This window comes from Rhodococcus sp. A14 (genome assembly GCF_011603105.1).
In the GTDB taxonomy this organism is placed as follows: Bacteria; Actinomycetota; Actinomycetes; order Mycobacteriales; family Mycobacteriaceae; genus Rhodococcus_F; species Rhodococcus_F opacus.
The window spans coordinates 57,672-115,342 of the sequence record NZ_JAAOQS010000010.1; the positions used below are offsets into that span (position 1 = coordinate 57,672).

Annotated in this window: 49 protein-coding genes and 6 pseudogenes (2 of these 55 cut by a window edge); 31 read left to right on the forward strand and 24 right to left on the reverse strand. The window is 67.2% G+C overall.

The window, feature by feature from the left end; genetic code table 11:
- From G9373_RS08245 to G9373_RS08280, 8 genes are all read right to left on the reverse strand, one after another.
- On the reverse strand, positions 1 to 1,350 hold the 5' portion of the coding sequence (locus G9373_RS08245) for a hydantoinase/oxoprolinase family protein (protein ID WP_167114595.1). The gene continues 753 nt to the left of window position 1, outside the view; only the first 1,350 of its 2,103 coding nucleotides appear in the window; the start codon lies at positions 1,348 to 1,350; its stop codon lies off the left edge, out of view.
- A gap of 180 nt (positions 1,351 to 1,530) precedes the next feature.
- Positions 1,531 to 2,187 (reverse strand): carbon monoxide dehydrogenase subunit G, encoded by a 657-nt coding sequence (locus G9373_RS08250; protein ID WP_005256040.1) that lies wholly within the window; start codon positions 2,185 to 2,187, stop codon positions 1,531 to 1,533.
- Entirely contained in the window at positions 2,184 to 4,682 is a 2,499-nt protein-coding gene (gene cutA, locus G9373_RS08255; RefSeq protein ID WP_005569711.1) for an aerobic carbon-monoxide dehydrogenase large subunit, read from the reverse strand. The genes G9373_RS08250 and cutA overlap by 4 nt, the downstream gene beginning before the upstream one ends.
- Positions 4,679 to 5,323 (reverse strand): (2Fe-2S)-binding protein, encoded by a 645-nt coding sequence (locus G9373_RS08260; RefSeq protein WP_120660115.1) that lies wholly within the window; start codon positions 5,321 to 5,323, stop codon positions 4,679 to 4,681. The genes cutA and G9373_RS08260 overlap by 4 nt, the downstream gene beginning before the upstream one ends.
- Positions 5,324 to 5,325: 2 nt before the next feature.
- Positions 5,326 to 6,237: an FAD binding domain-containing protein gene (locus tag G9373_RS08265; RefSeq protein ID WP_167114599.1), complete on the reverse strand. Its 912-nt coding sequence runs from the start codon at positions 6,235 to 6,237 to the stop codon at positions 5,326 to 5,328.
- Positions 6,238 to 6,313: 76 nt separating this feature from the next.
- Positions 6,314 to 7,741, reverse strand: a complete 1,428-nt coding sequence (locus G9373_RS08270) for a solute carrier family 23 protein (RefSeq protein ID WP_133985777.1) — start codon at positions 7,739 to 7,741, stop codon at positions 6,314 to 6,316.
- Between the two features lie 164 nt (positions 7,742 to 7,905).
- The gene (locus G9373_RS08275) at positions 7,906 to 9,609 is read right to left on the reverse strand and encodes a PucR family transcriptional regulator (protein ID WP_167114602.1); all 1,704 of its coding nucleotides are present in this window, start codon (positions 9,607 to 9,609) and stop codon (positions 7,906 to 7,908) included.
- Between the two features lie 91 nt (positions 9,610 to 9,700).
- Positions 9,701 to 10,804, reverse strand: coding sequence for an XdhC family protein (locus tag G9373_RS08280; RefSeq protein WP_005569715.1), 1,104 nt, complete (start codon positions 10,802 to 10,804; stop codon positions 9,701 to 9,703).
- Between the two features lie 183 nt (positions 10,805 to 10,987).
- Here G9373_RS08280 and G9373_RS08285 point away from each other — a divergent pair, with 183 nt between their 5' ends.
- A complete protein-coding gene (locus G9373_RS08285) occupies positions 10,988 to 12,175 on the forward strand; it encodes a CoA transferase (RefSeq protein WP_065492687.1) in 1,188 nt (395 codons plus the stop codon).
- Positions 12,176 to 12,198: 23 nt separating this feature from the next.
- Here the strand turns inward: G9373_RS08285 and G9373_RS08290 are convergent, their stop codons facing one another.
- Positions 12,199 to 13,560 carry an amidase gene (locus tag G9373_RS08290; RefSeq protein WP_167114605.1) on the reverse strand — a complete coding sequence of 454 codons (1,362 nt, stop codon included), beginning with the start codon at positions 13,558 to 13,560 and terminating at the stop codon, positions 12,199 to 12,201.
- A gap of 142 nt (positions 13,561 to 13,702) precedes the next feature.
- On the opposite strand from G9373_RS08290, the gene G9373_RS08295 reads away from it, so the two are divergent.
- Entirely contained in the window at positions 13,703 to 14,878 is a 1,176-nt protein-coding gene (locus tag G9373_RS08295; RefSeq protein WP_167114609.1) for an MFS transporter, read from the forward strand.
- A gap of 49 nt (positions 14,879 to 14,927) precedes the next feature.
- Here the strand turns inward: G9373_RS08295 and G9373_RS08300 are convergent, their stop codons facing one another.
- Positions 14,928 to 15,773 carry a hypothetical protein gene (locus G9373_RS08300; protein ID WP_133985780.1) on the reverse strand — a complete coding sequence of 282 codons (846 nt, stop codon included), beginning with the start codon at positions 15,771 to 15,773 and terminating at the stop codon, positions 14,928 to 14,930.
- Between the two features lie 141 nt (positions 15,774 to 15,914).
- Positions 15,915 to 17,347, reverse strand: a pseudogene (gene proS / locus G9373_RS08305) (proline--tRNA ligase).
- Between the two features lie 286 nt (positions 17,348 to 17,633).
- Here proS and G9373_RS08310 point away from each other — a divergent pair.
- From G9373_RS08310 to G9373_RS08320, 3 genes are all read left to right on the forward strand, one after another.
- The gene (locus G9373_RS08310; RefSeq protein ID WP_005256028.1) at positions 17,634 to 18,014 is read left to right on the forward strand and encodes an SHOCT domain-containing protein; all 381 of its coding nucleotides are present in this window, start codon (positions 17,634 to 17,636) and stop codon (positions 18,012 to 18,014) included.
- A 114-nt stretch (positions 18,015 to 18,128) separates the two neighbouring features.
- Entirely contained in the window at positions 18,129 to 18,950 is an 822-nt protein-coding gene (locus G9373_RS08315) for a class II glutamine amidotransferase (protein ID WP_167114612.1), read from the forward strand.
- Between the two features lie 304 nt (positions 18,951 to 19,254).
- Positions 19,255 to 20,859: an MFS transporter gene (locus G9373_RS08320; RefSeq protein ID WP_054247746.1), complete on the forward strand. Its 1,605-nt coding sequence runs from the start codon at positions 19,255 to 19,257 to the stop codon at positions 20,857 to 20,859.
- Positions 20,860 to 20,959: 100 nt separating this feature from the next.
- On the opposite strand, the gene G9373_RS08325 is transcribed toward G9373_RS08320, so the two are convergent.
- A complete protein-coding gene (locus G9373_RS08325; RefSeq protein ID WP_167114615.1) occupies positions 20,960 to 21,664 on the reverse strand; it encodes a M24 family metallopeptidase in 705 nt (234 codons plus the stop codon).
- Between the two features lie 67 nt (positions 21,665 to 21,731).
- Between G9373_RS08325 and G9373_RS08330 the strand changes: the two are divergent.
- Positions 21,732 to 22,156: pseudogene (locus tag G9373_RS08330) on the forward strand (hypothetical protein).
- A 354-nt stretch (positions 22,157 to 22,510) separates the two neighbouring features.
- On the opposite strand, the gene G9373_RS08335 reads toward G9373_RS08330, so the two are convergent.
- The gene (locus G9373_RS08335; protein WP_240960422.1) at positions 22,511 to 22,870 is read right to left on the reverse strand and encodes a sortase; all 360 of its coding nucleotides are present in this window, start codon (positions 22,868 to 22,870) and stop codon (positions 22,511 to 22,513) included.
- A gap of 114 nt (positions 22,871 to 22,984) precedes the next feature.
- On the opposite strand from G9373_RS08335, the gene G9373_RS08340 reads away from it, so the two are divergent.
- Both G9373_RS08340 and G9373_RS08345 read left to right on the forward strand, forming a co-directional pair.
- Positions 22,985 to 23,893, forward strand: a complete 909-nt coding sequence (locus G9373_RS08340) for a DUF2971 domain-containing protein (RefSeq protein WP_167114618.1) — start codon at positions 22,985 to 22,987, stop codon at positions 23,891 to 23,893.
- A gap of 195 nt (positions 23,894 to 24,088) precedes the next feature.
- Positions 24,089 to 25,222 (forward strand): IS630 family transposase, encoded by a 1,134-nt coding sequence (locus G9373_RS08345; protein WP_346842812.1) that lies wholly within the window; start codon positions 24,089 to 24,091, stop codon positions 25,220 to 25,222.
- Positions 25,223 to 25,287: 65 nt separating this feature from the next.
- Here G9373_RS08345 and G9373_RS08350 read toward each other — a convergent pair whose 3' ends face one another.
- Positions 25,288 to 26,343, reverse strand: coding sequence for an AraC family transcriptional regulator (locus tag G9373_RS08350; RefSeq protein WP_167114621.1), 1,056 nt, complete (start codon positions 26,341 to 26,343; stop codon positions 25,288 to 25,290).
- Positions 26,344 to 26,559: 216 nt separating this feature from the next.
- Between G9373_RS08350 and G9373_RS08355 the strand changes: the two genes are divergently transcribed.
- The 5 genes and pseudogenes from G9373_RS08355 (at position 26,560) to G9373_RS08375 (ending at position 32,002) form a co-directional block, all read left to right on the forward strand.
- Complete coding sequence (locus G9373_RS08355; protein WP_167114624.1) at positions 26,560 to 28,167, forward strand: bifunctional 3-(3-hydroxy-phenyl)propionate/3-hydroxycinnamic acid hydroxylase; 1,608 nt, start codon at positions 26,560 to 26,562, stop codon at positions 28,165 to 28,167.
- A complete protein-coding gene (locus tag G9373_RS08360) occupies positions 28,164 to 29,267 on the forward strand; it encodes an alpha/beta hydrolase (RefSeq protein WP_167114627.1) in 1,104 nt (367 codons plus the stop codon). The genes G9373_RS08355 and G9373_RS08360 overlap by 4 nt, the downstream gene beginning before the upstream one ends.
- Before the next feature lie 6 nt (positions 29,268 to 29,273).
- Positions 29,274 to 30,355 (forward strand): annotated as a pseudogene (locus tag G9373_RS08365) (maleylacetate reductase).
- Between the two features lie 4 nt (positions 30,356 to 30,359).
- Positions 30,360 to 31,271, forward strand: a complete 912-nt coding sequence (locus G9373_RS08370) for a dioxygenase (RefSeq protein WP_167114630.1) — start codon at positions 30,360 to 30,362, stop codon at positions 31,269 to 31,271.
- A gap of 68 nt (positions 31,272 to 31,339) precedes the next feature.
- Positions 31,340 to 32,002 (forward strand): class I SAM-dependent methyltransferase, encoded by a 663-nt coding sequence (locus tag G9373_RS08375; protein WP_005254368.1) that lies wholly within the window; start codon positions 31,340 to 31,342, stop codon positions 32,000 to 32,002.
- 17 nt (positions 32,003 to 32,019) lie between these two features.
- Here G9373_RS08375 and G9373_RS08380 read toward each other — a convergent pair whose 3' ends face one another.
- Complete coding sequence (locus G9373_RS08380; RefSeq protein ID WP_054247740.1) at positions 32,020 to 32,700, reverse strand: TetR/AcrR family transcriptional regulator; 681 nt, start codon at positions 32,698 to 32,700, stop codon at positions 32,020 to 32,022.
- Between G9373_RS08380 and G9373_RS08385 the strand changes: the two genes are divergently transcribed.
- Positions 32,678 to 33,277 (forward strand): DUF2867 domain-containing protein, encoded by a 600-nt coding sequence (locus G9373_RS08385; protein WP_133985789.1) that lies wholly within the window; start codon positions 32,678 to 32,680, stop codon positions 33,275 to 33,277. The genes G9373_RS08380 and G9373_RS08385 overlap by 23 nt on opposite strands.
- Before the next feature lie 14 nt (positions 33,278 to 33,291).
- On the opposite strand, the gene G9373_RS08390 is transcribed toward G9373_RS08385, so the two are convergent.
- Positions 33,292 to 34,227 carry an RNA polymerase sigma-70 factor gene (locus G9373_RS08390; protein WP_005254365.1) on the reverse strand — a complete coding sequence of 312 codons (936 nt, stop codon included), beginning with the start codon at positions 34,225 to 34,227 and terminating at the stop codon, positions 33,292 to 33,294.
- A gap of 205 nt (positions 34,228 to 34,432) precedes the next feature.
- Here G9373_RS08390 and G9373_RS08395 point away from each other — a divergent pair, with 205 nt between their 5' ends.
- The 6 genes from G9373_RS08395 to G9373_RS08420 all read left to right on the forward strand — a co-directional run bounded on the left by G9373_RS08395 (position 34,433) and on the right by G9373_RS08420 (position 38,484).
- On the forward strand, positions 34,433 to 34,918 hold the full coding sequence (locus G9373_RS08395) for a carboxymuconolactone decarboxylase family protein (RefSeq protein WP_005254364.1): 486 nt from the start codon (positions 34,433 to 34,435) through the stop codon (positions 34,916 to 34,918).
- A 77-nt stretch (positions 34,919 to 34,995) separates the two neighbouring features.
- Positions 34,996 to 35,661, forward strand: a complete 666-nt coding sequence (locus G9373_RS08400; RefSeq protein ID WP_346842813.1) for a HEAT repeat domain-containing protein — start codon at positions 34,996 to 34,998, stop codon at positions 35,659 to 35,661.
- A gap of 14 nt (positions 35,662 to 35,675) precedes the next feature.
- Complete coding sequence (locus G9373_RS08405; protein ID WP_167114636.1) at positions 35,676 to 36,755, forward strand: MerR family transcriptional regulator; 1,080 nt, start codon at positions 35,676 to 35,678, stop codon at positions 36,753 to 36,755.
- A gap of 221 nt (positions 36,756 to 36,976) precedes the next feature.
- Positions 36,977 to 37,603, forward strand: a complete 627-nt coding sequence (locus tag G9373_RS08410) for a hypothetical protein (protein ID WP_167114639.1) — start codon at positions 36,977 to 36,979, stop codon at positions 37,601 to 37,603.
- The gene (gene gvpJ / locus G9373_RS08415) at positions 37,600 to 37,968 is read left to right on the forward strand and encodes a gas vesicle protein GvpJ (RefSeq protein ID WP_005254360.1); all 369 of its coding nucleotides are present in this window, start codon (positions 37,600 to 37,602) and stop codon (positions 37,966 to 37,968) included. Before G9373_RS08410 ends, gvpJ begins: the two co-directional genes overlap by 4 nt.
- A 93-nt stretch (positions 37,969 to 38,061) precedes the next feature.
- Complete coding sequence (locus G9373_RS08420; protein ID WP_167114642.1) at positions 38,062 to 38,484, forward strand: hypothetical protein; 423 nt, start codon at positions 38,062 to 38,064, stop codon at positions 38,482 to 38,484.
- Positions 38,485 to 38,493: 9 nt separating this feature from the next.
- Here G9373_RS08420 and G9373_RS08425 read toward each other — a convergent pair whose 3' ends face one another.
- Positions 38,494 to 39,273, reverse strand: a complete 780-nt coding sequence (locus G9373_RS08425; RefSeq protein WP_167114645.1) for a DUF899 domain-containing protein — start codon at positions 39,271 to 39,273, stop codon at positions 38,494 to 38,496.
- Between the two features lie 123 nt (positions 39,274 to 39,396).
- Here G9373_RS08425 and pip point away from each other — a divergent pair, with 123 nt between their 5' ends.
- Positions 39,397 to 40,353 (forward strand): prolyl aminopeptidase, encoded by a 957-nt coding sequence (gene pip / locus G9373_RS08430; RefSeq protein WP_167114649.1) that lies wholly within the window; start codon positions 39,397 to 39,399, stop codon positions 40,351 to 40,353.
- Positions 40,354 to 40,381: 28 nt separating this feature from the next.
- On the opposite strand, the gene helR is transcribed toward pip, so the two are convergent.
- A complete protein-coding gene (gene helR / locus G9373_RS08435) occupies positions 40,382 to 42,526 on the reverse strand; it encodes an RNA polymerase recycling motor ATPase HelR (protein WP_167114652.1) in 2,145 nt (714 codons plus the stop codon).
- A gap of 4 nt (positions 42,527 to 42,530) precedes the next feature.
- Complete coding sequence (locus tag G9373_RS08440) at positions 42,531 to 43,760, reverse strand: glycosyltransferase (protein ID WP_167114655.1); 1,230 nt, start codon at positions 43,758 to 43,760, stop codon at positions 42,531 to 42,533.
- A 458-nt stretch (positions 43,761 to 44,218) separates the two neighbouring features.
- On the opposite strand from G9373_RS08440, the pseudogene G9373_RS48140 reads away from it, so the two are divergent.
- The 5 genes and pseudogenes from G9373_RS48140 to G9373_RS08460 form a co-directional block, all read left to right on the forward strand.
- Positions 44,219 to 44,385: pseudogene (locus G9373_RS48140) on the forward strand (hypothetical protein); the annotation flags it as partial.
- Positions 44,386 to 44,400: 15 nt separating this feature from the next.
- Positions 44,401 to 44,523: a hypothetical protein gene (locus G9373_RS48145; protein ID WP_282597367.1), complete on the forward strand. Its 123-nt coding sequence runs from the start codon at positions 44,401 to 44,403 to the stop codon at positions 44,521 to 44,523.
- 3 nt (positions 44,524 to 44,526) lie between these two features.
- Positions 44,527 to 45,177, forward strand: a pseudogene (locus tag G9373_RS08450) (DUF1345 domain-containing protein).
- Positions 45,174 to 45,893: a bile acid:sodium symporter family protein gene (locus G9373_RS08455; protein WP_167114658.1), complete on the forward strand. Its 720-nt coding sequence runs from the start codon at positions 45,174 to 45,176 to the stop codon at positions 45,891 to 45,893. Before G9373_RS08450 ends, G9373_RS08455 begins: the two are co-directional and overlap by 4 nt.
- Before the next feature lie 113 nt (positions 45,894 to 46,006).
- Positions 46,007 to 47,272 carry a hypothetical protein gene (locus G9373_RS08460; RefSeq protein ID WP_043794198.1) on the forward strand — a complete coding sequence of 422 codons (1,266 nt, stop codon included), beginning with the start codon at positions 46,007 to 46,009 and terminating at the stop codon, positions 47,270 to 47,272.
- A gap of 15 nt (positions 47,273 to 47,287) precedes the next feature.
- Here G9373_RS08460 and G9373_RS08465 read toward each other — a convergent pair whose 3' ends face one another.
- Entirely contained in the window at positions 47,288 to 48,034 is a 747-nt protein-coding gene (locus tag G9373_RS08465; RefSeq protein WP_005575045.1) for a glycoside hydrolase family 25 protein, read from the reverse strand.
- Positions 48,035 to 48,081: 47 nt separating this feature from the next.
- Positions 48,082 to 49,146, reverse strand: coding sequence for an agmatinase (speB, locus tag G9373_RS08470; RefSeq protein ID WP_054246475.1), 1,065 nt, complete (start codon positions 49,144 to 49,146; stop codon positions 48,082 to 48,084).
- Positions 49,147 to 49,254: 108 nt separating this feature from the next.
- Between speB and G9373_RS08475 the strand changes: the two genes are divergently transcribed.
- From G9373_RS08475 to G9373_RS08490, 4 genes are all read left to right on the forward strand, one after another.
- Positions 49,255 to 49,875, forward strand: coding sequence for an XRE family transcriptional regulator (locus tag G9373_RS08475; protein WP_065492734.1), 621 nt, complete (start codon positions 49,255 to 49,257; stop codon positions 49,873 to 49,875).
- Between the two features lie 93 nt (positions 49,876 to 49,968).
- Positions 49,969 to 51,426 (forward strand): amino acid permease, encoded by a 1,458-nt coding sequence (locus G9373_RS08480; RefSeq protein ID WP_133985794.1) that lies wholly within the window; start codon positions 49,969 to 49,971, stop codon positions 51,424 to 51,426.
- A complete protein-coding gene (locus tag G9373_RS08485; RefSeq protein WP_167114661.1) occupies positions 51,423 to 52,223 on the forward strand; it encodes a carbon-nitrogen hydrolase family protein in 801 nt (266 codons plus the stop codon). The genes G9373_RS08480 and G9373_RS08485 overlap by 4 nt, the downstream gene beginning before the upstream one ends.
- Entirely contained in the window at positions 52,220 to 53,908 is a 1,689-nt protein-coding gene (locus G9373_RS08490) for an NAD(P)/FAD-dependent oxidoreductase (RefSeq protein ID WP_167114664.1), read from the forward strand. Before G9373_RS08485 ends, G9373_RS08490 begins: the two co-directional genes overlap by 4 nt.
- A gap of 52 nt (positions 53,909 to 53,960) precedes the next feature.
- Here G9373_RS08490 and G9373_RS08495 read toward each other — a convergent pair whose 3' ends face one another.
- The 3 genes and pseudogenes from G9373_RS08495 to G9373_RS08505 form a co-directional block, all read right to left on the reverse strand.
- Positions 53,961 to 55,298, reverse strand: a complete 1,338-nt coding sequence (locus tag G9373_RS08495) for a hypothetical protein (protein WP_005254345.1) — start codon at positions 55,296 to 55,298, stop codon at positions 53,961 to 53,963.
- Positions 55,299 to 55,344: 46 nt separating this feature from the next.
- A complete protein-coding gene (locus tag G9373_RS08500) occupies positions 55,345 to 56,172 on the reverse strand; it encodes a class I SAM-dependent methyltransferase (RefSeq protein ID WP_167114667.1) in 828 nt (275 codons plus the stop codon).
- Positions 56,165 to 57,483 (reverse strand): annotated as a pseudogene (locus G9373_RS08505) (amino acid permease). The gene G9373_RS08500 and the pseudogene G9373_RS08505 overlap by 8 nt, the downstream one beginning before the upstream one ends.
- Positions 57,484 to 57,614: 131 nt before the next feature.
- On the opposite strand from G9373_RS08505, the gene G9373_RS08510 reads away from it, so the two are divergent.
- Positions 57,615 to 57,671: the 5' end (the start) of a heavy metal-associated domain-containing protein gene (locus G9373_RS08510; protein WP_005575029.1), read on the forward strand. It continues 150 nt past the right edge of the window; only the first 57 of its 207 coding nucleotides appear in the window; it begins with the start codon at positions 57,615 to 57,617; the stop codon falls past the right edge of the window.

Below are 57,671 nucleotides of genomic sequence, written 5' to 3' on the forward strand. Positions count from 1 at the left end.
GCGGACGTCGAGACCGCGCTTGACCGTGATCTGCCGCAGCGCGTTGGCCTGGTTCCACGCCGACACCTCGAGGATGCCGGTGGCGCACGCCTCGAAGTCGAGCTTCAGCTGGTGGGCGAGCTGCTCGACGCCCTTGCGGGCCAGTTCGGTGTCGAGGGGGATCTCGCCGCCGAGCAGGTGGGGTGGGATGCGGCCGAGCAGCACGTGGGCGTCGGTGATCGTCGGTTCGCTGCCGCCCTTGCCGTAGCAGAGCGGGCCGGGGTCGGCGCCCGCCGACTGCGGTCCGACGCGGAGCGTGCCCTCGGGGGTCTGCCAGGCGATGGAACCGCCGCCGGCGCCGACGGTGACGACGTCGATCATCGGGATCTTCGACGGGTACGCCCCCACCCGGCCCTCGGTGGTGAGCGCGGGCTCGCCGCGGACCACGACGGTGACGTCGGTCGACGTTCCGCCGCCGTCGCACGTGAGGACCTGCTCGACACCCGCGACACTCGCGATGAGCGCCGCACCGAGCGCGCCGGCCGCGGGGCCGGACAGCACCGTCGTGATCGGCTGGTGCACGACCTCCTTGGCGGAGAGCACGCCACCGTTCGACTTCATCACGTAGAACGGGATGTCACGTGCTTCGCCCTCGTCGGAGGAGAACTCGCGCAGCCGGTTCGCGATATTGTTCACGTAGTTGCGGATGTTCGGCTTCACGGCCGCGTCGACCAGCGTGGTGATGGACCGCTCGTATTCGCGGTACTCGCGCAGCACCTGGCTGGAGATGCTCACCGTGGCCTCGGGGTATTCCTCGAGCAGAAGATCCCGGACGCGGTTCTCGTGGCTCGGGTTTGCGTAGGAGTGCATGAGGCACACGCCGATGGTGCGGATGCCCCGCTCGGCGAAGAACCGGGCGGCGTTGCGGATGTCGTCCTCGACGAGGGGGCGGATCTCGCTGCCGTCGAACGCGAGCCGGCCGCCGATGGTGCGGACGCGGTCGGCGGGAACGATCCGGTCGGGTTTGACCCAGAAGTAGGAGTTGCCGTAGCCGTCGGGGACGGACTGGCGGGCGATCTCGAGGACGTGCTCGTAACCCTCGGTGGTGATGAACCCGAGATTCTCGACCTTGCCTTCGAGGAGCTTGTTGGTGGCGACGGTGGTGCCGTGGCTGACGGCACCGATCGCGTCGCCGGTCTCGCCGAGCTTGGCGAGCACCTTCTCGATTCCGGTGAGGAATCCCTGCGCCGGGTCGGCAGGCGTCGAGGGTGTCTTGGTGGTGACGACGGCTCCGGACTCCTCGTCCACAGCCACGACGTCGGTGAATGTTCCGCCGGTGTCGATACCGACCCGAATCTTTCTGGATTCCACGATTCCTCCTGGGCTCGTCTCGCGTACAGCAATTGCACCGCGTCCGCCGCCCGGTTTCTTTGTCACATATCGCCGAACTCACCGGTCCTCGTTCGGCGCTGCCCGCGACCGGAGGCCCCGGACAGACGACAGCACCCCGAACCGGACGGTTCGGGGTGCTGTGACGAGGTGTTCGCGGCGCTACTTCGAGCAGGTGCCCCGCACGAGGATGCCGCCGACGAGAACACCGGCGAGGGCGATGCCGGCGCCGAGGGCGGCCGACGCGAGAACGGTTGCCGTGGAGGTGCCCTCGGGCACCCGCACCCGCGCGGCGGCCGCCGCGGGAACCGGGGCCGCCCCCGCGACGCCGGCGACCGCCGGAACCTCGCCCGGCGCCGCCGCGACCTCGGCCGCCGGGATGCCGTTGGCGATCACGCCGTCGATGCCCTTGAAGAACACCCCGGCCATCTTCTTCGCGACGCCGGTGATCATCCGCTGCCCGACGCCGCCGACCATGCCGCCGACGACGGCGTCCGCGTCGTAGCTGAGCAGGGTGCCGCCGTCGCGTTCCTCGAGCCGCACCGTCACGTCGGCCTTGACGGTGCCGGGGGCACCGGCTCCCGATGCCGTCATCACGAACGACTCGGGCCGATTCTGCTGCGACAGAATCACTTCGCCGTCATAGGTGCCCTTGATGGACGCGACACCCGCCGTGATGGACAACTTGTAATGGTTGTCGCTGAGCTGCTCGAGGGCCTGCACCCCGGGGATGGTCGCCGCGAGGACCCGTCCGTCCTGCAGGTTGTCGTACACGGCCTCCGGTGGGGCCGTCAGTAGGGCGGTGCCGGCGATTCTCATTCGTTCTCCTTGCTCTGTGACGACGCGTGCGCGAGGCGAAGCTCGAACAACTCTGACGGGGATATCGGCATGGAGGTGATCGGGATGCCTTCGGCGTCCTCGATCGCTGCCGCGATGACGGCGGACGTCGGGATCACGCCCGCCTCGCCTGCGCCCTTCATCCCGAGGGGATTGAGGCCGGACGGGGTGACGGTGTGGTCCATCTCGAGCGAGTCGGGCATCTCGGTGACGAACGGCATCAGGAAATCCATGTACGACGCGTTGAGCATCTGGCCGTGCTCGTCGTAGACGATCTTCTCGTACAGCGCGCCGCCGACACCCTGCGCGACGGCGCCCATGACCTGGCCCTCGACGATCCGCGGGTTGATGACGTTGCCGCAGTCGTGGATCACGGCGTACCGACGCACGTGGATCTCCGCCGTCACCGGATCGGTTTCGACGATCGCCGCGTGCACGCCGGATGCGAACGTCGACGTCGGCGGCGAGTAGTAGCCGGTTGCCTCGAGCCCGGGTTGTTCACCCTCCCGGACCGGCGGAATCGTCATGTCCGTGTCGGCTTTCGCGAATCCGGTGGCCTGCCTCGACGCGTCGTCGAACGCGTAGCGCAGCGGGTTCGACAGCACGGCGACCACGCCCAGCGAGATGGACGTGCCCTCGGCGCCGGGCAGCGTGCCGATCTTGCACACGTGCCCACCGCGCAGTTCCAGTTCGGCGGGGTCGAGGTTCAGCGCCTCACCGGCGATCGTGCGGGCCTTCTCCGCCACCATCTGCGCGGCCACGTGGAACGCCGAACCCGACATCACGGCGCCGCGGGACGCGAACGTTCCGACGGCATAGCCGAATCGGCGGGTGTCGCCGGTGACGATCTCCACGTCGGTGACCGGCACGCCGAGATCGTCCGCGACGATCTGCGCGAACGCCGTCTGATGGCCCTGACCCTGGGTGGTCAGACCCGTTGCGGCCTTGACCTTCCCGGACGTCTCAACGAGAACGTGGGCACCCTCGTACGGTCCCGGCCCGGTGCCCTCCACGTAGGCGCCGATCCCGATGCCCACGGCCCGGCCTTCCGCCGTGGCCTGCTTCTTGTACTCGGCGAACCCGTCCCAGTCGATGAGCTTCTTCAGCTTGTCGATCCCGGCCTGGTAGTTGCCGGTGTCGTAGATCAGCGGGCGGCCGTCCTGGAACGTGAGGTGGAAGTCGTACGGCATCTCCTCGGGCCGGATGAAGTTGTGTTCGCGGACCTCGATGACGTCCTTGCCGAGATATTTCGCGATCGCGTCCATCGCCCGTTCCATCGCGAACACGGCCTGCGGGCGGCCGGCGCCGCGGTAGGGCGTGACGATGACCGTGTTCGTGTACAGCGAGTACGCGTCCACCCGGAACGATTTCGGCTTGTACGGCCCGAGCACCTGCGTCGACGTGTTCAGCATGACGATGATGCCGTACGGCAGGTAGGCGCCGTTGTCGTGCCAGAACGTGAAGTCGAACGCGAGGAGTGTGCCGTCGTCGTCGAATCCGACCGTCACTTCCTGGATCTGGCCGCGCTCGTGCGCGCTCGACACGAAGTGCTCGCGCCGGTCCTCGACCCATTTGACCTCGCTCGAGATGCCCGCCGTCCCGAGCCGCCGCGCGGCCCAGGTGACCATGACCTCCTCCGGCCACGGGTGCACGATCTTGACGCCGAAGCCGCCACCGACGTCGGGTGCGATGCAGTGGACCTTGTTGTGCGCCATCTTCAGTCGTGCCGCGATCGCCGCGCGGGCCGACGTGGACGTCTGCGTGGACGTCCAGAACGTGAGCGCCTGCTCGTCGGTGTCCCAGCGCGCGTAGACGCCCTTGCCCTCCATCGGCATCGACGCCGACCGCTCGATCTCGAGGTTCAGGGTCAGCCGGTGCGGTGCGTTCGCCAGTTCCGCGTCCACGTCGCCGAATCCGTGCTGCAGGTGCGCCGCGACGTTGTCGGGGACGTCCGCGTGCACCGCGTTGTCCGCCTGCCGCGCCACGTCGATGCCCACGACCGGTGGGAGCATCTCGTACGTGACGTCGATCTTGGCGCACGCGTCCTCGGCGATGTACCGGTTGTCGGCGACCACCATCGCGATCGCCTCACCGACATGGTTGACCTCGTCCTTGGCGAGCGGATACCCGTTGCGCGGGGCGGTGATCGCCGGGTGCGGGATCAGGAGGGGCAGGTTCTCCGCCATCTCCGGGGAGTCGTCCACGAGGTCGTCGTACGTGTAGATCGCGTGCACACCGGGCAGATCGAGCGCAGCATCGATGTCGATCCCCGTGATGCGGGCATGCGCGTGCGGTGACCGGACGAACGCGGCGATGAGCGCGTTGTGGCCCAGATCGTCGAGGTAGCGGCCGTTGCCGGACAGGAGCCGGGCGTCCTCCGTGCGGGGAATCGGCTTGCCGAACAACTTCTCCGACGCGGCGGGCGCGTCGGCACCCTTGGTGGGCGCGGGCTCGGTGCGGGGTTTCGTGACGCTCATGCTCGCCCTGCCCTTCCACCGACCGGGTTGGTCGTGCCGCGGACCTTCGGATCGAGTGAGGCCCGCGACGACTCGTCGTCCTGGCCGAGCGGGAACTCGCCCGAACGTTCGCGCTTGATCTCCGCGGCACGCAGCACGGCCGCCCTGATGTTCTGGTATCCGGTGCACCGGCAGAGGTTTCCCGCGATCGCGTCGGTGGCCTCCTCGCGGGTGGGCGAGTCGTTCTCCTCGAGGAACGCGGCGATGGTGGTGACGAAGCCGGGAGTGCAGAATCCGCATTGCAGGCCGTGGCAGTCGATGAACGCCTGCTGCACCGGATGCAGGGTGCCGTCGGGCTCGACGAGACCCTCGACGGTGGTGACCGCCCTGCCCTCGAGGCTCGCCGCGAGCACCAGACAGGACCGCACGGGTTTGCCGTCGAGCAGCACGGTGCATGCGCCGCAGACCCCGTGCTCGCAGCCGACGTGTGTCCCCGTCTGGTGCAGATGGTGCCGGATCGCGTCGGACGCGAGCGTGCGCGACGGCAGCACCACCGTCCGCGTCACCGCGTTGAGCGTGAACGTCACCGCGACGTGCTGTTCGCCCGTCTCCTCCTGCAGTTCGGCGAGTTGCTCGTCGATGCTGCGCGTTGCCTTTGCCATGGTCACCTTCCTCCCGCCGACGCGTGCACGGCGGCACCGTCGAGCACTGCATCCTGCGCGGCCGCGAACCCGACCCGGGCGGTCAGCGCCGCCACCAGCTGCGACCGGTACCGCGCGGTGGCGTGAATGTCGGGCTCGGTGTCGATCCGCTCCCGCGCGAACTCGGACAGATTCCGCCACAACGGGTCCCGGTCGTCCGTCGCGGACGCACCCCGCAGCACATCCGTGTAGTCGACGACCTCACCGAGTTCGCCGGCCGACACGTACGTCATCCGGGCATCCGCGACCGCACCGCCTTCGACCCGCACCTGCGCCGCGACCCCGACGAGCGCGTAGTCGCCGTGCCTGCGGGCGATCTCGTCGATCGCCGTCCCGACACCGGGCTCGGCGGCCGGGACGGTGACGCTCGTGGCGATCTCGTCCGCCTCGAGCGTGGTTTCGAGCGGCCCGGCGAACAGGTCGGTCGAGCGGATCTCCCGGACCCCGCGCACCGAACGCACGCTGACCGAGCCACCGAGCAGCGCGAGCACGGCCGGCATCTCGGCGGACGGGTCGGCGTGGACGATCGAGCCGACCGTCGTGCCGCGGTTGCGGATGGTCGGGTGTGCGACGAGACGCAGCCCACGGCCGATCAGCGGCTGCACCTGCGCGGCACCGCGGTCGGCCTCGAGCACCGAGTGGGTGGTCAGTGCGTCGAACGTGACACCGAGCTCACGTGACGACGACACCGCGTCCAGCCGGGGGATGGATCCGATGTCGACGAGGTGCGCCGGCGCGGCCAGCCGCATGGACAGCAACGGGATCAGCGACTGCCCGCCCGCGAGCACCTTTCCCTCGTGAGCCACGTCCGCGAGGATCTGACAGGCCTCGTCGATCGACCGAGGTCGGTGATAAGTCAGTGGCGACGGTTTCATTCCTCAGATCCTGCCCGTATCGTACGCTCGACGTTTCGTGAACTAGTGACAAAACTCACGTCCCACCGATGGCAGATCACGTGAGCTGACCGACCCGATCCGGGGCCGTTCCGTCGTCCGCGGTCGGCTTCGGGTGGTGCCGGCCGGTGCCGACGTCGTCAGCATCCTTGGGGGCGATGACGCGGCACAGGTGGTACATCCCGATCACCACGATCGTGCCGAGCGCGATGCCGCTGAGGGAGAAACTGTCCGTGAACGTCAGCTCCGTGTCACCGATCGCGATGATCAGGCCGGCGGCGATGGGCATCAGGTTGAGCGGGTTGCCGAAGTCGACGCCGTTCTCCTTCCAGATCTTCGCGCCGAGCAGGCCGATGATCCCGTAGAGCACCACCGTGATTCCGCCGAGCACACCGCCGGGGGTCGCGGAGATGACGGCACCGAACTTGGGGGAGAAGCCCAGCAGCATCGCAATGACGCCTGCCGCGGCGTACGCAGCCGTCGAATACACCTTCGTCGCGGCCATGACGCCGATGTTCTCGGCGTACGTGGTCGTCGGGGATCCGCCGACGCTGGTCGCGATGGTGGTGGCCAGGCCGTCGCCGATCAGGGCGCGTCCCATCATCGGGTCGAGGTCGGTCTTGGTGATCTCGGCGACGGCCTTGACGTGTCCGGCGTTCTCCGCGATCAGGGCGATCACACCGGGCAGCACGAGGACGATGAACGTGAGACTGAACGACGGCGCGTGGATGCCCACGATGCCGTTCGCCTCGTCGGAGAACGGCGGCAGCCCGATCCACGACGCCGAGGAGACTCCGTCCCAGTTGACGCGGAAGTGTTCGGTGACCCCGCCGGCGACCGGGTCGTACGACGTGATCATGCCGGTCGTCAGGTCGAGCACCCACGACAGCACGTATCCGAAGAGCAGCGTCAGGAAGATCGCGACCCGCCCGAGGAACCCGCGGAGCGCGACGCTCGCCACCACCAGCACCACCATCACCGTCAACGCGACCCACTGGTCCTGCGGCCAGTAGGTTCCGGCCACGACCGGGGCCAGGTTGAACCCGATCAACATGACGACGGCGCCGGTGACCACGGGCGGCAGGATCTTGAACACCACCCCGCCGCCGAGGAAGTGGATCAGCACGCCGATCCCGGCGAGCACGAGACCCGACACCAGGATCGCCCCCGTCACCTGCGCGGAGGTGCCGCCCTGGGCGCGGATGGCGGCGATGCCGCCGACGAACGCGGCCGACGTCCCCAGGTAGCTGGGAATCCGACCCTTGACGACCAGCAGGAAGAAGAGGGTGCAGAAACCCGACAACATTACGGCCAGTTGAGGATTGAGACCCATGATGATCGGGAAGACGAACGTGGCCCCGAACATCGAGACCACGTGCTGGCCGCCGAGCCCGATCGTGCGACCCCAGCTGAGCCGTTCGCTCGGAGCCACGACCTCCCCGGGCGCGATGGTCTTGCCATCTCCGTGCAGTGTCCAGATAGGCATAGGGGGACCTTTCAGACAGGTGACGGTGCAGGGGTGCCGGCGGCCAGCTTCGATGATGTGCCGCATGTCACAGTTGCACCTCGATAGGAGGGAAACGTTATTACAGCGTCAGCCACCCGGCGTGAGAAGAATCTGCCAGTGCGTGCCCGGCGAAATTGGCAACTTTAGGAATTGATGCCGCGCATCGCCATGATCTTGAGGGCGAGCGACAGGTCGAGGCGCAATTCGGGGTGATCGGTGAACGACCCGAGCATCTTCTCCAGCTTCACCACCCGGTACCGCAGGGTGTTGTAGTGAAAGTGGAGTTGACGTGCGGTTTCGGCGATGTTGATGTTGGTGGCGAGCAGCACCTCGAGGGTGCGCCGCATGTCCTGCGCCTCGGGTGTGTCGGCGGTCAGTTCGCGGAGGGTCTCGGAGGCGAACGACTCGAGTTCCCGGTCGTCCTCGACGAGGCTCAGCAGCCGGTAGACGCCGAGGTCGTCGAAATGCGTCACGGCCCAGGCGCCGGTGATCTGCCGTCCCACCTTCAGCGCGGTTCGGGCCTGGCCGTAGAGGGCCGGGATGCCGTCCACCGAATCCGTCGGCCGGGACACCCCCACCCCGAAGGGCCTGCGCCCACCGCCGCCGTCGCCGCGCACGTACGCGACCAGTTCGTGGACCAGGTTCATCGTGTCGGTGCCGACACCCATCAGGATCACCGTCTCCGTCGCCAGTGCGGTGACGGCGGCGCCCGTGTCCCGGCCCGCGACGGCGCTCGTGAATGCCCGCGCCTGCCGCTCGACAAGCGGCATCCGGGTGGGCATCGACGGCTCGTCCTCACCGACCGGATCGGGTTCGATCACCACGACGACCACGGGACGGTCCAGGTCCCAGCCGAACGTCTTGGCGTGCGCGACGACGTGCTCGTGTTCGCCGCCGCGGCCGAGCAGCAGGTCCCGCACGAAGTTCGCGCGGTGCTTCTCCTCCACCGAGGACACGACGAGTTCGCGGGCGACCACCAGGGCGCACACCGCCGCAGCCTGCTCGACGAGATACAGGTCTTCGCTGCGCAGCGGGTGCCCGGTGCTGAAGTGCACCAACCGCCCGTGATCGATGCCGTTGGCCGAAATCGCTGACACTGCGATGAACTCGTCACCCAGCCGGTGCAGACCGAGCCCGCCCTCCGTCGAATCGGTGCGGACCCGGCCGGTGGAGTCGAGCGCCGCACTCGACGCCAGCCGGTTCAGCTCGGACTCGTCCCCGGCACGGCACAGCTGACGTCCGTCGGGTGTCGTGATCAGCACGGCCCCGCCCAGTTCACCGTGGACGGCGACGGCGAGTTCGGCGAATCCACCGCCGGCCATCACGACGTCGACGAGCACTCTCCGCAACCGGTCCGCCTCGAACACGGCGTCGACCTGCCGGGCCGACAACTCCGCGAGCGCACCCGCCAGCGGGTGTGCCTGCGAGTACAGGTCCGCGACCACGACGACGGGAAGCCCGAGTTCGTCGGCCGCGTCGGACATCTCGGCCGGCAGCGTCGCGGTGGGGTCGTCGAGCCGGACGGCGAGCCCGGAGACGCCCCGCCTGTCGAGCCGGGCGAGAAACGCGCCGATCGGCTCGACCAGCCGGCCGAGAACCGCGGACGTGGTGAGCAGCAACTGTCCGGTCCGGAGCCACGGTCCGATGTCCGGCACCGCCATCACGGCGACATCCGACACCTCACGCGAGGTGCCGGTCGCGCCGGCGACCAGGGTCGGGGAGACGAGGAGATCGGACACCAGCACGTCGGCGAACGATTGCGGCGCAACGCCCGGACCAGGCCCGTCGCCGGTGTCGGCGGCTGCGCGGAACCCGGGAGCGGAACTACCGACATCCCTCGTCGTCACTGCAACACCCTGCTCACCTGATACGACACTCGCCCCGGACGGCGCGAAAGTGTGACCTTAAGTCGCGACCCGAATACCCGTCAAACGATGGTCATGCGGTGCACTCGAGCGGACGGCCGGTCCCGGCCGGCGCATCACGGTGAATCGGACCGCTCAGCTGCTGGAGCCCCCGCCCCGACGTGCCCCGGGTCGTCTTCATCATCTCGGCGAGGATCGACACCGCGGTCTCCTCCGGGGTGCGGGCACCCAGGTCGAGGCCGATCGGTGAATGCAGCCGCGCCAGCTCCGCCGCGGTCGTCCCTTGTTCGCGCAGCAAGGAGACCCGGCGTTCGTGCGTGGCCCGGCTGCCCATCGCGCCGATGTACGCGGCGTCCGATCGGAGGGCCAGGCCCAGCAGCGGGATGTCGAATTTCTCGTCGTGGGTGAGCACCGCGAGGACCGTCCGGTGGTCGACCGGCGCGGTCTCGAGGAACCGGTGCGGCCACATCACGACGACGTCGTCGGCATCCGGGAACCGGGCGCGCGTCGCGAACACGGCGCGGGCGTCGATCACCGTGACGTGGTAGCCGGCGAATGCGCCCAGCGAGCACATGGCCGCGGCGAAGTCGATGGCCCCGAAGATGTACATCCGCGGTGGGGGCGCGAAGATCTCGACCATGCACACCGTCTCGGACTGCAGTTGATACACCAGCGACTCACCGGCGTCGAGACGACGGCGAACATCCTCGACACCGGTCTCGGGCAGGTCGAGGTCGCCCGCGAGTGCGTCCCCGGTGATCACGCTGCGCCGGGTCCGTGAACCGTCACCGGTCTCCGTCACGACGGCGATCGACTCACCACCACGGATCCTTCGCGCCACGTCCGCGAAGTCCGGGAAGTCGCTGCTCCCGATGCGCTGAACGAACACCTCGATGGTGCCGCCGCACGTCAGACCGACACCGATCGCGTCGTCGTCCGCCACGCAGAACACTTCCGTCCGGCTGCGCCCGTCGGCCAGCACGTCCCGCGCCGTCTCGTACAGCGCGCTCTCGACACACCCACCGGACACACTTCCGAGCACCTCACCGGATTCCGACACGGCCATCGCCGCGCCCGGTGCCCGCGGAGACGACTTCCAGGTGCGCACCACCGTGGCGAGGACGAAATTCTCGCCGCGGTCGAACCACGCTTCCAAGCCCGTCAGGATGTCGCGCATCGTCTCGTACTCCTCGGGTGATTCGTCGGGAACCTCACGCTAACCGGCGGCGACCGGCCGCCGCGGCACACAATGCGCCGAAATCCCCAGCGGCCGCTTGTGCATTCTCGCCATCGCTATCGTTCGGCGTCTCCGCAATTCTCGGACGGTCCCCCTTCCTTCACAGAGAACCGAGGATCCACCATGAATCAGTTGCTCAACGGGATCCGGGTCCTCGACCTCACGCGGGCCCTCGCCGGTCCGCTGTGCACGGCACTGCTGTCGGATTTCGGCGCCGACATCATCAAGGTCGAGACCCGTTCCGGTGGCGACAGTTCCCGGCAGTGGCCGCCATTCGACGGCAGCGACAGCCTGTACTTCGCGTCCGTCAACCGCGGCAAACGCTCCGTCGCACTCGACATGCGCAGCGAGCAGGGCCGGAAACTGCTGCGCCGCATGGCCGTCGACGTGGACGTCATCGTGGAGAATTTCCGTCCCGGCGTCCTCGCGGACATGGGACTCGACCAGGAGTCGCTCGCCGAGGACAATCCCGGGGTGATCGTCATGAGTGTCAGCGGTTTCGGCCCGACCGGACCCGAGCAGTTCTCACCGGGTCTCGATCAGGTGGCGCAGGGCATGTCGGGTCTGATGTCGGTGACCGGCGCCGGCGACCACACGCCGATGCGCGTCGGCGTCCCCATCATCGACACGGTGTCCGGTATCTATGCGGCGCTGGGCATCACGGCGGCACTCGTGTCCCGGGGCAATGACGGCGCCGGCCATCACGTGCAGACGTCGCTGCTCGAATCGGCCCTGTCGATCATGTCGTTCCAGGCGCAGAACTACCTGAGCACCGGACGCGTCGCGGAACCGAACGGAAACACACATCCCACCATCACGCCGTACGGCACGTTCGACACGGCCGATTTCCCCATCATCATCGCGACCGGCTCGGACCGGCACTGGGTGTCGCTGTGCCAGGTTCTCGGGGATCCCGAACTCGCCGACCGGCCCGAATACCGCACCGGCCAATCACGACTCGCACACCGCGATCGGCTCACCAAGGAACTTCTCGAACTGCTGTCGGTGCGGCCGGCCGCCGAATGGGTGACGTCGATTCGCGCGGCGGGCATCCCGTGCGGTCCCGTCCACACGATCGATCAGGCCTTCGCCGACCCCCAGGTGCAGGCGCTGAAGATGGTGCAGCCGGTAACCACGCCGGACGGCGGTGAAGTGCCACTGGTCCGGGGTCCGTTCTGGGTGGACGCCGAGACCCTGCCGATCCGGAATGCGCCGCCGATGGTGCTGGGGCAGGACACGGCCGAGGTGCTCGGTGAATTCGGGCTGAGCGACGAAGACATCGAGGGCCTCCGGCGCGACCGGGTGATCTGACACCCGTGTCGGCCGTGGTCGCCTCACAACCGGGCGGCCACGGCCAACGCCACGTGCTCGCACCACGGTCGCGCGACGACCTGCACGCCGATCGGCAACCCGGACCGGGTGATTCCCACCGGAACGACGACGGACGGCAGACCCGTCACGCTGATCGCGCGGCAACTCGCCAGGGCCTGAGACCACGTGAGCGACTGCCCACCGACGTCGAACACTTCGTCGCCGAGCGGCGGCGCCGGGATCGAGGCGACGGGAAGGACGAGGACGTCGCCCATCTCGCCGAGCAGTCGGTGCACGAGTTCCGCTCGCTGCGCCCACAGACGCTCGACCAGGCGCCGGTCCACGTCCCGCGCGGCGGCGAGCATCGTGGCGATGTTGTTTCCGAAGTCTGTGCCGAGTTCGGTGATGTCGGTGTGGGTTTCGACCGCACGCAACCTGCCGAACAGATCGTTGCCCTCCGACAGCGCCCCGCCCTCGTACGGGCGGGCACCGAGATGTCGGGCAGCACCGGCAGCGGCCGCGGCGATCTCCTCGCCGACGGGCACGGTGCCCTCACCGGGCGCCCACGTGATGTCGAGGCGTGAGAGGTCCACCGAACCCGGGTCGGTCCAGCGGTACTGCGGGGACGACAGCACCCGCAGCACCAGGGTCGCGTCGTCCAGCGTCCGCGCCATCGGACCGATCGTCTGCAGCGTGCCGTGCATGGTCGCCGGATTGGTCAGCAGGTGATCGCCCGACGGGACGCCGGGACACTGTCCGTCGGGGTCCACCCTGCCGATCGTCGGGCGCACCGAGCGCAGCCCCGTGCAGTGGGCGGGCCAGCGCACCGAGCCGCCGAAGTCGGTGCCGAGACCGACCACGCTCATCCCGGACGCGACCGCCGCCGCTTCGCCGCCGCTCGACCCACCAGGTGAGCGGGGAACACCGTCGGGCCGGAGCGGATTCACCGTGTACCCGAACAGGTCGTTGTGGGTGAGCCCGCTGGCCCCGAACTCCGGGGTGTTCGTCTTCCCGACGAGAATCGCGCCGGCCGCCCTCATCGCGGCCACCGCGGGCGCGTCGACACGCGGCACGTTGTGCTCGAGCGCGCGCGACCCCGCCGTCGTCCGGACACCCGCGGTCGCGATCAGGTCCTTCACGGTGAACGGGACCCCGGCCAGCGGACCGACGTCCTCCCCTCGGCCGATCCGGGTGTCGAGGTCGTCGGCGGCCCGGATCGCCTGATCCTCGGCGACGGTGACGACGGCGTTCAGCTCCGGGTTCCGGGCCTTGATGTGCGCCAGGTGGTCGTCGAGCACCTGACTCGCGGAGACTTCCCGGTTCGTCACCGCGCGGGCGATCGTCTGCGCGTCCGAGCCGACCCAGCTGCCGTCGTTACCCCACACATGTCCTCCTCGGCTCGTGCTCAGGGGTCGACGCTAGACATCCCCGAACCCGCCGCACACGGCCAGTGTGCACAGGAATCCGTCGCCCGAGCTGTGAAGAGTTGATACTTCGCCGCGCTACGGGCTCTGGGAGGATCAGGTGATGCTCTCGCCCTGGGTCCGCCTCGCCGCCGCGCTGTTCGCGGTCAGCTGGGGTGCCAACCAGTTCGCCCCGATGCAGCTCGTCTACCGCGAACATCTCGGTCTCGGAAACGGCGCCTTCACCGCGATGCTCGCGTCGTACGTCGTCGGGCTGGTGCCCGCCCTGCTGTACTTCGGCCGCGTGTCCGACCGGTTCGGCCGGCGCGCGGTGATCCGCCCGATGATCCCCGTGGGCATCGTCTCCTCGCTCGTGCTCATCGCGGGCGCCGCCGTCCCCGACCTGCTCTATCTGGGCCGGGTGCTGGCCGGACTCGCCTCCGGCATGGCGTTCGGCGCCGGAACCGCCTGGATGAAGGAACTCAGCTCCACCGCGCCCGCCGGGGCGGGTGCACGCCGCGCCGCCGTGTCGTTGTCCGCGGGATTCGGCTGCGGGGCCCTGTTCGCCGGCGTGATCGCGCAGTGGCTCCCCGCCCCCGAACTGCTCCCGTACCTGGTGCACGTCGCGTTGATGGTCGGTGCCCTGGCGCTGGTGTGGGCTGTGCCCGACGTGCGGGTCCGCGCCACCGACCTCACCGCCAAACCCCTGTCGGTGCTGGCGACACCCCAGTTCCGGTGGGGCATCGCCCCCTGGGCGCCGTGGGTGTTCGGTGTGGCGACCGTGTCGTTCGCGACCCTTCCGCCGCTCGTCTCCGAGTCGCTGCGCTCCACGTCGGTGGCGTTCACCGGGCTCGTCGCGGCGCTGACCCTGATCACCGGGGCGGTGATCCAGCCGTGGGCCAAACGGTGGTCGCAGCAGGACGACGCCGCCGCCGGGGTCCGGGTCGGCATCGCCCTCGGGGTGCTGGGCTTCGGCGCCGCGACCGTGGTCGCATACACGGACGGCGCGCTGTCCGTCGCCGCGATCGTCGTCGCGGCGTTCCTCCTCGGATCCTGCTACGGCATCCTGCTCGGTTCCGGTCTCGCGTCCGTCGAAAAATTGGCACCCGCAGACGAACTCGCGCAGACCGTCGCGGTGTTCTACTGCCTGATCTACATCGGCTTCGCAGTCCCGTTCGTCATCTCACTCCTCGCCCCGCACCTCGGCTACGCCACCTGCTTCGTGGGGGCGGCACTGCTGATGCTGCTGTCCGTGGCAGTGGGCCGGAAGGTGAAGGACCGGCACCTCACCCACACGTGAGCGGCGAAGCGTGCCCGGGCACGCTTCGCCACTCACCTGGGGAGGGTCGCTACCGTTCGGTCGCGCCGCACTCGCCGCACGCGGGCACCAGCGCCTCACTGCGCGGCCGTGGCGCACCGGCCCGCGACCGCACCGGGAGCAGCGGCGGCCACGGCCAGTGCTGGCCGAGGCGGCCCCGGGCGCGCAGGAAGCCGAGGCCGAGCACGAGCCCGAAGATCAGGTGCCCGACCAGCGACAACGTGATCGTCGTCGGCGTGAGCGGAAACATGTCGTGCTGTCCGTGCGGCGACAGGGCGACCGTTCCGACGAGCCCGGCCCACACCGGGAACACCGCGAAGGTGACGAACGCGAGGAGGACGACACGGCGCGACCGATGCTGGAGGCCGAGTGCGAGAGCGATGAGGAAGAAGGCGATTCCGATGCCGCCGCCGTCGCCGAGGTACCGCCACAGGTAGCCCACGATCGCGCCGGTCCGGGTGTCGGTTCCCGAGTGCAGCCACGTACCCATTTTCGGAATGAAATCGCCCCACAGCCCGAGCATATACACGGTGTCGAGGCGGAAGACGTCGTAGGCCAGACACGCGAACATCCCCCAGCCGAGGCCATGGCCGACGATGCGGTCGATCGGGTGCGGAGCGAACACGCACAACACGGCGAGGGTGGCGGCGAGCGGAATGATCACCAGCGCACCGGTGGCATTCATCGGCACGACGCCGAACACCTGCGCCGAGATCGCGAGCAGTGGTAGGGAAGCGAGCAACAGGTACAGGCCGATCCGGGCGAAGGCCCAGTGGTGCCGGACCTCTTTGTGGGCGGATTCGACAGCGGGCATGGCGGCGCCCGGCGGATCGTGTTCGTGAACGTCGGGGACGGTGGTGCCGAGGATGCGGGGCATAGCGGGGTTCCTTTCGGTCGAGGGCCGTCTCTCTCCGAGTGGTCGGCTTTCGAGATCCCCAGCGTCCGTCGAGTACCCGGCATGCGAATAGTCCCCCGAGGGGTGGCGAAAGCCACCCCTGCACACACCGTGTGCGCCCCGTCAGTAGGCGCGCCCGAAGATCACCCACCTGCCGTACGCCGACGCCGCGCCACATTGCACGCACACACCTGTCTCCGGCTCGCCGCCGAGGGGAACACATCGCGGGGTGGCAGCGGTGAGGGACTTGATCTCCTCCTCGCACGCGGCGATCCCGCAGTGCAGTGCCAGTGCCCACCCCGTCGAGACCGCGTCCGCGAAACCCTCCCAGTTGTCGACGGTCCGAGTGTGGCTGTCGCGGAACGCGGTCGCACGAGCGAGCAGGAAGGCCTGAAAGTCGTCCAGGACCCCGGGCATGGTCTCGGGCAGGGAGTCGATCGGCACGGACTGCTTGCCGTCGTCGCCGAGCCGTTTCACCATCATCACCGTGCCGGCCTCCAGATCTCGCGGCCCGAGCTCGAGCCGGACCGGGACGCCGCGCAACTCCCACTCGTTGTATTTGAACCCCGGGGTGAGCTGGGGGCGGGCATCGACATGGGTCCGCACCCCAACCGACCGCAGGCGGCGGGCAAGCTCGTCGGCCGCTTCCTCGACCGCAACGTTGCCGCCACGGGTGATCGGCACGATCACCACCTGGTGGGGCGCCAACCGCGGCGGGAACACCAGGCCCGTGGTGTCGCCGTGAGTCATGACGATGCCACCGATCATCCGGGTGCTCATACCCCACGATGTGGTGTGACACAACTCCTCTCGTCCCGACTCGCTGGTGAAACGGATGTCGAAAGCCGACGCGAACTTGGTGCCCAGGTAATGCGAGGTGCCGGACTGCAACGCACGGCCGTCACGCATCATGCCCTCGATCGTGTACGTCGCCACGGCACCCGCGAACCGTTCACCGGGCGTCTTCTCGCCCGGGGGATCGCGGCCAGCTCACGTGCCACCTCGCGAAAGATGTCGAGCGCCAGCATCGTCTCACGGCGGGCGGCAGCCTCGTCGACGTGCGCGGTGTGGCCCTCCTGCCACAGAAATTCTGTGGTGCGCAGAAACATTCGCGGACGCAACTCCCACCGCACCACGTTCGCCCACTGGTTCAACAGCAGCGGCAGGTCGCGGTGCGAGCTGATCCACTTGGCCATCATCTCGCCGATGATCGTCTCCGACGTCGGCCGCACCACCAGCGGTTCTTCGAGCTTTTTCCCACCGGCATGGGTGACCACCGCCAGTTCCGGGGAAAACCCTTCGACGTGTTCGGCTTCCCGGCCCAGGTAGCTTTCCGGAATCAGCAACGGGAAGTACGCATTCTCGTGACCGGTGTCCTTGATGCGGCGGTCGAGTTCGGACTGCAACAGTTCCCACAGCCGGTACCCGTACGGTCGGATCACCATGGTGCCCTTGGCCGGACCTCGATCCACAAGGCCGGCCTTGAACACGACCTCGTTGTACCAGGCAGCGAAGTCCTCACTCTGGGCTGTCACACCGCGCTCATCCCGTGCCATGCCAGCACAGACTACTCGGGCGGATCGGCCGTTTCACCGTCCGCGGCCGAGTCCGATAGCGAGATGCCCGGAGTACTTCGCCGAGATTCCGGTCGGCGTCGTCCAGTGGTCACCGCGCGCGGGCTGGATCGACCCCTCGCTTGCCCCGGCGGCCGTGATCTGCGCAAAACCACCAACCAAAGGCGCCCGGGAGGTGGATGCTTGCTTCGTGAACGTGCACATTTGATTTCTGCTCCGCACCCAGGCAGCCCATATGCGCGGCCGCCGCACTCGAAGGAGTCATACCATGTTGGATTCATTCTGGGACCTGTTCTGGTACACGCTGATGGTGTTCGCGTTCGTCGCCTACCTGATGATCCTGTTTCAGGTCCTCGGTGATCTGTTCCGCGACCGCGGCATGTCCGGTCTCGGCAAGACGCTGTGGATCATCTTCCTGATCGTGCTGCCGTACCTGAGTGTGTTCGTCTACCTCATCGCCCGGGGCCGCGGCATGGCGGAGCGGCACCTCGAGGCGCAGAGCGCGGCGAAGCAGGCGACCGACCATTACATCAGGGAGGTGGCCGGGAAGTCGGCTGCCGAACAGATCGCCGACGCGAAAGCACTGCTCGACGCCGGCACCATCACCCAGGCCGAGTTCGACACCCTCAAGGCAAAGGCGCTCACCTGACACGCGCGGCGCAAAACGGCAGGCAGGCGACGATCCGGTGCGGTGAGAACCGGTGTCCGTCGGGGCTGTCGCAGACAGGGTCAGCTCTGCTTGAATTGATGTATGTGCCGGTGGATGGCGTACTCGGGTGAGCCGATCCTCGCGGAAGACCTGTTGTTCCGTCCTAAACATTCGCTGATCGATCAGAGTCTGCACTCGCGTCTCGGAGCGACGACCACGAATGGTGACGGGTTCGGGGTCGGCTGGTACGGCGAGGGCACCGAACCGGCGGTGTACAAGAGCATCGAACCGGCCTGGAACGACAGCAATCTGCGGGAGATCACCGGTCAAGTGCGAACGCCGATGCTGCTCGCCCACGTGCGGGCCTCGACCGGGACGCCGGTGCAACGCAGCAACTGTCACCCGTTCCGGCACGGGCAGTGGTTGTGGATGCACAACGGCGCCCTTCGCGGTTTCCACGAGATCAGACGCGCGTTGGTGATGGCCGTCGACCCGGCCCTGTTTCCCGACATCGAGGGGTCCACCGACTCCGAAACCTTGTTCTTCCTCGCCCTGACGTTCGGTCTCGTCGACGACCCCTTCGATGCCGTTGCGCGCGCGGTCGGCTTCGTCGAAGATGTGGGCCGCACGCACGGGATCGAGGATCCGGTGCAGATGACCGTCGCGACCACCGACGGTGCATCGCTGTGGATCTTCCGCTATTCGAGTGAGCGGCAGTCGAGGTCACTGTTCTTCTCCACCGGCATCGCGAAGCTGCGCGCCCTCCACCCGGAGGTCGAGGTACTGCACCACCTGGGCGGGGAGACCCGTTTCGTGGTCTCCGAGCCACTCCGCGACCTCGAAGGTGCGTGGAACGAAGTGCCGGAATCCTCGGCCGGGGTGGTCCGGCCCGGCGACGACGAAATCCGGCCGTTCGAACCGATCGCACCGACATGAGTTCGCGCAGCGCCGAGACGACCACCTGATCGCACGATATCCGTTGAGCCGACCGGCGGACATCGACAATGGCGCCTCCGAGTTTTGCGTGGCCGGCGCCCCGCCGGGTTCTTTGTTCTCTAGGTAGGTCGCCCCCACACATGAGACACTCGGTGTTGCGGGATGGACGTTGCGATCGCGTCTACCCCATTCCCACCCGGGCCCGAGGACCTGGGCGGGTGTGCGCCCAGGAGGTGGCCGTGACGTCTTGGGTAACTCGCCGTGGATTGCCGCCCTACACGACAGCCGGGACGGTGGGTCTGCGATGACCGAAGGACCGACGACCAGCGATCCCTCCGAGAAGGCAGTGGGCCCTTCCCGCCTGCTCGGACTCCTGCTGGCGATGGCGATGTTCGTGCTCGTCGTCGACACATCGCTGATGAACGTGTCGATCTCGTCGGTGGTTCGCGACCTCGACACCACCGTCAGCGGCGTCCAGGCGGCGATTGCGCTCGAGGCGCTGGTATCTGCCGCGTTCATCCTGATCGGTGGCAAGGTCGGCGATCTCATCGGACGCAAACGGGCGTACGTGCTGGGTCTGCTCGGCTACGCAGTCGGTGCGTCGGCGATGGCGCTCGCGCAGAGCCTGACGGCGATCATCATCTTCTGGGCCGTACTCGGTGGAATCGGCGCGTCACTTCTGCTGCCCGCCATGCAGTCCCTCATCCACGGCAATTTCGAAGGAGCGGCCCAAAAGAAGGTCTACGCCCTGGTCGGGGCGGCGGCCGCGATCGCCGCCGCCGTCGGACCGCTGCTCGGCGGTTTCATCACCACCTACCTCTCGTGGCGCGTCGGGTTCGTGCTCGAGGTCGTCATCATCGCGGTCGTGCTCTCCGGCATCAAACTGGTCCGCGATGTGCCGTACACGGGACCCCGGGTGATCGACCTGGTGGGGGCGGCCCTCTCCGTTCTGGGCATGGGCGGGATCGTGCTCGGAATCCTGGTATGGCAGGAGGGCGGCGAATCCGTCGGTGCGCTCCTGATACTCGGTGCGATCGCGATGGCCGGACTGACGTACTGGCTCGTGCGGCGCAAACGTCAGGGGAAACCGACACTGCTGGACCCGGATCTGTTCCACTCCAAGGTCTTCCGACTGGGCATCACCGGGCAGATGCTCCAGCAGATCGCCCTGGGCGGCACGATGATCGCGCTGCCGATCTACCTGCAGATGGTGCTCGAATACAACGCGATGCAGGCGGGATTGTCCCTCGCACCCCTCTCGCTCAGCATGTTCGCAGTGGCGGTGCTCGCGGGCAAGAAGGCGGGCGACCGACGCCCGAGCAGCATCATCCGCTGGGGATTCGTGCTTCTGACGATTGGGATCGCGGCGCTGATCCCGATCGTGCCGCGCGCCGAGTTCGGCTGGGGCCTGGTGATCCCGTTGGTGATCGCCGGATCCGGGTTGGGGTTGCTGGTGTCCCAGCTCAACAACTACACACTGGCACCGATCGAGGAAGAGCGGATCAGCGAGGCCGCCAGCGTCAATTCCGCGGCAGGATCGTTCGGGCTCTCGTTCGGGCTGGCGTTCGCCGGCGCCATCATGCTCGCAACGCTGTCCCTCACCTTCACCGCGATGGCGGAATCGAGCACCGTGCTCCCGCCGGCAGAGCAGCAGCAGGTGGCGCAGGTGCTCGAGGACGACGCCGAAGTCATGAGCAACACCCAGCTCGAACAGCTGCTCGTGGACCAACCCCCGGAGATTCAGGACGAGATCATCCGCATCAACACCGACGCACGACCGCTCGCCCTGCAAATCGCTTTGCTCATCCCCATCCTCGCCGGTCTCATCGGGCTGTTCAACTCGTTCCGCATGAGGCGCATACCGGAGCCCGCAGCACCGCCTTCCGGCCAAGGGCCAGCGGGGGACTGACTCGCATCTCCCCACCTGGACAGATTCTCGCCGCCGCAGGCTTCGCCGCTCCCTGACAGGAGAACAAGAGGATCACCGTCGGTCTCGGTGTCGGGTGTGCTCATCGGCTCAGGTCCAGGAGCTGCTCGAAGAAACCACCGATTCCCCGGGCACGATTGACGAGGTGGATCTCGAGGATCCAGTGGCACGGCCGACCGGCAGCATCGAGCCGACGCATCGGCCCGGCCGATCCCGGCTTGATGTAGGAGTCGGTCTTGTGACCGGCGATCTTCTCGTGCGGGAACTCGCCGACCAAATGCCCGGCGATCGAGGAACCGAACTCCCATCCACTCTGCCGGGCAAGGTCGACGACATGGGCATAGAGCTCCGCCCCGGTGACGTCGGGATGTGCATGAAAGTAATCGCGGCCGCGCTGCCACACCGGCTCGAGAGCGTCGCGGAGTGCGATCTTGGCGGGGTCGTCACCGAGGACGTAGGTGCGACCGAAGTCCGCTTCCCACGCCTCGAAGATCGGGCCGAAGTCGAGGAAGGTGATGGCGTCGGCGGCGATGGTGAGGTCCGGCGGATTCGACCTGTACGGCTCGAGCGTGTTGATCCCGGTGCGCACGATCCGCTTGTGCCAGAACCTGCGGGTACCGAACATGTCGTCTGCGAGATCCCGAATAGCGTCGCTGACCGCCGACTCGGACGCGCCGGGGGCGATGAGGCCGCGCGCGACAACCGCGTCGAACAGCGCGACCGCCTTGTCCTGCGCATCGAGCAACGAAGAGACGCGTTCCCGTTCGGAGACAGCGGAGGAAGGCACGAGAACCGATCCTAGTCGGCACCCAGAATTGCCCACACCGTTGACGCAGATCGTCTTGCCTGGTGCAGTGACCGCAGCGCATGCCGTTTCGATCGCGGTGACCTTCACCTGGCTGGGGATGGTTGTCGCCATCTCGTTCCTCGAAGCGCCACTGAAGTTCCGCGCACCCGGGGTGACGGTGCGGCTCGGGCTGGGGATCGGCCGGCTCGTGTTCCGTGCGCTGAACATCACCGAGATGGTGTGGGCGGCACTGCTCATTGCCGGACTCCTCATAGACGGACCAACTGCCCGGGTGGTGGTGGCAGGAGCGACGGCGGTCGCGTGCTCGTGGTGCAACTGGTCGGTGTTCGCCCCCGGTTGTCGCGACGATCCGACCGCGTCCTCGCCGGTGAAGACGTCCCCCGTTCTCACACGCACTACGTCTATACCGGCCTGGAAGTTGTCAAGGTCGGTGCGCTACTGGTGACCGGGATCTTGTTGCTCGGCACCTGAGGCGGCGACCTGTGGCGGGGACCTCCCGATAGCTACAGCTGGCGTATCCACCCGACTGGGATAGCCGCGCGCCGCATGTACTGAGCATGCGCGTTCCAGGATCATCGTCACGCGTGCTCACTTTGGTCGTGTTCAATGACATTCGCCTGCTAGGGAGGCGCGTGCCACGGCCGGTCCTGGCGCACCCTGCTCCGGACATCCGGGCTGCGGCGACAAGATTGATCGACTACATCTTGGCGTGCCGAGGACCTGCGCGGGGTCGTAACCCACAGTCGCGTCGAGTCCACAGCGTGCCTGTCACAACCGACCACGGTGGCCAAATGCTCACATCCCGCGGACTTCCCGGTTGCCAGATCATTTCTGGCCGGCAGCGGCCGGAGCTTCCCCGCTGTCGGTATCAACCAGAGAGGTGTAGGCCACGATGTTGGACAGGTAGCTACGGGCGTCCGCGTCGTACTCTCCCCCACAGGTGACCAGTTGCAGCGTTTCATCACCGTGCGAGCCGTAAACCCCCTCGGCCGGGAACTCCGTCTTCGGATACGTCTCCACCTTGGTGACCGCGAAATGAGCGATGGTGCCGTCGGCCAAGCTCACCTCGATCGAGTCTCCCGCCTCGAGGTCTTTCAATCGGTAGAACACCGCCGGACCCTCATAGGAATCGACGTGCCCTAGGATCACTGCCGAACCCAGCTGGCCCGGAGCCGGCCCGTCCATTGGGCTCGGCCTGACCGAGCAGTTTCGAATCGCGCCACTGAGACTTCGTCTGTCAGCGGGTTCGGTGCGTTCTCGCAGAGGCGAAATGTCGGCCACTCCGCCTACGATTCCCGTGTGACTGAAATTCCCGCGACTCTGCACCACTACACAACGGCAAGCGGCCTACAGGGGATTTTCGCGCCGAAGCCGATCAAGGGCTTTCCAAACGTTCCATCGGAGCGTTCACTAACACTGTGGGCGAGCGATGCTCGGTACCTGAACGACTCCCAAGAGTTGAGCTTTGCCGCCGACGCTTTAGCGGACGCGATGCTCGACTGCGCTGCGCACCACGATGCCGCTCATAAAGCCCGGATCGCGGGCCTCGCCAAGCGGATTCGTGCCGGGGACTTTACTGATCCCAATCCCAGCATCGGTCAGACAGCCCACACCGCTTATGTCACCAGCTTCAGCAGCAGGGCCGACCTGCTCAGTCAGTGGCGCGGGTACGGCGCGAACGGATACTCTATCGAGTTTCCCGTCGACATACTCAAACAATTCTTGGTACCTGCATTTCGGGCAGGGAATGAGTCCATCGGATTTCTTGGTGGAAGCCAACTCTTCCCAGTGCATTACAAGCTCGACGAGTCAATCATCGAAGCCGCGGCAGAGGAGATCGTTCACCCCACGAGCTACAGCAGCGCCGTACAGAATGCGGTGGAATGTCTGGCACAGTTCAAGCACGACGCTTTCGAAGAAGAGCAAGAATGGCGCCTGATCTACTCTGCAGGACACAATTACACCGCGTGCGACTTTCGGCCGTCGCCGACGGGGATGTTGATTCCGTACCTTCAGTTGCGCCTTACCCCTTTCCATCTGCACGACCCGGCGCGGGAAACTGCGTACCCCGGAAAGTTGGTCGAGTCGATTTGGGTAGGGCCGAGCCCCGAACAGGAACTTCGAGTCGAGTCAGTTACAAGGATGCTTAACCAGCTGTCTTTCGGCGACGTTCGCGTCACACACTCGCCAACTCCGTACCGCGGCTGATCCGGATCCCGACTATCCGGTCCAGGTTTCAGTCGGTGTTGGTCGACGTGATACGAGCACGAACACCATGCCGTCCACGTCGGTCCGGCCCGCCGTTATCTAAGGCTAGTGCCACACCCGTGAAGGTTTGCCCTCTTGTAGCGACACACCGCTTGGTTGCGGAACTGGGGCTGGTGGGTGGGCCACGCTGTGGTGGTGGCAGAACGAGTGCGCGTGCGGGAGATCGATGACGACGAAGGAAGACGATTGTTACGGATCGTGCGTCGCGGGAGCGGGTCGGTGGTGACCTGGCGGCGAGCGCAGATGATCTTGCTGTCCGCGCAGCGGATGCCGGTGGCCAAGATCGCCGAGGTCACCTTCACCAGCGCCGACCGGGTCAGGGACGTGATCCACAACTTCAACAGGGACGGTTTCGACTCGCTGTATCCGAAATACAAAGGCGGGCGGCCGGAGACGTTCACTCTGCCCGAACGCCGGGAGATCAAGAAGATCGCCAAGTCCACCCCGACCGAGCACGACCTGCCGTTCTCGACCTGGAGCCTGTCCAAGCTGGCGGACTTCCTGGTCGCCGAGGGGGTGGTCGACGACATCAGCCATGAGGGCCTTCGGGTTCTGCTCCGAGAGGAGGGCGTCTCGTTTCAAAAAGTGAAGACATGGAAGGCGTCCCGGGACCCGGACTACGCGGTGAAGAAGGCCCGGGTCGAGCACCTGTACGCGATCGCCGACCGGGAGGTCGTGCCCGAGCCCGGTGAGCCGGAGGTGGTGTTCTGCCTCGACGAATTCGGCCCCTTGAACCTGCAACCGCATCCGGGGCGGCAGTGGGCCGAACGCGGCGGCAGGCACAAGGACGCCGAGCGTGAGCCGCGACGCCGCCGACGGGCCACATACAACCGCCTACACGGAGTACGGCACCTGTTCGCCGCCTACGATCTGGCCACCGACAGGCTCTACGGGCACGTCAAAGACACCAAAACCCGCACCCAGTTCCTCACCTTCTGCCGCTACCTGCGCAGCCTCTACCCGGCCGGCGTGCGCCTGGCGATCGTGTGTGACAACTTCTCGCCGCACCTGACTACGAAGAGATGCCGCCGGGTCGCCAACTGGGCGGAGGCGAACAACGTCGAGATCGCATACACGCCGACGAATAGTTCGTGGTTGAACCGGATCGAGGCGCAGTTCACCGCGCTGCGCTACTTCGCGCTCGACGGCACCGACCATGCCTCTCATCGCGAGCAGGCCAGCATGATCCGCCGCTACATCATCTGGCGGAACAAGCATGCCGCCGACGAACGGTTACGGGAGATCGTCAACAAGGCAAACGTTGCCTGATACGGCACTAGATTCGTTAAAGTGTCGCCGACCTCATCGACAGGAGACAACCACGAGTGGGCCCTCTAGCCGCCCGCTAAAACCCGCATTGCGGTGGCGGACGGTGCCTCGCCGTAGCGTTTGCGGTAAGCCGCGGCGAAGCGTGAGAGGTGCACGAATCCCCATCGGTGGGCGATCTGGGTCACCGATTCCGGTGATGCCGGGTCCATTTCGAGCAGATCTTGCCGCGCCTGCGCCAGTCGCAAGGATTGGACGTAACGGGTCGGGGAGGTGCCGAGTTCTTCCTGGAAGGCCCGTTGCAGGGAGCGAGCGCTGATTCCGACGTGCCGGGCGATGTCACCGACGGTCACCGGATCGGCAAGGTGTTCTTCGCAGAAATCCAGTGCCTGCTTGAACGTTCGCCGATGAACCCGCGGGTGGTCCAGTTCGTGCAGGGCTGCCGAGTAACTGTGTGGGTGCGACACGAGTAGGCCGGTGAGCAGCATGTCCTGCCAACTCGTCGCCGCGAGGAGGTGTCGGGTGAGTCCGTCTTCCTTGTCCAGGTCGTGAATCAGCAATCGGAGCGATGACATCCAGGTGGACAGTCGTGGCGAGGACAGATCCATCGTGAGGTCGAAGATGACGGGGTCGTGAGGTGGACGTCCGAGCAGGTTCTCCAGACGTTGATTGAGGACGTGTTGGTCTATGCGCAGGTGCATCTGCCGGTAGTCGGCGTCCATCCGCATACTGGCACGCATTCGGGGAGACAGTAGAGCGCCGTGCGCGTCGCCGACCTTCGAGAGCCGATCCGAGCAGGTGATCTCGTTGGTGCCGGAGTACGCCAGCATCACGTCGTAGTAGTCGAGTCGTTCGAGGATGTCGACGTCCATGTCCACCCCTTGCTCCAGGTAGACGAACTGGACATCTCCGACCGATGTTGCCCGTACCTGCCCGCGGAACGGGGCCGTATCGAGGGCGTTGGTTCGATGGATGTCGTGCACGCTGAGGATCTGCGAGGCTCGGGAACAGAATTCGTCGACGTCCGCCGTGCTGAGCAGACGGTGCCGGGCCAGCGGCCCCGTCATCGCCGCACGCACCCATTCCGCGTCGTCGTCGACGGTGTGCCGTCGATGCTCACCCACAGAATCACGATCACTCAATCAATCTCGGCCGCTGTTGCGGCCCGTCCTCGGACTTGTCGCCCCAGCGTAGCCAGGCGCCGCGGCGACCGCCAGAAGTCGGCGCGAAACCCGTGGCGTGATGCGGCTGATCTTGTCGCATTGCGGATAGCGATGCAGGTCACACCCTCTTTACCGTGTGAGCATCGGGCGAACGCCCCTGGTAGCAAGGAGTTGGCTGTGTTTTCAGATTTCGATGTCGCCGTGGTCGGATACGGGCCGACCGGGCTCGTTCTCGCATCCCTTCTGGGCCGTGCCGGCCACCGTGTGGTGGTGCTCGAACGCTGGCCCGATCTGTACGGTCTGCCCCGGCTGACCCACATCGACGGCGAGACCGCACGCATCATCCAGGCGGCCGGCGATATCGAGTTCGCCCTCCGGGACGCCTCACCGAAGGACACCTACCAATGGTGCAACGGCTCCGGAGATGTCCTCCTCGAGATCGACTGGGCGGGAAAGTCGAGCGGGTTCGACGCCCACTACTCGATGTATCAGCCGGACATCGAGTCGGCGATTCACCAGCGCATCGGGAGCTACCCGAACGTGGAGGTCAATCAAGGTTTCGCGGTGGTAGCCGTCGAACAAGAGCACGACCACGTCGCGCTCCACGTGCGGCCCTGGTCCCGCGACCGGGACGAGCAGTGGTCGAGGAGCGGGACGGATCGGGTGGTGACCGCGCGATATGTGGTGGGAGCCGATGGGGCCAACAGCTTCGTGCGGACCGCGCTGGGCATCGAGGCCACCGATCTTGGCGTGAACGACCGCTGGCTGAACATCGATACCGAGTGCGTGCGTCCACTCGGTCCGGACTTCGGTGTGGCGCGACAGTTCTGCGATCCCGCGCACCCCAACATGTTCATGCCGATTGGCGTGAGTCGTCAGCGCTTCGAAGTTGCGGTTCTCCCGGGAGACGACGCCGCATTCATGGAGTCCGAGGAGTACGCCTGGCAGTGGTTCCGCGAACGACACGACTTGGGGCCGGAGGATGTCCGGATCCTTCGGCAGATCATCTACACCTTCTCCGCCCGGAATGCGGAAACCTGGCGAAGTGGACGAGTACTCCTGGCCGGCGATGCCGCGCACACCATGCCGCCCTACATGGGCCAGGGCGCCTGCTCGGGGATGCGCGACGGCATCACACTCGCATGGAAGCTGCACCTGGTGCTCTCCGGTCGCGCGAGCGATGAGCTGCTCGACACCTACGAACTCGAGCGCCGGCCCCACGCCGAGGCCATCCAGCAGTGCGCGATTGCGCTCGGTGAGATCGCCAACCTCGAGGACCAGGCGGCCGCTGCCACCCGCGATGCGGCGTTCCTCCGCGGAGAGGTCCCGCCGCGTCCGCCGTTCCCCACGCTCGGTGCCGGCGTCATCGCCACGAACGCGGACCGGTTACCCGCACGGCTGGCGGGGTCGCTGTCCCCGCAGGGCGTCGTCACCGTCGGCGACCGGGTCGGCCGTTTCGACGACCTCCTCGGATGGGGATTCTCGATCGTCGCGGTGCAGGATCCCCGCTCGGTGCTCGATCCCGGCCAACTGTCGTTCCTCGAGGACCTCGACGTCATCGTGGCCACCACCGAGCCCGGACGTCCCGGATCGTTCACCGACAGCGACGGAACCTACGCCGACTTCTTCCGGGACCACGGAATCGAGGTCTACCTCGCCCGCCCCGACTTCCATCTCTTCGGGGCCGGTTCGATGAGCGAGCTACCGCTCCTCGTCGACGCCCTCCGCGCGGCGCTCTCGTTCCAGGACGCGCAGGCACCCCGAGTGGAGCGGGCAGCACTGTGACCGCAGAAATCACCGTAGAGACCGCGGCACACTGGCGGGCGATGCCGGCGACAAGGCTGCTCGACGGAGGCATGGACTACGCCGACATCGTGTTGCTCGAACGCGCGACCCGGGATGGCGTTGCGTGGGATGTGGCCGCCGAACGACTGGGAAACCTCCGGCTCGAGGTGGCGGAGGCCGCCCGGAAGGGCGGGCACACCGTGACTGCGCGCAATGCATTCCGGGCCGCGGCCGCCGACTTCGTGTTCGCCCAGATGGCGATCAACGCGGATACCGAGCGCAAGCGGGACCTCTACGATGGGTTCAGCGCGGCGGTCGGTGCGGCGGCAGCATTGTCACCGGCGTCGATGCACAAGATCGAGTTGCCGTTCGCCGGCGGCCGACTGGTGGGCTGGCACGTCATACCCGATCGATCAACCGTCCTCGGGACCGTGATCGTGTTCGGCGGACAGAGCGGCTGGGGTGCCACCTACCTTCGCTACGCGGACGCCCTCGCAGCACGAGGTCTGGCGACGATCCTGGCCGAGGGACCCGGACAAGGTGAAACCCGATTGCGCTACAGGGTCCACCTCGACGTCGATGTTGCCGCCGCGTATGGCGAATTCGTTCGCTACACCGCAGAATCCGGGACTCCGGTGGGAATCTGGGGTAGCAGTGTCGGTGGTTTGTTCGCCGCCCTGACCGCGGCCCGCAACGACCACATCGACGCCTGCTGTGTCAACGGCGCCTTCGCGGCACCGCGTCTGCTGTCGTTCCGCACCTTCCGCGAGCAGGCGGCGGCGATGCTGGGCACCAGCGACGAGACGGCCATCGAACGGAACTTTCGACGTCTTGCGTTCGACCCGGTGAAGGAGCAGATTCGGTGTCCGCTGCTGGTGCTGCACGGCGGCGCCGATCCCCTCGTCAGCCTCGAGGACCAGCAACCGTTCCTCGACGGCGCGGATGATGCAATGCTGCAGGTGTGGGACGACGGCGAGCACACGATCTACAACCACGCCGACGAGCGGAACGATCTCGTCGCCGATTGGTTCGCCGATCGGCTGACCACATCGTCGCGTGACGGTATGGGAACCATGGAGCTGGCGGACCGGGAAAGGTAGCGAAGAATGATGCGTTTCGAGCACGAGAGTCTGCCGCAGCGCGTGTGTTTCGCCTCCGGGCAGGCGGCGGCAATGCTCGCCGGGGAAATCCAGCGACTGGGCGCATCCCGGGTGATGGTGCTCGCATCGCAGTCGGAGGCCGAGCGCTCGGAGCAGCTCACCGCCGACCTGCCGGTCGTAGTGCACCACAACGAGATAGCGATGCACGTGCCCGTCGAGGTGGCCGAGCGAGCCCGCACCGCTGCGGCCCGCCACGAGGTCGATGCCATAGTCAGTGTCGGCGGTGGTTCCACCACCGGACTGGCGAAGGCGATCGCGCTCACGACCGGGCTGCCGATTGTCGCGGTGCCCACGACCTATGCGGGATCGGAGGCCACAAATGTCTGGGGCCTGACCGAGAGAGCCCGCAAGACCACCGGAGTCGACGCACGGGTGCTGCCGCGGGCAGTGATCTACGACCCGGCATTGACGCTGTCACTGCCCGCTCCGATGAGCGTCGCGTCCGGGTTGAACGCGTTGGCGCACTGCGTCGATTCGATGTGGGGTCCGCGCTCGGATCCCATCGATCGGGCGTTGGCGCAGGAAGGGATCCGGGCACTACGGACGGGGCTGCCGTCGGTGGTGGCCGATCCGACCAGCCTGATCGGCCGGGAACCCGTCTTGTATGCGGCGTACCTGTCCGCGGTGGCGTTCTCCTCGGCGGGCTCGGGACTGCACCACAAGATCTGCCATGTCCTCGGCGGGGCATACGACCTGCCGCATGCCCAGACCCACGCGGTCGTGTTGCCGTATGTGCTCGCATTCAACGCCCCCGCGGCACCGGAAGCCGAACACCGCATCGCGACCGCACTCGACGCGAGCACCGCACTCGACGGCCTACAGAAACTGCGTGATCAGCTCGATGCGCCACGCGCCCTGCGCGACTACGGCTTCGACGAGTCGGACATCGACAGTGCGGTGGACGCGATCTTGCCGGCGGTCCGGCGAACAACCCACGTCCGGTCACGGCCGACGAACTACGCCGCATGCTCCATGCGGCGTGGCGAGGCGCCGAGCCGAGGACGATCACCAGCAACACGGAGAAATGACGACATGATGACCGAGCACAGGACGGACGCGGCGCACATCACCGCAGACCAGCAGGCCGTCGAGGACGACCTCGTGGCCACTGTCGTCGCCTCGTTCGACGACACTCCCGATCCGCGCCTGAAGCAACTGATGCAGGCCGTGGTCCGGCACCTGCATGCCTTCATCCGCGAGGTGCGGCTTACCGAGCAGGAGTGGAACAGGGCCATCGAGTTTCTCACCGCCGTCGGGAACATCACCGACGACAAACGCCAGGAATTCGTTCTGCTCTCCGATGTGCTCGGTGCCTCCATGCAGACGATCGCAGTCAACAACCAGGCGCACGCGAACGCCACCGACGCAACGGTGTTCGGCCCGTTTTTCGTCGCCGACTCCCCGCAGATCCCGCTCGGCGGGGATATCGGCAGCGGCGCCCCGGGGCAGCCGTGTTGGATCGAGGGCACCGTCACCGACACCGACGGCCGCCCCGTCCCCGGCGCCAAGGTCGAGGTCTGGGAGGCGGACGAGGACGGCCTGTACGACGTGCAATACCCCGACGGCCGGGTCTCCGGCCGCGCTCATTTCTTCACCGACGACAACGGCTCCTACCGGTTCTGGGGACTGACCCCCACCCCATACCCGATTCCGCACGACGGCCCGGTCGGCACGATGCTCGAAGCTGTCAATCGCTCGCCGATGCGCGCATCGCACTTGCACTTCATGGTCACCGCAAACAACCTCCGGACCCTGGTCACTCACATCTTCGTCTCCGGAGACGACCTGTTGACCTCTGACAGCGTTTTCGGAGTCAAGGACTCGCTGGTGCAAGACTTCCTCGAGCAGGCTCCCGGTACCCCCACCCCTGACGGTCGCGATCCCGGCGACCGTTCCTGGTCGCGAGTCCACTTCGACATCGTTCTGGCACCAGCGGGTACCTGAGCAGCGTCGACCACGAGCGTGAGAAAAGATCCACATCAGCACGGTAGTGCGGGCGTACCGTCGATGGCATGACCGAGGAGAACCAGGTTGCGCCGTGGGACGACATCTACCGAGGCGACGCGGAGGTATTTACGGGACCGGTGCCGTGGAACATCGGTGAGCCGCAACCCGAGATCGCCGGGCTGATCGCGGAGGGCAAGTTCCGCAGCGACGTGCTGGACGCGGGCTGCGGGCATGCCGAGACGTCCCTCCACCTGGCGGCGCAGGGGTACACGGTGGTGGGCCTGGACCTGTCGCCGACGGCCATCGCGGTGGCGCAGGCGGCCGCCGCCGATCGTGGACTGACGACGGCCACGTATCAGGTGGCGGACATCAGCTCGTTCACCGGTTTCGACGGCCGGTTTTCCACGATCGTCGACAGCACCCTGTTCCATTCCCTTCCCGTCGACCGGCGGCGGGACTACCTGCGCGCGGTCGCTCGGGCGGCCGCGCCCGGCGCGTCCTACTACATCCTGGTGTTCGCGAAGGGCGCCTTCCCCGAGGGCGAAGGACCGAACCCGGTGACCGACGACGAGCTGCGCGAGGCGGTCGCCGAGTTCTGGACCATCGACGACATTCGCCCGGCTTTCATCCACGCGCTGCTCGGCCCGGAGCAAGCCGCGAACTGGGAGCACGACGAGAAGGGGCGGTCCATGCTGCCGGCGTGGCTGCTGTCGGCTCACCTCGACTGATCGCCCGGCGGAAACCCCTACCCGACAGAACTATTCGTACCGGACGGGCGCAGGAGGAATTCTCCGGCAAGTTGGATGGCTTCGCGTTTGGTGTACCCGGGGTGGTCCGCGACGATGAAGTGGCGGCCGATCGCAAGTCCGAACATGAGGGTGCTGCGTGCCTCGATTTCGTCGGGGTCGGTGACGAAGGTGCCGAACATCTTTCGCAGAAAGTTCATCCGCTCGTTGTCGATGGCGTGCAGGCGCGTCGCGACGGACCGGTCGTGGTGGGCCCAGGCCCGGATCGCGAGATCGATCCGTTGAAAGTCCTCCGAGTAGGTCAGTTGCCCCACGCGCCGGATTCTGTCGGCGGGGGTGCCGCCTTCGGCATCGGCCTGGGCGATAACGGCTTTGGTGCAACGGCGTTCCCACTCGTCGAGCATTTCGGTGAGCAATGCGGGACGGCCGTCGAAGTAGCCGTAGAACCCGCCCTTCGTCACGCCGAGTTCGGCGGCGAGAGTCTCGACTCGGACGGCGTCGGGCCCTCCTCGTGCGAGGGCGTCGAGGCCCGCCTCGATCCAGCGGGTTCGTGTCGTGCGGGCGACGGCGGGAATCGGGCCACCTCCATTGATCGCGTTCGATGTGTACGGTACCGTATAGATGAAATATACGGTGCCGTATAGATCGGGGACGACAGTGCCACGAATAGCAGAGGCCACCTACATCGAGCAGCCCTGGCGTATCCACGAATTCACGAGAGACTTCGACGTCGAGGACGTGTGGTCGTTCCGCACTCCCGGAGCCGGGCCCGACGACTTCCCGGCGATGCTCGCAGCGATGCGAGCCGCGGGAGGACCAGCGAAGCAGCCCCGGCTGGTGAGGTTCCTGTTCGCCGCTCGATGGAAACTCGGGGCACTCTTCGGCTGGGACAATCCGTCAACTGGTGTCGGTGAGCGGGTTGCCTCGCTCCGCGACCGCCTGCCCAGCGACCTCCGCGCCGCTCCGCGCGGCCCGGACGACGAAGGCATGCCCCTCACAGCGGTGTACGAGCTCGACACGGAGTCCGCCCGCGAGCTGGCGAACAAGACCGTGCACACCGTGATGCATCTCGGCTGGGCGAGAGGAGCGAACGGCGATTACGAACTGCAGATGACCGTTCTCGTCAAACCCAACGGATGGTTCGGGCGGCTCTACATGACCGCCATCGCGCCTTTCCGGTACCTCATCGTGTACCCGGCCCTGACCCGGCAATGGGAACGAGCCTGGCGCGACCGCCACCATGCCGAGGCAAGGTAAGGAGGCTTGCGACCTCAGCGGCTCACCGCGGTTTCCCGCTCGACGCGCGACAGCTTCTCGGGGTTGCGCACGATGTAGAGCCCGGTGATCTTGCCGTCGTCCATCCGCACCGCCACGACGTCGTCGATCTCCCCGTCCAGCCGGACGATCAGCGCGGGGGAGCCATTCATCTGCACCGGCTCGACCGACACCGTGCCGTCGATCCGGGGCAGGCCGGCCGCCAGCAGGCGACCCACCTTGTCGGCCCCCACGATGGGCCGCAGCACGGCCTGCTTGACTCCGCCACCGTCACCCAGGAGGACGACGTCCGGTGCGAGCAGGTCGAGCAGGCTCTGCAGATCGCCCGTCTCGAGCGCCCGCTGGAACGCCTCGAGTGCGTCTCGGGACTCGGCCGGGGATACGACGCCGCGCGGCCGGCGCGCCGCCACATGGGCCCGCGCCCGGTGCGCGATCTGGCGGACGGCGTCCGGGCTCTTGCCGACGGCGTCCGCGATCTCGCCGTACTCGAGAGCGAACACCTCGCGCAGCACGAACACGGCCCGCTCGGTCGGCGCGAGCGTCTCCAGCACCAGCAACATCGCCATCGAGACGCTGTCGGCCAACTCGACATCCTCGGCCACGTCGGGCGCGGTCAGCAGCGGCTCGGGCAACCAGGGACCGACATAGGACTCCTTGCGCCTGCTGAGTGTCCGCAGCCGGACGAGCGCCTGGCGAGTGGTGATCCGGACGAGGTACGCACGCTGATTGCGGACCGTGTCGAGATCGACGCCCGCCCACCGCAGCCAGGTCTCCTGGAGGATGTCTTCCGCGTCGGCGGCCGATCCGAGCATCTCGTAGGCAACGGTGAACAGCAGGTTGCGGTGGGCGACGAACGCCTCGGTGGCGGGATCCGAACGATCGTCCTGGCTCCCGCCGCGATCGTCGGGTGTGGTCTGCGACGTGCCGGCCATGGGTGGCTCCTTCTCACTCTCGACTGTGTCACACACCAGACACCGGGCCCCGCCGTTTTGTGACACCAGACGGCAGCCGACCCGTGTTGCCCGCTGCCAAATTACGTGACTTCGAAGTCGCGGCGTGAGCGATTGTCACAAGGATCGGGTCGCCGGCGTCTCATGTTCGTCCAGAGCAACACAACACACGAGTGAGGACGAAGTCATGGACGCCCGATTCAACCTGTTCGACAACGAGATCGCCATGAAGTTCGGCAAGCGGTTCGCCAATGCCGCCCTGGTGATCGACCAATCGCCGCTGCCGAAGGCCACCCAGCACCTGGTCGAGATCCGGGCCAGCCAGATCAACGGCTGCGGCTTCTGCACCGACATGCACACCAAGGACGCCACGGCCGCCGGCGAAACCCCGGTCCGGCTCAACCTCGTCGCGGCCTGGCGTGAGGCCACCGTGTTCACCGAGGCCGAGCGGGCCGCGCTGGCGCTCAGCGAGGAAGGCACCCGGCTCGCCGACGCCCACGACGGCGTGTCCGACGAGACCTGGGCCCAGGTGCGCAAGCACTACGACGACGACCAGATCGCCGCACTGGTCTCCCTGGTCGCCCTGATCAACGCCGCCAACCGGATCAACGTGATCGTGCGCAACCCGGCAGGTTCCTACGAGCCCGGCATGTTCGCCAGCATGACGAGCTGACCGGCAGACGACAGCCCCCTGACAACGAGTACTTGACCCTGACACAGTGACAAGGACTCGAATGGTCGACGAAGGAGGTGGTTGTCGTGAACACAACCAACCACGATGGGCCGCATGCCCACCTCGTCGACGCTCTGCCCGCAGCCGACCCGTCGGGTCGGCTGCGGGCGGCGCTCTCTGCAGGCACGCACCCCGATCCCCGTCTCACGGACACTCTCGTCGAGCGGTGTGCCGTCGAACCGGATTTCTTCGTCCGCGACATGCTGACCTGGGCGTTGTGCCGCCTGCCGAGCGAGCTCACGGTGCCGCGACTGGTCCGAGAGCTCGGGGCCGACTCCGCGCAGGCCCGCAGTCAGTCGCTGCACACCCTGTCCAAGATCGGGGACCGGCTCGCCTGGCCCGCGGTGTCGGCACTGCTGCACGACGAGCACGACGAGGTCGCGCGCAGTGCGTGGCGGGCGGCCGTGGCACTCGTGCCGCCCGGCAACGAGGCTGCACTCGCGGCCGATCTGGCGATCGAACTCGGACGGGGTGACCAGCACCTGCAGCTCAGTCTGAGCCGTGCGCTGGTGGGACTCGGGGACGCTGTCCTCCCGGTCCTCGACGCGGCCGGGACCAGTCCCGACCCGCACATTCGTGCGCACGCGGATGCGACGAGGCGACTCTGCCACGATCCCGACAGTGGGTTCACCCTCGCGGTCGAGACGGCGAAGCGCGTCGCGGTCGCCGGTCCGGACACGTAGCAGGAGGAGATGGGATGTTGATCGGTGAGGTCTCCCGGCGGTGTGGTGTCAGCACACGGATGTTGCGGCACTACGACACGTTGGGGCTGGTGAAGCCCACGGGCCGCACGTCCGGCGGCTACCGCGAGTACTCCGCCGACGACATCCGACGGCTCTTCCACGTCGAGAGCCTCAGGACCTTGGGGCTGTCGTTGAACGAGGCCAAGCGGGCACTGGACGAGCCCGATTTCGCACCGGCCGACCTGGTGGGAGACCTCATCCGACACACGCGCCGGCGGATCGCTGCCGAGGAGGAACTGCTCGGCAAACTCGAACGCGTCGACGCCGCCTCGCCGGCGGAGTGGGAGGATGTCCTGCGCATCGTCGGTCTGCTGCGTGCGCTCGAGTCGGAATCCGCGGCCCGTCGTCAACAAGCGATCCTGTCTCAGGACGGAACTGCGGCGCTGCCCGTCGAAGCGCTGGTCGAGGCCATTCTGTCGGAGGACGACCCGAATGTGGCCGGAGCGCTGCAGTGGTCGTTGGCGCGGGTCGCCGGCCCGGGACTCGAGGTTCTGGCCGACGGTCTCGACGCGCAGGATGCCGACGTCCGGCGTCGCGCCACCGCCGCGATAGCGGCAATCCACACCGCGGAGGCAACGGCACATCTGAGACGAGCACTCGATGATCCAGAGGCCACGGTCCGCGGGTACGCGGCACTCGCTCTCGGCTCTCGCGGAAACGTCGACGCGATCCCCTCCCTGATCGAGTTGGTCGTCGAGGGGCGGCGCGATGTCGAGGCTGCCGAAGTGCTGGGCCTGCTGACGACGGTCTCGGCCTCGGCCGACGCCATCGTCGAGGTCATGCAAGACACGCTCGACAACACCGAGGACGCGCCCACGCGGTTGCGGATCACGCAGGCCCTTGCCGAGATTCCCGGCACCGCGGCGCGGCGGGCACTCGACCGGCTGGCCCACGACGGCGACCGGCCGATCGCGTCCACCGCGGCCTCGATCCTGAACACGCTGGACCGCGGACGGAGCCGGCGCCGCCGATCGGGCATCGGGACGGGAGTGATGGTGGACGACACACGGTCACCCAAAGTTACTGGAGCATGACAGCATTCGTAGCCGACCCCGATTCGGTGACGGTCCGTGGCGGTGACCGAATTTTCCCAGCCCCATTGCGGCCTTTGACCGATTGACGGCCATCCGTTGCGGGTAGTCGGGTTCGGGGTTGGTTCGCACCGGACTGCCGATCCGGGGTACGCCGGGCGGCCGGCTCCGGGCGCTCGGCGTCGACCGATGACGGCCGATGCGGGTGAAGGGAGTCGACGATGATGACCCGACTGCAAATCGCGGCAGCGGTGGTCGTGGGCTATTGGCTGGGCCGAGGGCACCGGAAGAAACTGGGACTGCTGCTCGCGGCGGCGGGTGCCGGCCGCCTCGCCGGCGGACCCCAGGAGATGGTGGACCGGGCCTCGAAACTGCTGCAAACCTCGCCCGAGTTCGCCGAGCTCAGTGAATCGGTGCGTGGCCAACTCCTCGACGCCGTGAAAGTGGCGGCCATGACCGCCGCCACCGCCCGAGTCGACGCACTCAACAATCGGCTGCTCTCCGGCAGCGATGCGGTCCTGGAGACCGCCGAAGACCTGGTCGAGGACACCGCGGATATGGCCGGAGACGTCACCGACGACACCGTGGACACGGTGGACGAAGCCGCCGACGACACCGTGGGCTCAGTGCACAAGCTCGCCGACGACGCCCTGGGCATGATCGGGGCGCTGGGACGCAGGAAGCGACCGAAGAAGGCACCGCCGTCGGACGACGTCGACGACGAGACGGCAGTGGAGGCCGAGAACGAGGAGGAGGCCGAGGACGAGGAACGACCGGCGCGGCGACCGCCCCGCAAGCGGAGCACCCCGGCGAAGACCTCCGGCAGTCGAAAGCGAGGAGCACAGCGATGACCACAGCAGGTGGCGGCCCGAGTTCCAGCAGCCTGGCCGATGTCATCGACACCATCTTGGACAAGGGCCTGGTCATCGACGCCTACGTGCGGGTCTCACTGGTCGGTATCGAACTGCTCACCATCGACGCCCGCGTCGTGGTCGCCAGTGTCGACACCTACCTGCGCTTCGCCGAGGCGGTGAACCGACTGGAGATCGGCAGCGAACCGAAGGGCCTGACCGACCTCGTTTCCGATGTGAAGGGCAGCGGCAGCACGAAGTCCAAGACCAAGGGTGCGCTCGAGGCCGTGGGAGAAACGCTCGGTGAGCTCCTCGGCGGATCGGAAGCCGAACGCGAACCCGAGCCGCGCCGGAGGCGAAAGTGATCCGACGACACTGACGTGGCCGCGCCGGCGCTCAGGCCGACTACATATTGCTGTTCCTGATAGGAGACGCCCACAGCCGGGTACGTTCGTGGCATGGGTGACGAGGCAATCGACCCCGAAGTGGCATATGAAGCCCTTTCCGCCGGCGCGCGCCTCGCTCTGCTGCGAAACCCCGAAGGCATCATGCCGCCGCAGTTCATCGGGCAGGTGATGGCCGTATGCGAGGACGCGTGCGTCGCGGGGATCAGTGGTGGAGTTGATTCGGTACCGCAGATGGCGGTTCTCCAAGGGCCACTCTCCGAATACCTCTCCCAGTGCAGGTGTGTGCTGGACGCGTGGTGGATCTCGTTGACACCGCAACTCCGGGCTGTCATCAGGTGTCGCGAAGCGGTACCCGAATCGTTGGCGCTGCAACTACCCAAACACACACCCTGGACCGCGGTGTCCACGCCGTGTTCCCACCTGTTGGTGCGCGACTATCTCGAATTGCAGGCAACGGGACTCGAACTGATGTAACCCGGACGGTCAGTCGGGGATCTTCGCTCCTGAAATGGCGTCTGGTTCGTATTCGTCGTGGCGGCGCAGCCAACCCATGAAGGGGTCGTCGCCGCGGCGAGGTTGCGGTTCCCAGTCCTCCTGACGGCCGCGGGCAGTGAGGTCGAGCCAGTGATAGGTGCCGAGGAGGATCTCGGTGGAGCGCGCGTAACCGGAGTAGGTGTGGAAGATGCGCTCACCCTGACGGAGGAAAGCACTGACGCCGTGCTCTTCGCCGCACCAGCCTTTCCACGCGGGGTCCGACTGCACGAGTTCGGCCTCGTCCTTGTAGTTGTATTCGACCGGTGCAACCGACGCGTCGAGGGTGACGTGGAAGTCATAGTTGAAGTCGCTGCCGTGCGAGGAGTACCAGGGGAAGGTCCAGCCCATTCGCTGTCGGTACTGCTCGAGTTTGTTCAGCGGTGCGCGTGACACGGCCGCGAACGAGGTGTCCCGGGCGTAGAGGTGCCGGAGGTTGCCGACGTTGTCCATCGTGAACGAGCAGGAGGGGCATCCCTCGTCGGCGTCGGGTTCGAACATGAAGTGGTAGATCAGGAGTTGGCCGCGGCCGTCGAACAGGTCGGCGAATCCGGTCCTGCCGTCGGGGCCGTCGAATGCGTAATTCTCGGTGATCTCGACCATCGGCAGCGCGCGCCTGGCGGCGTTGACCCGATCGCGGTGGCGGGTCAGCTCCTTCTCCTGTGCGAGTAACTCGCGGCGCGCGATGAGCCATTCCTCGCGGGTGGTGACCTGCGGATCGGACGCTGTCATCGTTCGTCTCCTCTCGAAGGGCACCTGCAATCGTCGCAGGCGACTCTCGGCGGTGGCTACCACCGAGACCGGGAACGACTGATTCGCGGTTCGGCTCCTCGTGCAGGATGCGAAGCTGAGTTGGTGAGTAGCGCTCTCCATCCTGCGGTGGAACCGTACGAAGCCGGGTTTCTCGACGTTTCCGACGGCCATTCCCTGTATTGGGAGACCACCGGAAATCCCACGGGGACGCCGGTGCTGTATCTGCACGGAGGGCCGGGATCTGGATGCACTCCCGTCGCACGACGCTTCTTCGACCCGAATGCTTTTCGCGCGGTGCTGTTCGACCAACGCGGATGCGGGCGCAGCCGCCCGCTTGCCGCCGGCCCCGACACCGACCTATCGACCAACACGACAGCACATTTGATGGAGGACATCGAACGCCTGCGTAAGCGTCTGGGGATCAGGCGTTGGGTCGTGGCCGGGGTGTCCTGGGGTGTGACCCTGAGTTTGGTCTACGCCCAACGACATCCCGAGCGTGTCCTCGCGATGGCGCTCGGAGCGATCACGTCCGGATCCCGAACCGAGATCGACTGGATCACCCGTGACATGGGTCGGATCTTCCCCAGGGAGTGGGAGGAATTCATCGCTCCCGTGCCGGTCGGCGGACGGCACGGGGATCTGGTGGCCGCGTATGCGCGCCTCCTCGCCGACCCCGACGCGGCAGTGCGCGAGGAGGCGGCGAGGAGGTGGTGTGCGTGGGAGGACACCCACGTGTCGTTGATGCCGGGAAGGACTCCGAGCCCCCGATACGAGGACGCAACGTTCCGGATGATCTTCGCCAGGTTGGTGACGCACTACTGGAGCCACGAGTGCTTCCTCGTCCCGAACCAGATACTGGACGGAATGAGCCGTCTGGCAGGTATCCCGGCAGTTCTGGTCCACGGCCGCTTCGATGTTTCGGGACCGTTGGACACGGCCTGGAAGCTCTCGCGGGCCTGGCCGGAAAGTCGACTCGTCGTGGTTGACGATGCCGGCCACGGTGGAGGTGGGTTCAGCTCCGCGCTGGTGGCCGCCTTGGACTCCTTAAGCCGGCCATGATCGCGGCCTCAGAGAGCGTCGGTCCACGTCACGTACTCGTGAGGATGACGAGTTGCTGGGTCGCCCGGGTCATGGCGACGTAGCGGTCGACGGCCCCTTCGATCCCCGTGCCGAAGGTGTCCGGGTCGACGAGGACGACCAGGTCGAATTCGAGCCCCTTCGACAGCTCCGGGGTCAGCGACCGGACGCGGGATGTTACCCGGAACATCGGATCGCCTATGACGCAGGCGATCCCGTCGGAGTTCGAGTCGAGCCAGGTGTCGAGGATCGAGTGCAGATCGGAAGCAGATCCGTGTACGACGGGGATGTCGTTGCTGCGGATGGAGGTCGGCACGTTGGCGTCCGGGAGGACGGCTCGGATGACCGGCTCGGCTTCCGCCATGACCTCTTTCGGCGTCCGGTAGTTGACGGTCAGCGAGGCCAGTTCGATCCGGTCGAGCCCGATCCGCTCGAGCCGTTCCTGCCACGACTCCGTGAATCCGTGCCGGGCCTGGGCCCGGTCGCCGACGATGGTGAAGCTCCGAGACGGGCAGCGCAGCAACAGCATCTGCCACTCGGCGTCCGTCAGCTCCTGCGCTTCGTCCACGACGACGTGCGCGAACGTGCGGTCGAGCAGGTCGGGGTCGGTGCTGGACATCGCAGCTTCGTCCACCAGCATTTCCTGCAGGTCCTTCTGCCGCAGCTGCGTCATCAGACTTTCGCCGTCGTCGTAGGCATCCGCTGCGATGAGGTCGTCGATGACCTTGGACCGCTGCTCGCGTTCGGCGGCGACGACGGCGTCGTGGCGACGCCGGCGTCGTGATTCCTCCGGGTCGCCGAGCCGCTGCCGTGCTGCGTCGAGGAGTGGCAGGTCGGACACCGTCCAGCGCTGGGCGTCCGGGCGTTGCAGCTTCCGAATGTCGTCGGGGCTGAGCCAGGGAGCGCACTTGCGCAGGTAGGCGGGCACCGACCACAGGTCGGCGACGAGGTCGGCCGCCTCGATCAGGGTCCACGCGTTGTCGAGGGTCGTGCGTAATTCGTCGTTCTGCTGCAACGATTTCCGGAGCTGGGCCACCGGAATGTCACCGTCGTACTTGTCGATCAGGATCGTGAGCAGCAGCTCCCAGATCTGCTCGCGCGCCTCGTTGTGCGGAGTACCGGGTTCCGGCGCTTCGAATGCCTCGGCCCAGTCGTCGGCGCTCAGCCAGATGTCGGACCACTCGGTCGCGACCGTCATGCCCTCGGTGGGCGGCTCCTCGTAGAACGCGACCGCCGCGTCGATGGCCTTCACCAGATCCGCGGACGACTTCAGGCGGGCCACGTCGGGGTCGGTTTCGACCTTCGCGGTGGCGCCCTCGGCGACGAGGTCCCGCAGGGTGCAGAGCTGCACGCCCTCCTCTCCGAGGCTGGGCAGGACATCGGCGACGTAGGCCAGATAGGGCTCGTGCGGACCGACGAACAGCACGCCGTGACGGAGTCGGGGGTCGGAGTAGAGCAGGTACGCGGCGCGGTGCAGTGCCACGACGGTCTTGCCCGTACCCGGCCCGCCGTCGACGACGAGTGCGCCACGGGATCCCGCGCGGATGATGGCGTCCTGGTCGGCCTGGATGGTGCCGAGCACGTCCCGCATCCGGGCCGACCGGTTGGTGCCCAGGCTGGCGATGAACGCGGACTGGTCGTCGAGCGCTGCGTTCCCCGCGAACCCGTCCGGGGTGAACACCTCGTCCCAGTAGTCGCTGATGCGGCCGCGGGTCCAGCGATACCTGCGCCGGCGGGCCAGGCCCATCGGATTGCCGTGGGTCGCACCGAAGAACGGCTCGGCCACGGGGGAGCGCCAGTCGACGAGCAGCTGATTGCCCGCCCGGTCCATCAGGCCGAGTCGTCCGATGTACACGGGCTCGGGGTTGTCCGCGCTGACGAAGTGCCCGAGGCACAGGTCCAACCCGTAGCGGCGCAGGGCACGCAACTCGGCGTTCAGCCGGTGGACCATCATGTCCCGCTCCATCGCCTCCTGGCCCAGCCGGCGGGGCGCCTTGCGTTCGGTGTCGATGCGGTGGTCGAGGTCGGCAATCGACTGCTCGAGGCTTTCCGCGATGGCCGCGAAGTGCAGCTCGTCGTCGGCGATCAGCGTCGGGTCGGCCTTGGGTGCGAGGTGGTCGGGAAGGTCGAACACGTTGGTAGTCAGATTTTTCATGTCATCAGCTCCGATCTGCGGTTCGGGCGATCGTGTCGAGCAGCAACGTCGCGGCGACGGCCGCCCCGTCGGTACGGATCGTGCCCGCCACGGCAGCCGCTCGTGCTCCGGTCTCGGGGGTCAGGGCCGCCGTGAGCGCGGTCGTCAGGGACTCGACGGTCGGAACCGGACCGTCGTGCGCCGCGCCGATGCCCAAGTCGGCCACCCGGCCGGCCCAGTACGGCTGGTCGGCCGCCTGCGGCACCACCACCTGAGGCGCGCCGGCCCGGGTGGCCGTCGTCGTCGTCCCCGCGCCGCCGTGGTGCACGACGGCGGCCACCCGGCCGAACAGTGCCTGCTGGTTGACCTCGCCGACGACGAAGCAGTCGTCCAGATCGTCGATCAGGGCCAGGTCAGCCCAGCCGCGCCCGACGAGTGCGCGGCGGCCCTGCGCGCGGATCGCCTCGATGGCCACCTGGGCGGCGTCCGTCGCCGCGTGCAAGGGCATGCTGCCGAAACCCACGAACACCGGTGGTGTGCCTGCGTCCAGTAACGCCACCACGTCGGCCGGGAGTGGGCGGTCGTCGGTCAGGATCCACGCGCCGGTCTGCACGACGTCGAGGTCCGGCGTCTCCTGCCACGGGTCCAGGGTCGGGTCCGTCGCAAGCCACGGCCGGTCGCCGATGACGTAGTCGCGAACGTTGCCCACCGGGGGCAGGCCGATCGACGCCCGGTTGGTGTCGAGCGCCTCACCGAACAGCGCATCGATGCTCTGAGCGTCCAGGTCCCACAGCATCCGGTTGTCCGCCACGTCCGGCGGGAACGCCCGGCCCGGGTACGCCAGCGGCCGCCGATGCGGCGACGGCAGGGTGAGCTGCTGGAACGTCACGGACACGGAACGGATGCCCAGCTTCTCGGCGACCGACAGCGCTCCGGCCGCGGCCGGCATCGCGCCGGTCGCCACCAACGCGTCGCATCCCTCGGCGGCCGCGGTGACCGCCTCGAACTGGCCGGCGATCAACTCGGCCGCGCGCCGGGGCAGGTCCGCCGCCGACGGCGCCGCCGTCGTCAGCCCGCGCGCCGACCGGCCGACGGGCACCATCGGCACACCGACCCCGGCCAGCCGCTCCGCGAAGTCCTCGTCCGGCGGCGCGCACACCCGCACCTCCGCGCCGAGTTCCCGCAACCGCACCACGAGTCCCACCAACGGTTCGACATCCCCACGTGACCCATACGTCGACAACAACACACGCAATTCGCGACCCCCATTTCCGCAGGTTCTGGCTTCGGCCGGTAATTGTGCGGCACCACCCGGGCCTTGCCGCAAGCCCCCCGGTGCGCTATAAATTGAAAGTGGAAAGGGGTTGGTACTCCTCTCCACTTCCTCGTCCGATCCGGACACATTCCCAGACATCGTCGGCGCGTCGTGGATCGAATGCGTTCGCACACAGTCCAGCTCGCCGATCACGGTAACGCGGCCCGGCCGCAGGGGATGCCGGGATAGACTTCTCGGCACACGCCGCTGGTACGCCCTGGCCTGCCGTCTGCCCTCTCGGGACCAGCCCCTCGCCGGGCGCGCCGTGGTGCGGCGCGCGAATCATGTTGCGTCTCAACACTCACGAGGCCGCGGCGATGTCCACGCTCGTCACACTCACGTCGCTCGACAACCGAGAACCCGCATTGCCGGCATGCGAACGAATAGGGGTTGACGAGATGCGGCAGATCGTCGAGTTGATCCTCGACGGCACACGCCGGCTGCTGAAGGCGCAGGACATCGGGTTGGACGTGACAACGGCAGCCGAGGACTACCTCGCCGCGGAAGGTACGAACCCGAGTTCGGTTCCCGGCCGCTGCGGCGCACCATCCAGAAGCAGCTCGACAACAAGTTGTCGAGCATGCTCCTGAAGGGGGTCCTCTCGCCCGGCGACACCGTCCGCGTCGACGCAGACGGCGCCGGCTTGTCGATCGGGGTCGGGAGCGCCGCAGGTGACGGCGCGGCGCCTTCCGGAGAGGGGTAGGCATTGCACGTGCCTCTCCCGACTTCCGCCATCCCGAGAGTGGCCGCCGGCGGTGGTGGTCGGTGTCGCTGCGGGTATTCTCGGCGGCGTGTCGACCACAGCCGCGTTGGGGTCTCTCATCGGTATCGCCGCCGCGGCCGCCGTGTTCGTCGTATCCGGTTGGGCAGTGTTGTGGCCGATGGATGCGGCGGCAACTCGCCGCAACGTGGGACGCGAGGATTTCCGTCCGATAGTCGACGAATTGGTCGTGGTGACAGCGGCTTCAGGAGGTCTCGGAGCAATCATCGCACTGCAGGTGGCGGCGGATCCTCGGCGGGAACCCCGCACGCCGCCGTGGCCCTGATCGGGGTCTTCCTGGCGTGGGCTGCCCTACATCTGATGTATGCGGCTCGATACGCCTTCCTCTACGACGAGGAATCAGGTCCTGAAACAACGACGGGCGGTATCGATTTCAACTCCACTGCCCCGCCCGCGTTTCGCGACTTCTTCTACTTCAGTTACAACCTCGGGATGACCTACCAGGTATCCGATACCGACGTCTCGAGCCCGGAGATTCGGGCCGTGGCGCTCCGGCATTGCCTGTTGTCCTATGTTTTCGGTCCAGTCATCCTCGCGACGACGATCAACCTGGTCGCCGGGATCCTCACCAGGTGAGGATCCGGATTCGCTCGAGGATCCGACTGACCGGCAGCCGCACGAGTAAGGCCGGACTGCTGTTCACGTGCCTCGTTCCCTCGACCGTCCAAGCGTTGATCGGATTCACCGCGGTTTCCGGAGGGAACGTTCCCGGTGCCATCGCCAGCGCATCCGCATCCAACCTCTTCGGCATGTTCCTGACGCCCGCGCTCGCGTTCACGATGATGTCGACTTCAGGACAGATGGGTGCGCCCGGTGCCGCCGCACTGGGAATCGGACTGCAACTGTTCCTGCCGTTCGTGCTGGGTCAGATCCTCCGCCGGTTGATCGGCGACTGGGTGGCACGCCACGGTTCCGCACTGAGGTACGTCGGCCGCGAATCCGTCGTGCTCATCGTGTATTCGGCATTCTCGGCGGGCGAACGTGACGGAGTATGGCACTCGGCCCCGTCCACCGCGTTACTCCGACTGGTCCTGCTGTCCACGGTGCTCGTGACGGCCATCCTCTGGCTCACGCGATTCACCGCCGACCTGATGCGGTTCGAACGCGCAGACGTGCGGGCCATCCAGTTCTGCGGAACGAAGAAGGCTCTCGTGACCGGGCTGCCGATGGCGGCTGTCCTGTTCGCCGGGCAGCCCGTCGGGCAGATCATCCTGCCGCTGATGGTGTTTCATCAGGTTCAGCTCACGATGTGTGCATGGCTGGCGAATCGATACCGGCACCGTGTCGCGTGATGCCCGCACACCGACCGACGGTGGCGGATTTCGGGGCTCGCGAGAACCGAGCATCCTGCCTGTTCCCCGGTGTTAATGTTGATCTACTCGGCCCCACCGAAAGGTGCACCTCGATGAGAAGATTCACTCGAAGAGTCGGTGGAACCATTGTGGCGCTGACGCTCACCGCCGCCGCGTTCGTCGTGTCACCGCCACCGGTGTACGGATTCGCCGAGGATATTTGCTACACCGAGGACGGTGCGCCACCGCACAACTGCGCTCCGCTGCCACCTGAATGCCTACTCGACGATCCCAACTCGCCGATCTGCGGCGCCGAGGCGTTCCTCCGTTACGGGTTCACGTTGCGCCGCCCGCTCGGCGGACGGAGTCTCGTGCATTCGGATTCGACGTATATCATCGCCCGCACCGTCGGCTTCTCCGAGCAGGATGCCTACTGGATCGCGGCGTACGACGAAGCGACCGACCTCGGCACGTTCGCCCCACGCGACATCTTCGGCCGACTCGTCCCCGACGCCGGCGCATTGACCACGAAGGACATCAGCGGACTGGTGCGCACCCACTTCGCCACCGGCGGGTTCCTCTTCCACTTCCTGCCCACGATGCGCGGACCGGCGGATCCCCTGCCCAACGGCTTGCAACCGGATGTCGACGATCCACGGCACGAGGTCATGCTCACGCACCTACGGAATTGGGCCCTGGCCGGGCCGGGAAGTGGCGCACCGTTGTGCACGGGAGGTTTCACGAACCCCTCGGAGGACGGCGACTATGCCACGGGTGCAACGTGTTACGGCGATGCGAATCCCGTGCAGATCAACGGCACCTACAGCCTGGAGACTCCGGCCGCCATCCCGTTCACCAACATGACCGGGCAGCAGGTCATCTCCGACACGGTCCTCTCGTCACAGTTCGACTCCTGGATCGGCGAGAATTCCTGGAATGCACGGACCGGCATCTACATTCACGCACTCGGCGATCGCATCTCGCACCATGTCTGCACCGACGCCGGCACGATCACTCCGCCGGGACCGGCCGGGCCGGACTTTCGGATCGATCTGAACCAGCCCACCTGCGACCAGGGTCCACATGCCGTCCGCCACGAATACGAGACGGGCGTGGATTTCGCCGGGCTCGACCCGGAAGACCGGACCACCGAGGCGGCCCTGTCGATGGTGTACGACGAACTCGTCAACTTCGCGCGGGTGCGCGGAACGCTGGACGAGCGCGCCACGACGCCGACGACCAAGAATGCACTCCTGACCGACGGCCTCGTGCCGGCGCTCGAGATTCGGGAGCCGGTCGAGCGGTTGAACGCCGTCACCGACGTCGGCTGCCGAGTCGGCGTCCCGGCGTTCCCCGGAAATCCGGTGTGCCGGGATTGATCGTGCCCGTCGGCGTCAGCTGCCGAAGGGGGATGCGCTGTTGGAGTACCGCGCGAAGTCGCCCTGCGCCCCGCTGTAGACGTTGAGGTCGACGTCGCCGTTGACTCCGGGGATGCGACCGGTGCTGGTGTACTGCCAGAACGTCCAGTTGCTCCAGCCGCCGGGGAGGGGGCCGGGCGTGTTCTGACCGTTGTAGTCGGCGATCCACAGCGGGTATCCGGCGAACTCGTTGGTGTTCGCCATCGCCGTCCGCCAGAAGTTCGGGTACGTGTAGATGATCGGCTGACGTCCGGTGAGCGATTGGACCGTGTTGAGGTAGCGGTGCGTCCAGTCGATCAACGCGGCGGGCGGCAGCCCACCGGATTGCTCGAGGTCGAGGACCGGAGGCATGTCACCCGGACCGTTGATTCCCAGCACCACCGTCGAGTAGAACGCGGCCTGCGCTTCCGGCGACTGGGTGGGGTCGGCGTAGTGGTACGCGCCGCGGGCAACGCCGGCCACGCGCATGGCGAGGCAGTCCTGGACGAAGAACGGATTGACGTAGTTGAGACTCTCGGTGGCCTTGACCATCGAAAAGTCGTGGCCGGCGTTGCGGACGGCGAACCAGTCGATCGGTGACCCGCCCGGGTGTTGCCACGAGGCCACGTCCGGACCTCTGACAGGTTCGGCGGCGGCATGCCCCGGCACCGCGGCCGCGAGCGCACCGGCGAGCAGTAGTGGTGCGATCTTGGAGAACCTTCGGACCTTCACCCCGATAGCCATGCGCCCGAGGGTAACGTCTTCCCGCTGCCCGCACGTGGCAACGGACGTCACTTCGTCACGAACGCCGCCTGCCGGAGCGCCTCGCCGCGCGCAGCCCGGCCCGGGGCCGACGACGCGTTGATCGCGAGCACCGACAGCAACTCGTACGCGACGTGCGCTGCCGCGATGCCGGTGATCTCGGCGTGGTCGTAGGCGGGCGCCACCTCCACGATGTCGGCGCCGACCACGTTCAGGCCGACGAGTCCGCGCAGCGTGTTCAGCAACTCGCGGGACGTCATGCCGCCCGCCTCGGGTGTTCCGGTGCCCGGCGCGTGCGCGGGATCGAGGACGTCGATGTCCACGGACACGTAGACCGGTCCGCCGTCGAGCCGTCGACGCATCCGTTCGACGATGCTGGCGACGCCGTCCACCTCGTAGTCGTCGGAGCGGATGACCTGGAAACCGAGAACGGCGTCGTCCTCGAGGTCCTTCTTGCTGTACAGCGGGCCACGGATGCCGATGTGCTGCGAACGCTCGAGGTCGATGAGCCCCTCCTCGCTGGCCCGCCGGAACGGGGTGCCGTGTGTGTAGGGGGCGCCGAAGTAGGTGTCCCACGTGTCGAGGTGCGCGTCGAAGTGCAGCACGGCGATGGGACCGTGATCGCGGGCGAGGGAACGCAGGATCGGCAGGGCGATGGTGTGGTCGCCGCCGAGCGTCAGCACGGTCGAGCCGTCCTTGCGCAGGTCGGTGACGGCGCCGTCGACGGTGGCGAGGGCCTCCTGGATGTCGAACGGGTTGACGCCGATGTCGCCGAAGTCGGCGACCTGCTGCGCCGCGAAGGGGTGCACGTCGAGTGCGGGGTTGTACGGACGCAGGAGCTTCGACGCGGCGCGGATGTGGCCGGGGCCGAAGCGTGCGCCCGGACGGTAGCTCACGCCGGAGTCGAACGGGACGCCCATCACGGTGACGTCGGCGCGGGACACCTCGTCGAGCCGGGGGAGGCGGGCGAACGTGCTGGGTTCGGCGTAGCGCGGCGTGCGGGTGGCGTCGACGGGGCCCTGGATGCGGGTCGCGTCGACGGGGCCCTGGATGCGGGTCGCGTCGATGGGGCCCTGGATGTCGTCTGTACTCATCGGAATCCTTCGGTGTGTGCCGGAGACGTGGCGTCGTCGTATCGTTTCCTTGGAACGCATTCTTGTCAACACCTGTTTCCTATACGAGACACAACGAAGGATCGATGCATGGCGAACGAGCTCGCAACCGAAGGTGCGTCGGGCGTCGACGCGCCCAGGATCGGCCCCCGGCTCAAGGCCGCCCGGCAGGCCCAGCGCCTCACCCTCGACGACCTCGCCGCGAGCTGCGGCATCACCAAGGGCTACCTGTCGAAGATCGAACGGGACCACGCGAGCGCATCCGTCGCCACGCTGGTGCGGATCTGCGCCGCTCTGAACATTCCCGTCGGGTCGCTGTTCGAGAGCTCCGCCGCAGGTGAGGTGGTACGCGCCGACAACTACCCGCCGATCAGTTTCGGCGGGGAGCGCATGGCCGAGTTCCTGCTGACACCGTTCGGCGAGCGCCGCATCCAGTCGCTCCTGAGCCGGATCGAACCCGGCGGCGGGAGCGGCTCGGAAACGTACGAACTGCCGGTCGACGTCGCCTTCGTCTACGTCGTCTCGGGCCGGATCCGCATTTCCTTCAACGGTCCGGGGGCCGGGGAGGACGTGTCGCTCGCGACCGGGGACGCGTTCACCTTCTCGCCCCAGTTGCCGCACAGCTTCCGCGCGCTCGGCGACGACACCGCGACCGTTCTGTGGATTCTGGCCCCCGCACTACCGGACGACGTCCGGCCCACCGCCCGCTAGGAAACCGTCAAGCGGTTTAGGAAACATGTGTTGACAGTCACGGCTCGCCCGTTCATTGTTGTCCACATCACTCCACCGCTCAGGAGCTCAACGTTGGACATCACCAAGATTTCTCCGCGCCCGCCGGGACTGGCCGGCGCACTCCGCGCCCGCAAATCGGTCGAGGCGATCGTGGCGCGCAACGACCAGGAACCCGGTCACGGCCTCAAGCGGTCGATGGGCCTGGTGCACCTCACCGCACTGAGCATCGGTGCGTCGCTGGGAACGGGCATCTTCGTCATCCTCGGCGAGGCGACACCCAAGGCCGGCCCCGCCGTCGTCCTCGCCTTCGTGCTCGCGGCGTTCACCGCCCTCTTCTCCGCTCTCTCCTACGCGGAACTGGCAGGCAGCATCCCCGTCTCCGGTAGCTCCTACTCGTACACCTACGCGACGATGGGCGAACTCTTCGCGTGGATCTGCGGCTGGTGCCTGATGCTCGAGTACGGCGTCTCGGTCGCGGCCGTCGCCGTCGGCTGGGGCGAGTACATCAACGAACTACTCCACGGCATGTTCGGCATCTCGCTACCCGCCGCGATCAGCGAATCACCGGGCGCGGGCGGCATCGTCAACGTGCCCGCCATCGTCATCGTGCTCGTCGCGGTGGCACTGCTGACCCGGGGAGCGTCCGAGAGCGCCCTGGTGAACACGGTCATGGTCGCACTGAAGATCCTCGTGCTCGTGTTCTTCTGCGCTGTCGCGTTCACCGCGTTCCGCGCCGGAAACTTCACGCCGTTCATCCCCCTCGGCGCGGCAGGCGTGACGGCCGCGGCGTCCCAGGTGTTCTTCGCCTACATCGGGTTCGACGCCGCCTCGACCGCAGGCGACGAGGCGAAGAACGCGAAACGCGATCTTCCCCGCGCGATCATCCTCTCGCTCCTGATCGTCACGATCCTCTACTGCCTGGTCGCGATCGCCGCCGTCGGCGCGATGCCCTGGCAGGACATCGCGGGTGAGGGCGCCGCACTCGCGACCATCCTGAATGCCGCGACCACCAGCACCTGGCCCGCCATCCTCCTGTCGGCGGGCGCGGTGATCGCCATCGCCAGCGTCGTCCTCGCCGTGATGTACGGGCAGACCCGGATCCTGTACGCGATGTCGCTCGACGGCCTCGTTCCGCGGGTCTTCTCCCGCGTCAACCCGCGCACCCGGGTGCCCGTCGTCAACATCGTCGTCGTCGGCGGTGTCGTCTCCGCGCTCGCGGGATTCGTGCCGCTGGGCGAACTGGCCGACGCGACGAGCATCGGCTCGCTGTTCGCGTTCATGCTCGTCAACATCGCCGTGATCATCCTGCGCCGCCGCCATCCCGACCTGCACCGCAGCTTCCGGACCCCGCTCTTCCCGCTGATGCCGGTCCTCGGCGTCGTGTTCTGCGCGCTGCTGCTGTTCGGTCTCGGCGTCTCGACGTGGGTGGCGTTCGCTCTGTGGATGGCAGTCGGGCTCGCGATCTACTTCGCGTACGGAGTCCGCAAGTCCGAACTCCGCAACAGCCCGGAAACGGTGACGGCACCATGAGGGCAGCGCTGTTCCAAGGTCCCGAACTCTCCTTCGACGTCGCCGCGAACCTCTCCGCTATCGCGTCGGCCGCGCAGACGGCGGCGGCGTCCGGGGCATCTGTCCTGGTCTGCCCGGAGATGGCGGCCACCGGCTACAACATCGGATCCCTGATCGCGGAGCGGGCCGAACCCGCCGACGGACCGATCGCGGCCCGGATCGCAGAAATCGCACGCGAGTTCGGGATCGCCGTCGTCTACGGATACCCCGAGGCGGACGCAGGCGTCGTCTACAACAGCGTGCAGGTGTTCCACCCGTCCGGGACGTCACTCGCGAACTACCGCAAGACCCACCTGTTCGGCGAGCTCGACCGGTCGCACTTCGCCGCCGGCGACGAACTGGTGGTCCAGTTCGACCACGCCGGAATCCGGTGCGGACTCCTGATCTGCTACGACGTCGAGTTCCCGGAAGCCGTTCGCGCGCATGCCGACCGGGGAACACAGTGGCTCGTCGTCCCCACCGGCCTGATGAGCCCGTACGAATTCATCGCGGAGAGCGTCGTCCCGACCCGTGCGTACGAGAGTCAGCTGTTCGTCACGTACGTCAACCGGTGCGGCACCGAGGCCGACCTCGACTACTGCGGGTCCAGTTGTGCGATCGCGCCCGACGGCACCGAACTCGCCCGCGCAGGCCGCCACGAGGAGCTGGCGATCGTCGACCTCGAACTCGACGTCCTCCACCGTTCCCGCCGTGAGAACACCCATCTCGACGACCGACGCGTCGACCTCTACCCCTTCATGCAGGAGAAGACTTCATGACGATCCCCGTCACCCCGGACAGCACCGCCGCGGACACCGATCCCCGGCCGCTCACCATGTTCGGTCCCGACTTCCCGTTCGCCTACGACGACTACATCGCGCACCGCTCGGGTCTCGGCGCGGTGCCCGCCGATCGCCACGGCACCGAGGTGGCGGTCATCGGTGGCGGCCTGTCGGGGATGGTCACGGCGTACGAGCTGATGAAGCTCGGCCTGAAACCGATTGTCTACGAGGCCGATCAGATCGGTGGCCGGATGCGGTCGCAGCCGTTCGACGGGCACCCCGAGGTGGTCGCCGAGATGGGCGCGATGCGGTTCCCACCGTCGTCGACCACCCTGTTCCATTACCTCGACGCCATGGGACTGCGGACCGAGGCGTTCCCGAACCCGCTCGCCGACAGCACCCCCAGCACGGTCATCGACCTCAAGGGCGAAAGCTACTACGCGCAGCACCTCGACGACCTGCCGCCCGTGTTCAGGGAGGTGTCGGATGCGTGGCAGCGCACGCTCGAGGATCACGCCGAGCTGATTCCGCTCCAGCAAGCGATCCGCGACCGTGACACCGCCGAACTCAAGCGCATCTGGAACGACCTGGTGGTCCGGCTGGACGATCAGACGTTCTACGGCTTCCTCGCCTCGTCCAAGCACTTCGCGTCGTTCCGGCACCGGGAAGTGTTCGGGCAGGTCGGTTTCGGAACGGGCGGCTGGGACACCGACTTCCCCAACTCGATCCTCGAGATCCTGCGCGTCGTCATCACCGCCGCCGACGACCACCACCGCGGCATCGTCGGCGGGTCGCAGCAACTGCCCCTGCGGCTGTGGACCGACACCCCGTCGGGGATGGCGCACTGGCCGGACGGCACGTCGGTGCGCGCGCTGAACGGCGGAGCCACCCGTCCCCGCGTCACCGAGGTCCGGAGGACCGCACCGCACCAGGTGACGGTCACCGACTCGTCCGGGGAGATCCGCACGTACCCGGCCGCGGTCTTCACTGCGCAGAGCTGGATGCTGCTCAACAACATTCACTGCGACGACGACCTGTTCCCGATCGACCACTGGACCGCGATCGAGCGCACCCACTACATGGGGTCGACGAAGGTGTTCGCCCTCGTGGATCGTCCGTTCTGGAAGGACAAGGATCCGGTCACCGGCCGCGACCTCGTCAGCATGACCCTGACGGACCGGATGAGCCGCGGCACCTACCTCCTCGACCACGGCGACGACAAGCCCGGTCTGATCTGCCTGTCCTACACGTGGTCCGACGATTCCCTCAAGCTGCTGCCGCTCGACGCGACGGAGCGGATGAACCTCATGATCAAGTCGCTCGAGGAGATCTACCCGGGAGTCGACTTCCGCAGTCACATCATCTCGACTCCGGTCACGCTGTCCTGGGAGACCGAACGCGACTTCATGGGTGCGTTCAAGGCGAACCTCCCCGGCCACTACCGCTACCAGGAGCGGCTGTTCAGTCATTTCATCCAGGACGAACTCGACCCGCGGCATCGCGGTATCTTCCTTGCCGGCGACGACATCTCGTGGACCGCGGGCTGGGCGGAGGGCGCCGTGCAGACCGCGCTCAACGCCGTCTGGGGCGTGATGCACCATCTGGGCGGCGCCACCCCGGCCGACAACCCCGGCCCGGGCGACCGGTACGCCGAACTCGGCCCGATCCGGCTCTGCGACTAGCGCCCGTGAGTACTTATTAACGTCCCGCGGTTAATAAGTACTCACGGGAGCGTCAGCCCAACCAGTCCAGGACCGCGGCGGCCGTCCACGACTGCTGCATGCTGCCGAGGGGCTGACCGGTGAACGGTTCGTAGTATTCGGCGAAGCTGCCGTCGCTCGCCTGCCGCAGCCCCTCGGACCGCAGCAGGTGGGCGCGCTCGGCCCACCCGCGCCGGGCGAACGCCCAGGAGAACAGCCACGTCATCACCGGCCACACCGGACCGCGCCAGTACTCGCGCGGCCGGAAGTCGCCCGACACCGGCGACGTCGACGGCGGCACGGCGTACCGAAGGTCGGGGTGGCCGCAGAATTTCGGTCCCTCGAACGTGCGGAGCAGGGCGCGTTCGGCGTCACGGCTCAGGCCGCCGCACAGCAGGGGAGAGAACATCGCGAGGGTTTCGGTGGAAATCCACCGGCCGCTGCGCAGATCGAAATCGCGTGCCGCCCCGGACCGTTGGTCGGTGGTGGTGAGGACGCCCTGCCGGAACCGGGCCGCCCACCCGTGCAGTTCCCGGACGTCGGAGTTCGGCATCGAATGTTCCTCGCCGATGGTCGCGAGCACCTCGCACGCCATCGAGAACACGGCGCTGACGAACACGTCCTCCACCGCGAAGCTCATGGCGGTGGCCAGTTCCGCGTCGTCGTAGCGGACCGTCTTCATCTCCTCGAGCAGCCACAGGTAGCGGTCGTATTCGCCGTTGGACGGCCGCTGTCCGGTGTCGGCGACGTGGGACAGATCCTCGCGCAGATATGTGGGCATCACCCCGGCCACGACGTTGGCGTACGAGTGGTCCCAGCGCGGCGAGTTGTCCATGCCGGACTCCCAGCCGTGGTACAGCGCGATCCGGCCGTTGCCGTCGAGGTCGCGGGCGTTGGCCAGCCAGCGGTGCCAGCGCACGAGGTCGGGCCAGCGCCGGTCGAGGAACTCCTCGGCGACGGCGCGGGTGCTGCGACCGTGCCTGCGCGAGTGGTCGAGGATGCGCTGCACCGCGATGGCGTGCACGGGCGGCTGGGTGATCCCCGACGTCTGCGTGCCGCTCGGCGCGTGCGCCGCGAGGGTCCCGCACTCCCAGCGCGCGGGGCCGGGGAAGTATCCGTCGACGCCGTTCGCGAACACGATGTGCGGGATCATCCCGTTCTTCCACTGCGCCGACAGCAGGGTGTCGAGTTCGACGACGGCCCGCTCCACGCTCAGGGGCGCCAGGCCGACCGCGACGAACGCCGCGTCCCAACTCCACATGTGTGGGTACAGGCGCGGCGCGGCACTCGTCATCGTGCCGAGGTCGTTGCCGCGAAGCAGGTACGCGGCACGTGCCGCGAGCTGTGTCGGGGTGAATCCGCGGTCCGCCATTGCACCATTCTGCTGCGGGCCGGCCCACATCGCTCGTCGGACGGGTTCAGCCGGCGAATCCGCAGGGGGTCAGCGTCGGACGCGAGTTGCGCAGCGGCCGCAGTTCCGACACCTTGCGGAGCAGGGTCGACCCCCACAGGCCCCGGCCGAGGGGCAGCGTCACCTCGCGGGTGAACGCGAGGTCGGGCACCTGTCCGGGCAGGTCCGCTGCATCGCCGGAGGAGAGGTGGAACGGCATCGGCGGGACGGTGTAGTCGCCGTGAATTCGCATTCCTTTCTGCGTCTTGCGGCTCAACCATTTCGGTACCGAGTCGAACATCATCCGGCCGCCGGGGAAACGCCGGGCGCAGTCGCCGATCAGGGACAGCGACTCGTCGGCGGGCAGATACATCAGCAGGCCCTCCGCCGACACGAACACGGCCCGGCCGGTGTCGACGTGGTCCATCCACGAGCGGTCCAGCGCGGACACCGCGAGTGTGGTGACGTTCGGCTCGTCCGGCAGCAGTTGCCTGCGTAGCGCGACCACCTCGGGCAGGTCGATCGACACCCACCGGACGTCGGGATCACCGATCCGCCAGTAGCTGGTCTGCAATCCTTCACCGAGAGCGACGACCGTTCCGCCGGGGTGATCGGCGAGGAACGCCCGTATCTCGTCGTCGAAGGCCCGAGCGCGCAGAGCGTGGGATTGGCTCGGCTTCCCGAAGTTCTCGTACGGATAGTCGAGGGTCTCGTAGAGCGTCACGGCGAGCGGGTCGACCAGCGTGCCGTCGGGACGCGACGCCTCGACGGCACGGTTACGGAGGGTCCACATCATCGTCGCGGGAACACCGGTCAGGGTGGTCGCGTCCACCCGTTTCCGGTTATCGTCAGCCACGCGGCACCGGCTCTGCCACTTCGAGCTTGGAGTGCTTGCGCGAGTAGACGAAGTACACGATCAGGCCGAGGATCAGCCAGATCCCGAACCGCAGCCAGGTCTCCCGCGGCAGCGACAGGATGAGCCAGCCGGAGAACACGACGCCGATGATCGGGATGACCGGCATGAACGGAAGCGTGAACGTGCGGGGGACCTCCGGGCGGGTCCGCCGGAGCACCGCGACCGCGATGCAGACGACGATGAACGCCGACAGGATTCCGATGTTGGTGAGTTCCGCGACGGTGTTGATCGGGAAGAACCCGGCCAGCAGCGCCGAACCGATCCCCACGATCCACGTCACCCGCGTCGGCACCTTGCGGACCGGGTGCGTCTTCGCGAACCATTCCGGGAGCAGGCCGTCCCGGCTCATCGCGTACCACACGCGGGTCACACCGAGCATGAAGGTGAGCACGACGGTGATGATGCCGACGATGGCCCCGACCGCGATGATGTTCGCGACCCCGGGCATGCCGACCGACTCGAACGCGGTGGAGAAGCCGCTCTCGGGGCTGATCTCGGTGTACTTCTGCATTCCGGTCAGCACGAGGGTGACCAGGACGTACAGCGTCATCGCGATGCCGAGGGAATACAGGATTGCCTTCGGCAGGTGCTTGGTGGCGTCCTTCGATTCCTCGGCGGCGGTGCTCATCGCGTCGTATCCGAACACCGCGAAGAACACGGTGGCCGCGCCGGTGAAGACGGCGGCGGTGCCGAACGGGAAGTAGGGGGTGTAGTTGGCGCTGTCGATGTGGAAGACGCCCAGCGCGATGATGAGGACGACCAATGCGACACCTTGATCGCCACCGCGATCGTCTCGAATCGACCGACACTGCGGATTCCGCGCGAGAGCACCCAGGCGGTGCCGAGGCAGAACAGGGCCGCGAAGACGTCGAACACGTGCCCGTCACCGGTGCCCAGCGCGCCCATCATCCAGTCGGGCAGGCTTATGCCGACCTGTTCGAGGAGAAACCGGAAGTACCCGGACACACCGATGGCGACGACGGCCGCCACCGCGATGTATTCGAGCAGCAGGTCCCAGCCGATGAACCAGCCGACGATCTCGCCGAGCGCCACGTAACCGTAGGTGTAGGCCGATCCGGCCTTGGGGATCATTCCGGCGAACTCGGCGTAACACAGTGCGGCCGCGGCACTGGCGACACCCGCGATCAGGAAGGAGATCAGCACGGCCGGACCGGTGACGGAATGCGCGACCGTTTGTCCATCGACATTGCCGGGCTCCGTTTCCCAGTGGGGTGAGATGCGGTATCTCACTCAATCACCTTCCCTGGCCCGCGTGGGCGAGGAACACGGACTCGGTGGTCGCCGTCACCCTTGCGCAAATACGGTAGGGGGGTATGGTAGTTCTCAGATACGGCATCGATACCCCGAAGAGAGGCAGACCCGTGAGCACCTCGAGCGTCACCGTCACCGGCATGACCTGCAACCACTGCGTGTCCTCG

What these genes read in the sequence shown, in the direction of transcription:
- G9373_RS08475 (WP_065492734.1), top strand. Translation starts at nt 49,255, where the DNA reads ATGGCGAACGAGCTCGCAACCGAAGGTGCGTCGGGCGTCGACGCGCCC.
- G9373_RS08295 (WP_167114609.1), top strand. Translation starts at nt 13,703, where the DNA reads ATGCTCTCGCCCTGGGTCCGCCTCGCCGCCGCGCTGTTCGCGGTCAGC.
- G9373_RS08420 (WP_167114642.1), top strand. Translation starts at nt 38,062, where the DNA reads ATGGGTGACGAGGCAATCGACCCCGAAGTGGCATATGAAGCCCTTTCC.
- G9373_RS08280 (WP_005569715.1), bottom strand. Translation starts at nt 10,804, where the DNA reads ATGCGCGACATCCTGACGGGCTTGGAAGCGTGGTTCGACCGCGGCGAG.
- G9373_RS08495 (WP_005254345.1), bottom strand. Translation starts at nt 55,298, where the DNA reads ATGGCGGACCGCGGATTCACCCCGACACAGCTCGCGGCACGTGCCGCG.
- G9373_RS08250 (WP_005256040.1), bottom strand. Translation starts at nt 2,187, where the DNA reads ATGAGAATCGCCGGCACCGCCCTACTGACGGCCCCACCGGAGGCCGTG.
- G9373_RS08285 (WP_065492687.1), top strand. Translation starts at nt 10,988, where the DNA reads ATGAATCAGTTGCTCAACGGGATCCGGGTCCTCGACCTCACGCGGGCC.
- G9373_RS08485 (WP_167114661.1), top strand. Translation starts at nt 51,423, where the DNA reads ATGAGGGCAGCGCTGTTCCAAGGTCCCGAACTCTCCTTCGACGTCGCC.
- helR (WP_167114652.1), bottom strand. Translation starts at nt 42,526, where the DNA reads ATGAAAAATCTGACTACCAACGTGTTCGACCTTCCCGACCACCTCGCA.
- G9373_RS08310 (WP_005256028.1), top strand. Translation starts at nt 17,634, where the DNA reads ATGTTGGATTCATTCTGGGACCTGTTCTGGTACACGCTGATGGTGTTC.
- G9373_RS08375 (WP_005254368.1), top strand. Translation starts at nt 31,340, where the DNA reads ATGACCGAGGAGAACCAGGTTGCGCCGTGGGACGACATCTACCGAGGC.
- G9373_RS08425 (WP_167114645.1), bottom strand. Translation starts at nt 39,273, where the DNA reads ATGACAGCGTCCGATCCGCAGGTCACCACCCGCGAGGAATGGCTCATC.
- G9373_RS08335 (WP_240960422.1), bottom strand. Translation starts at nt 22,870, where the DNA reads ATGGACGGGCCGGCTCCGGGCCAGCTGGGTTCGGCAGTGATCCTAGGG.
- speB (WP_054246475.1), bottom strand. Translation starts at nt 49,146, where the DNA reads ATGAGTACAGACGACATCCAGGGCCCCATCGACGCGACCCGCATCCAG.
- G9373_RS08410 (WP_167114639.1), top strand. Translation starts at nt 36,977, where the DNA reads ATGACCCGACTGCAAATCGCGGCAGCGGTGGTCGTGGGCTATTGGCTG.
- G9373_RS08320 (WP_054247746.1), top strand. Translation starts at nt 19,255, where the DNA reads ATGACCGAAGGACCGACGACCAGCGATCCCTCCGAGAAGGCAGTGGGC.
- G9373_RS08405 (WP_167114636.1), top strand. Translation starts at nt 35,676, where the DNA reads ATGTTGATCGGTGAGGTCTCCCGGCGGTGTGGTGTCAGCACACGGATG.
- G9373_RS08370 (WP_167114630.1), top strand. Translation starts at nt 30,360, where the DNA reads ATGATGACCGAGCACAGGACGGACGCGGCGCACATCACCGCAGACCAG.
- G9373_RS08395 (WP_005254364.1), top strand. Translation starts at nt 34,433, where the DNA reads ATGGACGCCCGATTCAACCTGTTCGACAACGAGATCGCCATGAAGTTC.
- G9373_RS08315 (WP_167114612.1), top strand. Translation starts at nt 18,129, where the DNA reads ATGGCGTACTCGGGTGAGCCGATCCTCGCGGAAGACCTGTTGTTCCGT.
- G9373_RS08265 (WP_167114599.1), bottom strand. Translation starts at nt 6,237, where the DNA reads ATGAAACCGTCGCCACTGACTTATCACCGACCTCGGTCGATCGACGAG.
- G9373_RS08300 (WP_133985780.1), bottom strand. Translation starts at nt 15,773, where the DNA reads ATGCCCCGCATCCTCGGCACCACCGTCCCCGACGTTCACGAACACGAT.
- G9373_RS48145 (WP_282597367.1), top strand. Translation starts at nt 44,401, where the DNA reads ATGCTCCTGAAGGGGGTCCTCTCGCCCGGCGACACCGTCCGCGTCGAC.
- G9373_RS08270 (WP_133985777.1), bottom strand. Translation starts at nt 7,741, where the DNA reads ATGCCTATCTGGACACTGCACGGAGATGGCAAGACCATCGCGCCCGGG.
- G9373_RS08460 (WP_043794198.1), top strand. Translation starts at nt 46,007, where the DNA reads ATGAGAAGATTCACTCGAAGAGTCGGTGGAACCATTGTGGCGCTGACG.
- G9373_RS08260 (WP_120660115.1), bottom strand. Translation starts at nt 5,323, where the DNA reads ATGGCAAAGGCAACGCGCAGCATCGACGAGCAACTCGCCGAACTGCAG.
- G9373_RS08465 (WP_005575045.1), bottom strand. Translation starts at nt 48,034, where the DNA reads ATGGCTATCGGGGTGAAGGTCCGAAGGTTCTCCAAGATCGCACCACTA.
- G9373_RS08490 (WP_167114664.1), top strand. Translation starts at nt 52,220, where the DNA reads ATGACGATCCCCGTCACCCCGGACAGCACCGCCGCGGACACCGATCCC.
- cutA (WP_005569711.1), bottom strand. Translation starts at nt 4,682, where the DNA reads ATGAGCGTCACGAAACCCCGCACCGAGCCCGCGCCCACCAAGGGTGCC.
- gvpJ (WP_005254360.1), top strand. Translation starts at nt 37,600, where the DNA reads ATGACCACAGCAGGTGGCGGCCCGAGTTCCAGCAGCCTGGCCGATGTC.
- G9373_RS08390 (WP_005254365.1), bottom strand. Translation starts at nt 34,227, where the DNA reads ATGGCCGGCACGTCGCAGACCACACCCGACGATCGCGGCGGGAGCCAG.